This window comes from Pseudomonas sp. BCRC 81390, assembly GCF_030341915.1.
Taxonomy (GTDB): domain Bacteria; phylum Pseudomonadota; class Gammaproteobacteria; order Pseudomonadales; family Pseudomonadaceae; genus Aquipseudomonas.
This window is the reverse complement of record NZ_JATAAG010000066.1, coordinates 755,720-811,894: the sequence shown is the minus strand read 5'-3', so window position 1 is coordinate 811,894 and position 56,175 is coordinate 755,720. Positions and strand designations below refer to the sequence as shown.

The 56,175-nt window shown below is 62.9% G+C and carries 56 protein-coding genes, 1 tRNA gene and 1 pseudogene (1 of these 58 running past the window's edge); 14 read left to right on the top strand and 44 right to left on the bottom strand.

Annotated features, from left to right (window positions below; genetic code table 11):
- The 3 genes from QSV36_RS20415 to QSV36_RS20405 all read right to left on the bottom strand — a co-directional run.
- Positions 1-295, bottom strand: the 5' end (the start) of a protein-coding gene (locus QSV36_RS20415; protein WP_289133921.1) for a TonB-dependent siderophore receptor. Its footprint begins 2,135 nt before the window's first position; only the first 295 of its 2,430 coding nucleotides appear in the window; it begins with the start codon at positions 293-295; its stop codon lies off the left edge, out of view.
- A gap of 107 nt (positions 296-402) precedes the next feature.
- Positions 403-1,365, bottom strand: coding sequence for a FecR family protein (locus QSV36_RS20410; protein WP_289133920.1), 963 nt, complete (start codon positions 1,363-1,365; stop codon positions 403-405).
- Between the two features lie 20 nt (positions 1,366-1,385).
- Complete coding sequence (locus QSV36_RS20405; RefSeq protein WP_289133919.1) at positions 1,386-1,871, bottom strand: sigma-70 family RNA polymerase sigma factor; 486 nt, start codon at positions 1,869-1,871, stop codon at positions 1,386-1,388.
- A gap of 506 nt (positions 1,872-2,377) precedes the next feature.
- Between QSV36_RS20405 and QSV36_RS20400 the strand changes: the two genes are divergently transcribed.
- Positions 2,378-3,541, top strand: a complete 1,164-nt coding sequence (locus QSV36_RS20400) for a type III PLP-dependent enzyme (protein WP_225780502.1) — start codon at positions 2,378-2,380, stop codon at positions 3,539-3,541.
- 126 nt (positions 3,542-3,667) lie between these two features.
- On the opposite strand, the gene QSV36_RS20395 is transcribed toward QSV36_RS20400, so the two are convergent.
- From QSV36_RS20395 to QSV36_RS20385, 3 genes are all read right to left on the bottom strand, one after another.
- Positions 3,668-4,204, bottom strand: a complete 537-nt coding sequence (locus QSV36_RS20395) for a hypothetical protein (protein ID WP_289133918.1) — start codon at positions 4,202-4,204, stop codon at positions 3,668-3,670.
- 96 nt (positions 4,205-4,300) lie between these two features.
- Entirely contained in the window at positions 4,301-5,050 is a 750-nt protein-coding gene (locus tag QSV36_RS20390) for a tetratricopeptide repeat protein (protein WP_289133917.1), read from the bottom strand.
- Between the two features lie 3 nt (positions 5,051-5,053).
- Positions 5,054-5,734 (bottom strand): Fe2+-dependent dioxygenase, encoded by a 681-nt coding sequence (locus tag QSV36_RS20385; protein WP_289133916.1) that lies wholly within the window; start codon positions 5,732-5,734, stop codon positions 5,054-5,056.
- A 223-nt stretch (positions 5,735-5,957) separates the two neighbouring features.
- Between QSV36_RS20385 and QSV36_RS20380 the strand changes: the two genes are divergently transcribed.
- Together QSV36_RS20380 and QSV36_RS20375 are read left to right on the top strand one after the other, a co-directional pair.
- Complete coding sequence (locus QSV36_RS20380) at positions 5,958-8,261, top strand: TonB-dependent receptor (protein WP_289133915.1); 2,304 nt, start codon at positions 5,958-5,960, stop codon at positions 8,259-8,261.
- Positions 8,262-8,459: 198 nt separating this feature from the next.
- Positions 8,460-11,015, top strand: coding sequence for a PepSY domain-containing protein (locus tag QSV36_RS20375; RefSeq protein WP_289133914.1), 2,556 nt, complete (start codon positions 8,460-8,462; stop codon positions 11,013-11,015).
- A gap of 126 nt (positions 11,016-11,141) precedes the next feature.
- Here QSV36_RS20375 and QSV36_RS20370 read toward each other — a convergent pair whose 3' ends face one another.
- The 21 genes from QSV36_RS20370 to trmJ all read right to left on the bottom strand — a co-directional run bounded on the left by QSV36_RS20370 (position 11,142) and on the right by trmJ (position 29,891).
- Positions 11,142-11,933 carry an amidohydrolase gene (locus QSV36_RS20370; protein ID WP_289133913.1) on the bottom strand — a complete coding sequence of 264 codons (792 nt, stop codon included), beginning with the start codon at positions 11,931-11,933 and terminating at the stop codon, positions 11,142-11,144.
- Positions 11,921-13,069 (bottom strand): pyridoxal phosphate-dependent aminotransferase, encoded by a 1,149-nt coding sequence (locus QSV36_RS20365; protein ID WP_289133912.1) that lies wholly within the window; start codon positions 13,067-13,069, stop codon positions 11,921-11,923. Before QSV36_RS20365 ends, QSV36_RS20370 begins: the two co-directional genes overlap by 13 nt.
- A gap of 209 nt (positions 13,070-13,278) precedes the next feature.
- Positions 13,279-14,745 carry a ribosome biogenesis GTPase Der gene (der, locus tag QSV36_RS20360; protein WP_170028356.1) on the bottom strand — a complete coding sequence of 489 codons (1,467 nt, stop codon included), beginning with the start codon at positions 14,743-14,745 and terminating at the stop codon, positions 13,279-13,281.
- Between the two features lie 117 nt (positions 14,746-14,862).
- A complete protein-coding gene (bamB, locus tag QSV36_RS20355) occupies positions 14,863-16,005 on the bottom strand; it encodes an outer membrane protein assembly factor BamB (RefSeq protein WP_289133911.1) in 1,143 nt (380 codons plus the stop codon).
- Entirely contained in the window at positions 16,006-16,644 is a 639-nt protein-coding gene (locus QSV36_RS20350) for a tetratricopeptide repeat protein (RefSeq protein WP_186686258.1), read from the bottom strand.
- A 39-nt stretch (positions 16,645-16,683) separates the two neighbouring features.
- Positions 16,684-17,973 carry a histidine--tRNA ligase gene (gene hisS, locus QSV36_RS20345; RefSeq protein ID WP_289133910.1) on the bottom strand — a complete coding sequence of 430 codons (1,290 nt, stop codon included), beginning with the start codon at positions 17,971-17,973 and terminating at the stop codon, positions 16,684-16,686.
- 24 nt (positions 17,974-17,997) lie between these two features.
- A complete protein-coding gene (gene ispG / locus QSV36_RS20340) occupies positions 17,998-19,107 on the bottom strand; it encodes a flavodoxin-dependent (E)-4-hydroxy-3-methylbut-2-enyl-diphosphate synthase (RefSeq protein ID WP_038408727.1) in 1,110 nt (369 codons plus the stop codon).
- A 3-nt stretch (positions 19,108-19,110) separates the two neighbouring features.
- Positions 19,111-20,175, bottom strand: coding sequence for a RodZ domain-containing protein (locus tag QSV36_RS20335; RefSeq protein ID WP_289133909.1), 1,065 nt, complete (start codon positions 20,173-20,175; stop codon positions 19,111-19,113).
- A complete protein-coding gene (pilW, locus tag QSV36_RS20330; RefSeq protein ID WP_289133908.1) occupies positions 20,172-20,933 on the bottom strand; it encodes a type IV pilus biogenesis/stability protein PilW in 762 nt (253 codons plus the stop codon). The genes QSV36_RS20335 and pilW overlap by 4 nt, the downstream gene beginning before the upstream one ends.
- A 14-nt stretch (positions 20,934-20,947) precedes the next feature.
- A complete protein-coding gene (gene rlmN / locus QSV36_RS20325; protein WP_289133907.1) occupies positions 20,948-22,093 on the bottom strand; it encodes a dual-specificity RNA methyltransferase RlmN in 1,146 nt (381 codons plus the stop codon).
- Between the two features lie 24 nt (positions 22,094-22,117).
- The gene (gene ndk, locus QSV36_RS20320) at positions 22,118-22,549 is read right to left on the bottom strand and encodes a nucleoside-diphosphate kinase (RefSeq protein WP_023382208.1); all 432 of its coding nucleotides are present in this window, start codon (positions 22,547-22,549) and stop codon (positions 22,118-22,120) included.
- Between the two features lie 89 nt (positions 22,550-22,638).
- Positions 22,639-22,839, bottom strand: coding sequence for a Fe-S cluster assembly protein IscX (iscX, locus tag QSV36_RS20315; RefSeq protein ID WP_023382209.1), 201 nt, complete (start codon positions 22,837-22,839; stop codon positions 22,639-22,641).
- Between the two features lie 10 nt (positions 22,840-22,849).
- Positions 22,850-23,191: an ISC system 2Fe-2S type ferredoxin gene (fdx, locus tag QSV36_RS20310; RefSeq protein ID WP_025337773.1), complete on the bottom strand. Its 342-nt coding sequence runs from the start codon at positions 23,189-23,191 to the stop codon at positions 22,850-22,852.
- A gap of 3 nt (positions 23,192-23,194) precedes the next feature.
- A complete protein-coding gene (hscA, locus tag QSV36_RS20305) occupies positions 23,195-25,057 on the bottom strand; it encodes a Fe-S protein assembly chaperone HscA (RefSeq protein ID WP_289133906.1) in 1,863 nt (620 codons plus the stop codon).
- Positions 25,058-25,099: 42 nt separating this feature from the next.
- A complete protein-coding gene (hscB, locus tag QSV36_RS20300; protein ID WP_170028348.1) occupies positions 25,100-25,621 on the bottom strand; it encodes a co-chaperone HscB in 522 nt (173 codons plus the stop codon).
- Between the two features lie 8 nt (positions 25,622-25,629).
- Positions 25,630-25,953: an iron-sulfur cluster assembly protein IscA gene (gene iscA, locus QSV36_RS20295; RefSeq protein WP_170028347.1), complete on the bottom strand. Its 324-nt coding sequence runs from the start codon at positions 25,951-25,953 to the stop codon at positions 25,630-25,632.
- 28 nt (positions 25,954-25,981) lie between these two features.
- A complete protein-coding gene (iscU, locus tag QSV36_RS20290; protein ID WP_003248539.1) occupies positions 25,982-26,368 on the bottom strand; it encodes a Fe-S cluster assembly scaffold IscU in 387 nt (128 codons plus the stop codon).
- A 46-nt stretch (positions 26,369-26,414) separates the two neighbouring features.
- Positions 26,415-27,629, bottom strand: coding sequence for an IscS subfamily cysteine desulfurase (locus tag QSV36_RS20285; protein WP_289133905.1), 1,215 nt, complete (start codon positions 27,627-27,629; stop codon positions 26,415-26,417).
- A 46-nt stretch (positions 27,630-27,675) separates the two neighbouring features.
- Positions 27,676-28,167, bottom strand: coding sequence for a Fe-S cluster assembly transcriptional regulator IscR (gene iscR / locus QSV36_RS20280; RefSeq protein WP_051099959.1), 492 nt, complete (start codon positions 28,165-28,167; stop codon positions 27,676-27,678).
- Between the two features lie 179 nt (positions 28,168-28,346).
- Positions 28,347-29,132 carry a serine O-acetyltransferase gene (gene cysE, locus QSV36_RS20275; protein ID WP_225780489.1) on the bottom strand — a complete coding sequence of 262 codons (786 nt, stop codon included), beginning with the start codon at positions 29,130-29,132 and terminating at the stop codon, positions 28,347-28,349.
- Between the two features lie 3 nt (positions 29,133-29,135).
- Complete coding sequence (trmJ, locus tag QSV36_RS20270) at positions 29,136-29,891, bottom strand: tRNA (cytosine(32)/uridine(32)-2'-O)-methyltransferase TrmJ (RefSeq protein ID WP_289133904.1); 756 nt, start codon at positions 29,889-29,891, stop codon at positions 29,136-29,138.
- Between the two features lie 151 nt (positions 29,892-30,042).
- Here trmJ and suhB point away from each other — a divergent pair, with 151 nt between their 5' ends.
- The gene (suhB, locus tag QSV36_RS20265; protein WP_289133903.1) at positions 30,043-30,861 is read left to right on the top strand and encodes a type III secretion system regulator SuhB; all 819 of its coding nucleotides are present in this window, start codon (positions 30,043-30,045) and stop codon (positions 30,859-30,861) included.
- Positions 30,862-31,077: 216 nt separating this feature from the next.
- On the opposite strand, the gene QSV36_RS20260 is transcribed toward suhB, so the two are convergent.
- The 6 genes from QSV36_RS20260 to queA all read right to left on the bottom strand — a co-directional run bounded on the left by QSV36_RS20260 (position 31,078) and on the right by queA (position 37,142).
- Positions 31,078-31,620 carry a glycine zipper 2TM domain-containing protein gene (locus tag QSV36_RS20260; protein WP_289133902.1) on the bottom strand — a complete coding sequence of 181 codons (543 nt, stop codon included), beginning with the start codon at positions 31,618-31,620 and terminating at the stop codon, positions 31,078-31,080.
- Between the two features lie 118 nt (positions 31,621-31,738).
- Positions 31,739-32,647 carry a protein translocase subunit SecF gene (gene secF / locus QSV36_RS20255; protein ID WP_225780486.1) on the bottom strand — a complete coding sequence of 303 codons (909 nt, stop codon included), beginning with the start codon at positions 32,645-32,647 and terminating at the stop codon, positions 31,739-31,741.
- A gap of 10 nt (positions 32,648-32,657) precedes the next feature.
- Positions 32,658-34,520, bottom strand: a complete 1,863-nt coding sequence (gene secD, locus QSV36_RS20250) for a protein translocase subunit SecD (RefSeq protein ID WP_289133901.1) — start codon at positions 34,518-34,520, stop codon at positions 32,658-32,660.
- Between the two features lie 64 nt (positions 34,521-34,584).
- Positions 34,585-34,920, bottom strand: coding sequence for a preprotein translocase subunit YajC (gene yajC, locus QSV36_RS20245; RefSeq protein ID WP_085623861.1), 336 nt, complete (start codon positions 34,918-34,920; stop codon positions 34,585-34,587).
- A 42-nt stretch (positions 34,921-34,962) separates the two neighbouring features.
- Positions 34,963-36,078, bottom strand: coding sequence for a tRNA guanosine(34) transglycosylase Tgt (gene tgt / locus QSV36_RS20240; RefSeq protein ID WP_161959640.1), 1,116 nt, complete (start codon positions 36,076-36,078; stop codon positions 34,963-34,965).
- Between the two features lie 14 nt (positions 36,079-36,092).
- Positions 36,093-37,142: a tRNA preQ1(34) S-adenosylmethionine ribosyltransferase-isomerase QueA gene (gene queA, locus QSV36_RS20235; protein ID WP_289133900.1), complete on the bottom strand. Its 1,050-nt coding sequence runs from the start codon at positions 37,140-37,142 to the stop codon at positions 36,093-36,095.
- Between the two features lie 107 nt (positions 37,143-37,249).
- Here queA and QSV36_RS20230 point away from each other — a divergent pair.
- Positions 37,250-37,334, top strand: a tRNA-Leu gene (locus QSV36_RS20230).
- Positions 37,335-37,437: 103 nt separating this feature from the next.
- Here the strand turns inward: QSV36_RS20230 and QSV36_RS20225 are convergent.
- Positions 37,438-38,343: a LysR family transcriptional regulator gene (locus tag QSV36_RS20225; RefSeq protein WP_289133899.1), complete on the bottom strand. Its 906-nt coding sequence runs from the start codon at positions 38,341-38,343 to the stop codon at positions 37,438-37,440.
- A gap of 107 nt (positions 38,344-38,450) precedes the next feature.
- Between QSV36_RS20225 and QSV36_RS20220 the strand changes: the two genes are divergently transcribed.
- Genes QSV36_RS20220 through QSV36_RS20210 form a run of 3 tightly spaced genes read left to right on the top strand, consistent with a single transcriptional unit; the run spans position 38,451 to position 41,002 of the window.
- Positions 38,451-39,692 carry a D-amino acid dehydrogenase gene (locus QSV36_RS20220; protein WP_289133898.1) on the top strand — a complete coding sequence of 414 codons (1,242 nt, stop codon included), beginning with the start codon at positions 38,451-38,453 and terminating at the stop codon, positions 39,690-39,692.
- Positions 39,693-39,719: 27 nt separating this feature from the next.
- Positions 39,720-40,070 (top strand): RidA family protein, encoded by a 351-nt coding sequence (locus QSV36_RS20215; protein WP_170028336.1) that lies wholly within the window; start codon positions 39,720-39,722, stop codon positions 40,068-40,070.
- A gap of 29 nt (positions 40,071-40,099) precedes the next feature.
- A complete protein-coding gene (locus QSV36_RS20210) occupies positions 40,100-41,002 on the top strand; it encodes a transporter substrate-binding domain-containing protein (protein WP_289133897.1) in 903 nt (300 codons plus the stop codon).
- Positions 41,003-41,122: 120 nt separating this feature from the next.
- Here QSV36_RS20210 and alr read toward each other — a convergent pair whose 3' ends face one another.
- The 6 genes from alr to QSV36_RS20180 all read right to left on the bottom strand — a co-directional run bounded on the left by alr (position 41,123) and on the right by QSV36_RS20180 (position 47,097).
- On the bottom strand, positions 41,123-42,364 hold the full coding sequence (alr, locus tag QSV36_RS20205) for an alanine racemase (RefSeq protein WP_289134241.1): 1,242 nt from the start codon (positions 42,362-42,364) through the stop codon (positions 41,123-41,125).
- 232 nt (positions 42,365-42,596) lie between these two features.
- Positions 42,597-44,024: an amidase gene (locus QSV36_RS20200; protein ID WP_289133896.1), complete on the bottom strand. Its 1,428-nt coding sequence runs from the start codon at positions 44,022-44,024 to the stop codon at positions 42,597-42,599.
- Positions 44,025-44,028: 4 nt separating this feature from the next.
- On the bottom strand, positions 44,029-44,712 hold the full coding sequence (locus tag QSV36_RS20195; protein WP_289133895.1) for an amino acid ABC transporter permease: 684 nt from the start codon (positions 44,710-44,712) through the stop codon (positions 44,029-44,031).
- On the bottom strand, positions 44,709-45,365 hold the full coding sequence (locus QSV36_RS20190; RefSeq protein WP_289133894.1) for an amino acid ABC transporter permease: 657 nt from the start codon (positions 45,363-45,365) through the stop codon (positions 44,709-44,711). The genes QSV36_RS20195 and QSV36_RS20190 overlap by 4 nt, the downstream gene beginning before the upstream one ends.
- Entirely contained in the window at positions 45,365-46,153 is a 789-nt protein-coding gene (locus QSV36_RS20185; protein WP_170028331.1) for an amino acid ABC transporter ATP-binding protein, read from the bottom strand. Before QSV36_RS20185 ends, QSV36_RS20190 begins: the two co-directional genes overlap by 1 nt.
- A gap of 71 nt (positions 46,154-46,224) precedes the next feature.
- On the bottom strand, positions 46,225-47,097 hold the full coding sequence (locus QSV36_RS20180) for a substrate-binding periplasmic protein (RefSeq protein WP_289133893.1): 873 nt from the start codon (positions 47,095-47,097) through the stop codon (positions 46,225-46,227).
- A 98-nt stretch (positions 47,098-47,195) separates the two neighbouring features.
- Here QSV36_RS20180 and QSV36_RS20175 point away from each other — a divergent pair, with 98 nt between their 5' ends.
- From QSV36_RS20175 to QSV36_RS20165, 3 genes are all read left to right on the top strand, one after another.
- Entirely contained in the window at positions 47,196-48,299 is a 1,104-nt protein-coding gene (locus tag QSV36_RS20175) for a GlxA family transcriptional regulator (RefSeq protein ID WP_289133892.1), read from the top strand.
- 142 nt (positions 48,300-48,441) lie between these two features.
- Positions 48,442-48,930, top strand: coding sequence for a GNAT family N-acetyltransferase (locus QSV36_RS20170; RefSeq protein WP_289133891.1), 489 nt, complete (start codon positions 48,442-48,444; stop codon positions 48,928-48,930).
- A 121-nt stretch (positions 48,931-49,051) separates the two neighbouring features.
- Positions 49,052-49,945 carry a bestrophin family protein gene (locus tag QSV36_RS20165; protein ID WP_289133890.1) on the top strand — a complete coding sequence of 298 codons (894 nt, stop codon included), beginning with the start codon at positions 49,052-49,054 and terminating at the stop codon, positions 49,943-49,945.
- 232 nt (positions 49,946-50,177) lie between these two features.
- Here QSV36_RS20165 and phnE read toward each other — a convergent pair whose 3' ends face one another.
- The 4 genes from phnE to QSV36_RS20145 are packed head-to-tail and all read right to left on the bottom strand — an operon-like array spanning position 50,178 to position 53,426.
- Positions 50,178-50,945, bottom strand: coding sequence for a phosphonate ABC transporter, permease protein PhnE (phnE, locus tag QSV36_RS20160; RefSeq protein ID WP_289133889.1), 768 nt, complete (start codon positions 50,943-50,945; stop codon positions 50,178-50,180).
- The gene (locus QSV36_RS20155) at positions 50,942-51,769 is read right to left on the bottom strand and encodes a PhnE/PtxC family ABC transporter permease (protein ID WP_289133888.1); all 828 of its coding nucleotides are present in this window, start codon (positions 51,767-51,769) and stop codon (positions 50,942-50,944) included. Before QSV36_RS20155 ends, phnE begins: the two co-directional genes overlap by 4 nt.
- On the bottom strand, positions 51,763-52,575 hold the full coding sequence (locus tag QSV36_RS20150; protein WP_289133887.1) for a phosphonate ABC transporter ATP-binding protein: 813 nt from the start codon (positions 52,573-52,575) through the stop codon (positions 51,763-51,765). Before QSV36_RS20150 ends, QSV36_RS20155 begins: the two co-directional genes overlap by 7 nt.
- Positions 52,572-53,426, bottom strand: coding sequence for a putative selenate ABC transporter substrate-binding protein (locus QSV36_RS20145; protein WP_289133886.1), 855 nt, complete (start codon positions 53,424-53,426; stop codon positions 52,572-52,574). The genes QSV36_RS20150 and QSV36_RS20145 overlap by 4 nt, the downstream gene beginning before the upstream one ends.
- Before the next feature lie 127 nt (positions 53,427-53,553).
- Here QSV36_RS20145 and selD point away from each other — a divergent pair, with 127 nt between their 5' ends.
- The 3 genes and pseudogenes from selD to QSV36_RS20130 form a co-directional block, all read left to right on the top strand.
- Complete coding sequence (gene selD / locus QSV36_RS20140; RefSeq protein WP_289133885.1) at positions 53,554-54,588, top strand: selenide, water dikinase SelD; 1,035 nt, start codon at positions 53,554-53,556, stop codon at positions 54,586-54,588.
- Positions 54,588-55,700 carry a tRNA 2-selenouridine(34) synthase MnmH gene (mnmH, locus tag QSV36_RS20135; protein WP_289133884.1) on the top strand — a complete coding sequence of 371 codons (1,113 nt, stop codon included), beginning with the start codon at positions 54,588-54,590 and terminating at the stop codon, positions 55,698-55,700. Before selD ends, mnmH begins: the two co-directional genes overlap by 1 nt.
- Before the next feature lie 238 nt (positions 55,701-55,938).
- A pseudogene (locus tag QSV36_RS20130) lies at positions 55,939-56,109 on the top strand (IS110 family transposase); the annotation flags it as partial.
- Positions 56,110-56,175 lie beyond the last annotated feature (66 nt).

The following is a 56,175-nucleotide window of genomic DNA, read 5'->3' as shown; positions in this document are numbered from 1 at the left end:
TGCCCTGGGACATTTCGTAGGTGAGGCCGCTGCCCTGCAGCAACTGCTGCAGCGCCTGCTCCGGCGCCAGCTGACCGGACACCGCCGGCGCCTGCTTGCCGGCCACCAGCTCGGGGCTGAAGAACAGTTGCAGGTTGGTCTGCTGACCCAACTGGTTCAGTGCCGAAGCCAACGGTTGTGCCTGGATCTGGATGGTGCTGCCAGTTTCTGCGGCCTGGCTGCCGACGGCCATGGCAGAGACCGCCAGGGTCAGTGCCAGGGCGCGCAAGCGTGGGAAGGGCTTGTTATTGTTCACGTCGTCGAAACTTCCTGGAATACGGATAAACGCCAACCGCATGCAAATGGAAATGCTTGGCAGTTGCAGCTGGCGGGGAAGACGAACGAGCGGAAAAAAACCTGAATCTATTTCGCGATTATTTCGCTGGAGCCATCGGCATTGGCCTTGATGGCCACCGGCAGGATGCTCGGCAAGGCGCGCAGCAAGGCGTCGGTGTCGTCGGTGCGGAATGTGCTGGACAGGCGCAGTTGGGCAAGCTTGCCGGGGGCGACCCGCAGTGGCTGGCTGCGGTAGCGCGAAGCTTCCGCCACCACCTCGGCCAGGGTGGCGTTGTCGAACACCAGCTTGCCCTGGCGCCAGGCAGTCAGCGCGGCGACATTCACCGCATAGGGCGCGGCGACCTGGCCTAGTGCATCGATGTGCGAGCCCTGGCCAGCGGTAAGCTGTGCCAGCGAAGCGCCCTTGCCCTGCACGCGCACCGAACCCTGCTCCACCGCCACGCGGGTACTGCCCGCGTCCAGGCGGACGTCGAAGCGGGTACCGGTGACGGTCACGCTGCCTTGGGCAGTGTCGACCACGAACGGCCTGCCGCTGTCGTGGGCGACGCTGAACATCACCTCGCCCGCCATCAGTTGCACATGACGCTGGCCCGCACTGAATGCGACCCGCACCTGCGTGCTGCCGTTGAGCTCAAGGTGCGAACCATCCGGCAACTCGACCTGGCGACGTTCGTTGAAGGCAGTCTGCAGGTCGCCGTGGTGATTCAGCCGCTGGTACTGCCAGCCGCCCCAGCCCAGCCCCACCGCCATTGCGCCCAGCGTGGCGGCCAAAGCCACGCGCACCAGGCGCCGCCGTGGCAGCTGGGCTACCGGGGCCGGCCGGGCCAGCGCTTCCAGGCGCTGGCGGGGGATGAAATCGGCAGCCTGCCACAGCCGGGCGAGTTGCTCGTACTCTTCCCGGTGCCGCCTGTCACCCTCCAGCCATGCCTGCAACTGCGCCTGCAGCCCGGCATCCCGAGGCGCATCCTGCACGCGGGCGAACCATGCCGCCGCCTGCTCGCGGACGGTTTCGCTACCGTGCTGTTCCATCGAAAAGGTCTCCTGACTCATCATGCCGACACATCCAGGTGCTCACGCAGATGCCGGAGCGTGCGAATCATATACTTTTCGACCATGTTCTTGCTCAACCCCATGCGCTCGGCGATCTCCGCCTGGGTGCGGCCCTCCAGCTTCTGCCAGATGAACACCTGGCGGCAGTTCAGCGGTAGCTCGGCCAACGCCCGCTCGACGCTGTCGGCCAGTTCCAGGGCATGCACGTAGGCTTCGGGGTCGCCACTGCCGGCCGGGCCTTCGTCGAAGGCTTGCAGCTCCAGGGCCTGGCGCCGGTCCTCGCGCCGGAAACCATCCACGGCAATGTTGCGTGCGGTCTGGTGCAGGTAGGCGCGTGGCTGCTCGACCTGTTGGCCTGGGCTTTCCAGGACCCGGACGAAGGCATCGTGGGCGAGGTCCTCGGCTTGCTGACGACTGCGCAGCTTGCGCGTCCAGGTGCCGATCAGCTCATGGTAATGGTCGAGAAAGCCTTTGGGTCCGGACACGGTCGATGGTCATCAGGGAGGCGGACAAGGGTGCGAATAGTAATGTTTCTCATCAAAACCGGCAAATCCGTCAGTCGGTAACAAAAAATTTATCGGCTTTTTCAGGCACGTGCGTGCCAGGCATCTGTGGCCATAAATATGAACACCTGACGCCCCTGCCGGGCATGCTCGCTGCCGCAGGAATCGCGCGATGCCTGTGCCAGCGGGCATGCCCGCGCACAGGCCAACGCGGCCTATTCCACTATTTTTTACGCTTGAAACACGCTGGGGAACATCAGCCGGTCACACGAGTCGGTTATTCAAATGGCTGGTCGTCGATCCGCGTCGATCACGCCCGGATTGCCTGTTGATTCTGCATTCTTCACGCCCTAAAGTGCGCGCCGAACGTCCATGCTGGAAACGATCCATCCGGCTCAAGTACTGAGTAGGCGAACCAAAGTGGGGATACGGAGGACGTTCAGTTTGCAGCCACTTAATCTTTCAGTTTGCCCATGGAGTCCCTGAGCATGTCGATCCAGGTCGAAGACTATTTCGCGCGTGACACTTTCCAGAAAATGAAGGCGTTCGCCGACAAGCAGGAAACCCCGTTCGTACTCATCGATACCCAGATGATCAGCCAGGCCTATGACGACCTGCGCGCCGGCTTCGAGTTCGCCAAGGTGTACTACGCAGTCAAGGCCAACCCGGCCGTCGAGATCATCGACCTGCTAAAGGATAAAGGTTCGAGCTTCGACATCGCCTCGATCTACGAGCTGGACAAGGTCATGGGCCGCGGTGTCAGCGCCGACCGCATCAGCTACGGCAACACCATCAAGAAGTCCAAGGACATCCGCTACTTCTACGAGAAGGGCGTGCGTCTGTATGCCACCGACTCGGAAGCCGACCTGCGCAACATCGCCAAGGCCGCACCGGGTTCGAAAGTGTACGTGCGTATCCTGACCGAAGGTTCGACCACTGCCGACTGGCCGCTGTCGCGCAAGTTCGGCTGCCAGACCGACATGGCCATGGACCTGCTGATCCTCGCCCGCGACCTGGGCCTGGTGCCGTATGGCATTTCCTTCCACGTGGGCTCGCAGCAGCGCGACATCAGCGTGTGGGACGCCGCCATCGCCAAGGTCAAGGTGATCTTCGAGCGCCTGAAGGAAGAAGACGGCATCGAGCTGAAGCTGATCAACATGGGTGGCGGCTTCCCGGCCAACTACATCACCCGTACCAACAGCCTGGAAACCTACGCCGAAGAAATCATCCGCTTCCTCAAGGAAGACTTCGGTGACGACCTGCCGGAAATCATCCTCGAGCCGGGCCGTTCGCTGATCGCCAACGCCGGTATCCTGGTCAGCGAAGTGGTGTTGGTGGCACGCAAGTCGCGCACCGCTGTCGAGCGCTGGATCTATACCGACGTGGGCAAGTTCTCCGGCCTGATCGAAACCATGGACGAGTCCATCAAGTTCCCGATCTGGACCGAGAAGAAAGGCGAAACCGAAGAAGTGGTCATCGCCGGCCCGACTTGCGACAGCGCCGACATCATGTACGAGCACTACAAGTACGGCCTGCCGCTGAACCTGGCAATCGGTGACCGCCTGTACTGGCTGTCGACCGGCGCCTATACCACCAGCTACAGCGCAGTGGAATTCAACGGCTTCCCGCCGCTGAAGGCTTACTACCTGTAATACGCTACCAGGGACGATCTCCCTGGCCTTGAAGTGGAAAAATGCTCCGTATCGTTCGCTACGGAGCATGCTTCTCGAAGGGCATACTGCCTGGTTTCACCCCGCCTGCCCCTTCTTCCTTGTCGGTCAACGGCGACGGAACATCGCATAACGGTCGAAGCTCGGCACATTCACCTCACTGACACGCATCAGCATGATCAATTTGATCGGTGCGCCGGCGCGGACATAGCAATCCTCCCAGGATTTGCGATTACGCACGCCGATTTCTGCACTGCCCATGGCAGCAATCGTCACCCCTGAATAGTCGGCGACCTCCGGCTTGGCCAGCGCCTGGCCATTGACCCGGATGCGCCACAACAATGGGTTGGCGACTTTCGGGTAGTAGCCCACACAATATCCGCTGCCCAGATCCCAGGTATCCTTATGGGACGCCCCTGCTTCCGATTCCACGGTGACAATGCTGTAACCAGGCTGCCTGCCTTCGTAGTAGCCAAACCAGAAGCGTTGTTGCGAGCCAACTGACAATGCTGAAGATACCGTGAGCCAGTTATTACAGCGCGAAGCGGGGATAGTCCTGGACTCGACAGAGTCGAGAATGCCCTCGCAGCCAGGTGTAGTGGAAGTCAATGTGGCAATAAAAGAACGTGCTTGGATGAACGACATTGTCAGCCCCTTGGAAAATGGGCTTTCAGCATCGATGAAAAACAGGCCGAGCGTACTCTGGAACAGTTACCGCCCCCTGTCACCCGGGCAGGTGACTCAGGCACCACGCCGTTCGATTTCTTCGGCATAGCGCGCCGCAAAGGCCATCAACTCCGGCCCGGCCCCCTGCAGGGTCGCCAGCGCACTGCGCAGGAAATTCAGGTTCCCCTCGACCCGCGCCTGCTCCAGCCAATGCCCGGCTTCGGCCATCTGCCCACGCTCGGCCAGCACCAGCCCCAGGCTGAACATGCCGCGAAAATCGCCTGCTTCGGCCGAGCGCCGGTACCAGCGCACCGCCCGTACCGGCCTGGGCGCAGTGGCAATGCCCTGTTCAAGATAGCGCCCGTACAGGTTCATCGACTTGGCATGCCCAAGCTGCGCCGCCTTTTCGTAACACATCAGCGCCTGCGCCTGGTTGGCCGCTACGCCACGGCCAGTGGCCAGTAGGTTGCCCAGGTTGTAGAGCCCCCAGTCCAACCCCGCATCGGCTGCCCGGGCATAGTGGATGGCAGCCTGCGCGAGGTCTACGCTGCCGCCCCAGCCATGCTCCAGGCACCGCCCCAGCATGTTGTGCGCCATGGCGCTGCCGGCTTTGGCGGCAATACCGAACCAGCGCCGAGCCACGCCGGCATCGGCCTCGATGCCACGCCCATCGAGCAGGATCTGGCCCAACAGTAACTGGGCTTCGACCACACCCTGCCCTGCCGCGGCCAGGATCGCCTGTGCAGCCTTGCCGGGGCTTGCTTCGAGCATGGCCTGCAAGCCAGCCACATCCACCACTTCCTCACGTCGCAACGGGTAGGACACGTTTCAGACCTCCGCCCAGCGGCGCAGCAGGTTGTGGTAGGTGCCGGTCAGTTGCAGCAAAGCAGGATGGTCCGGCACGTCGGCAGTCAGTTGCCGGATGGCATTGTCCATCTCGAACAGCAAGGCGCGCTGGCTGTCCTCGCGGACCAGGCTCTGGGTCCAGAAGAACGCGGCAAAGCGCTGGCCACGGGTCACCGGGTTGACCTTGTGCAGGCTGGTGCCCGGGTACAGCACCAGGTCACCGGCGGCCAGCTTGACCTGCTGCTCGCCATAGGTGTCCTGGATCACCAGTTCACCACCGTCGTAGCTGCCCGGGTCGCTGAGGAACAGTGTCGAGGACAGGTCGGTACGCACCCGCTCCGGGCTGCCCTTGGGCTGGCGCAGGGCATTGTCGATATGGAAGCCGAAGTTGCCGCCTTCGCGGTAGCAGTTGATCAACGGCGGGAACACCTTGTGCGGCAAGGCCGCCGACATGAAACGCGGGTTTTTCCACAGGCGCTCGATCAGCGCAGTGCCGATCTCCTTGGCCAGCGGGTGGCCTTCCGGCAGTTGCAGGTTGTGCTTGGCCTTGGCCGACTGGTAGCCAGCGGTGATCTTGCCGTCAGCCCAGTCGGCCTGCTCCAGCGCCTCGCGGATACGGGCCAGTTCATCGGCATCGAACAGGCCAGGGATATGAAGCAGCATGGCGGCAGCACCGTTGGGAAAAGAACAGGCAACAATGATATTGATTCCCTTTTGCGCTTCACAAGCCCCATGCGATACCGGAGACGCTTCATCCGGATGAAACCGTAAAGGTAAATTGTAAAGTTTGTAAATTATTCGCGAATGGTAACCGCTCTCAATTGAGAGTCCAAATTGCTTACATTAAGATCCGCGGCCTTGATACCTTGGGGAAAGGTCCTAAGCAATGCGCCAGTCCGTACCATCTGCAGTCAGTTCACCACGTCTGATCGCTTCCGCCATCGGCGTTGCCCTCAGCGCCTCGACGGCCTACGCTGCCGACCCGGCCGCCAGCAACGCCATCACCCTGGACGCGACCAGCGTCAATGGCAAGGCCGAACAGGCCAGCACCGACTACAAGGTCGAGAAGGCCTCCTCGCAGAAGTACACCGCGCCGTTGGTGGACACCCCACGCTCGGTCACCGTGATCCCACAGCAAGTGATCAAGGACACCAGCGCCCTGACCCTGCAGGATGCCCTGCGCACCGTGCCGGGCATCACCTTCGGCGCCGGCGAAGGCGGCAACCCGCAAGGTGACCGCCCGTTCATCCGCGGTTTCGATGCCCAGGGCGACACCTACCTGGACGGCGTGCGCGATACCGGCGCGCAAACCCGCGAGATTTTCGCCATCGAATCGGTGGAAGTGGCCAAGGGCCCGAACTCGGCCATCGGTGGCCGCGGTGCCGCGGGTGGCACCATCAACCTGGTGAGCAAGCGCGCGCACCTGGGCAACTCGCTGGACGGCGCCTGGACCTGGGGCAGCGACCAGACCCAGCGCTACACCTTCGATGGCAATTACCAGTTCAGCGACAGCGTTGCCGGGCGCCTGAACCTGATGACCCACGAGAGCAACGTCGCTGGCCGCGACAAGGTCAACTATGACCGCTGGGGTATCGCCCCGTCGCTGGCCTTCGGCCTGGGCACGCCGACCCGCGTCAACCTCGACTATTACCACCTGGAAAGCGACGACCTGCCGGATTCGGGCATCCCCTACACCATCCCGACAGGTGGCAGCAGCGCACGCACCTCGGCGCACCCAAGCAAGCCGTATGACGGTGGCGACAGTGACAACTTCTACGGCCTGACCGGTCGCGACTTCCGCAAGAGCCGCGTGGACATCGCCACTTTCGCCATCGAGCACGACCTGAACGACACGCTGACGATCAAGAACACCCTGCGTCATGGCAACAGCATGCAGGACTACATCCTCACCCAGCCTGACGACAGCAAGGGCAACGTCAACAACGGTAGCGTCTGGCGCCGTGCCAACAGCCGTGTCGGCAACACCGCCACGACCACCAACCAGACCGACCTGTTCGGCGAGTTCTACCTGGGCGGCATGAAGAACAGCTTCTCCACCGGTATCGAGCTGAGCCGTGAGAAGAGCGATCGCTCCAGCTACAACGTGGACACCAACACCGGCCTCGGTTCGACCGGCTGCAACCCGAGCCTGATCGGCGCCAGCAGCGGCTACAACTGCACCTCGCTGGGCAACCCGAACCCGGATGACCCGTGGAACGGCAGCATCACGCGCAACTACGCCGGTACCGACACCAAGAGCAATACCCGCGCTCTCTACTTGTTCGATACCCTCGAACTGTCGCCAGCGTGGCTGCTGAACATGGGCCTGCGCTACGACCACTTCGATACCCAGTACCGCACCTACGACGCCTCTGGCGCCACCGTGGTCAACGCCAAGGGCGTTGCCTCCAAAGGCAAGGACACCAGCGAGTTCGTCACCGGCCAGCTGGGCCTGGTATGGAAGCCGGCCGACAACGGCAGCATCTACGTGTCCTACGCCACCTCCGCTACCCCACCGGGTGCGATGCTGGGCGAAGGCATGGAAGCCAACCCGCTGGGCAACACCACCGACCGTGCCGGCAACCTGTTGAGCAGCGACATGGAGCCGGAAGAAACCACCAACTACGAAATCGGCACCAAATGGGACCTGCTGGACCAGCGCCTGTCCCTGGCCGCCGCGCTGTTCCGCACCGAGAAGGAAAACGCCCGCGTGCAGGTGGACACCACTACCTACGAGAACGTCGGCGAAACCCGCGTGCAGGGCATCGAACTGTCGGCCAGCGGCAAGCTTACCGACAAGTGGCAGGTGTTCGCCGGCTACACCTACATGGAGGCCCGCCAGGTCGATGGCGGACCGATGGGCAAGGCCAACGACGGCAACCAGTTGCCAAACACGCCGAACAACAGCGCCAGCCTGTGGACCACCTACGCCATCACGCCGAAGCTGACCATCGGTGGCGGTGCCTTCTACATGGACGAGGTGTACGGCAGCGTGGCCAATACCACCATGGTCGACAGCTATGTGCGCTACGACGCCATGGCCGCCTACAAGCTGACCAGGAACGTGGACCTGCAGCTGAACGTGCAGAACCTCACCAACGAGGTGTATTACGATAAGGCCTTCTCCACCCACTTCGCCAACCAGGCGGCCGGGCGCACTGCGCTGTTGACCACCAGCTTCCACTTCTGATGTCGGGATAGGGCTGATCTGTTGAATGGGCTGCGCCTGTGTCGGCCCTTTCGCGGGTGAACCCGCGAAGAGGCCGGTACAGGCATTACAACCCGCTAAACACCACCATCCCGCCCCGTTCATTCCCGTGAGCGGGGCTTTTGCGTATCAGGGCATAATGCCCGCCGCCCAGGTTGTTGCTACATACAAGGTGATCATGTGGTGAAGAAAACGCTGTTCCAATTGCACTGGTTCTTTGGCATCACCGCTGGTCTGGTGCTGGCCTTGATGGGCATTACCGGGGCCTTGTATTCGTTTCAGGATGAACTGCTGCGCACCTTCAATGCCGATGTCCTCAAGGTAGAAGTGCGCGCCGAAGGCGTGCTGCCGCCGGCAGAGCTGGTACGGCGGGTCGAGGCCCAGCAACACGACAAGGTAGCGATGCTGTGGGTTGACGTGCGCGACGGCAATGCCGCGAGGATCTTCTTCACGCCCCCACCGGGCGAGCGCCGTGGCCAGCTGCGCTATGCCGATCCCTACACCGGCGAACTCAAGGGTGAAGCAGCCGGCCAAGGCTTCTTCAACCTCATGCTCAACCTGCACCGCTTTCTGGCCATGGGCGACACGGGCCGGCAGATTACCGGTGCCTGCACCTTGATGCTGGTGTTCTTCTGCCTGTCCGGCCTGTACCTGCGCTGGCCGCGCAAGGCGCTGAACTGGCGCGCCTGGCTGACCTTAGACTGGGCCAAGACGGGGCGCGCGTTCAACTGGGACCTGCATGCCGTGGCCGGCACCTGGTGCCTGCTGTTCTACCTGCTGTTCGCCCTGACCGGGTTGTTCTGGTCCTACGAGTGGTACCGCGAAGGCCTGAACCGGCTGCTGGCCGACGCGCCAGCCAGCGGCCAGCAGCAGAAACGTGGCGAAGGCCGTGGTCGCCACGGCCCACAGCACATCGACAAGAACGCCCCACCGCTGGTGGTCGACTATGACACGATCTGGGCCAACCTCAAGGACGCTGCCGGCCCCGGTCTGGCCATGTACAACCTGCGCCTGCCACCCGTGGGCGGCCAGCCAGCCAACCTGTTCTACCTGCTGGAAAACGCCGACCATCCGCGAGCCTTCAACACTCTGGTACTGGACCCGGCCAGCGGCCAGGTGAAATCCCACGACCGCTACACCGACAAGTCCTTCAAGGCGCAACTGCTGCAAAGCGTCTATGCATTGCATGTCGGCGAATACTTCGGCCTGCCGGGGCGCATCATCGTCACGCTCGCCAGCCTGAGTATGCCGCTGTTCTTTGTCACTGGCTGGCTGCTGTACCTCGACCGCCGCCGCAAGAAGCGCCAGGTACGCGCCGCGCGAGGCAAGGTCGCCGACAGCCACGGCAGTGGTGACAACTGGCTGATCGGTTTTGCCAGCCAGAGCGGCCTGGCCGAGCAGCTGGCCTGGCAGAGCGCCGGTCAGTTGCAGGCTGCCGGCTTGCCGGTGCAGGTACGCGCCCTGGCCGAACTGAGTGAGAGCGACCTGCGCCAGGCGCGCCGTGCGCTGTTCGTGGTCAGTACCTTCGGTGACGGCGAAGCCCCCGACAGCGCCCGTGTCTTCGAACGCAAGGTGCTCGGCCAGCCGTGGGCACTGGACAACCTCAGCTACGCGCTGCTCGCCCTCGGCGATCGTCAGTACCCACACTTCTGCGGCTTCGCCCGGCGCCTGCAGGCCTGGCTGGGTGAGCGCGGAGCCAGCAGCGCATTCAGCCCGGTGGAAGTGGACAACGCCGACCAGACCGCCCTGCTGCAGTGGCAACAGGAACTGGCGCAACTGACTGGCGCCCAGCCGCTGGCCGCCTGGCAGCCGCCGAACTTTGGCAACTGGTCACTGGTACGCCGCGAACTGCTCAACCCGGGCAGTCAGGGGCAACCGGTGTACCTGCTCGGCCTGCAGCCGCAACAGCCCGCCAGCTGGGAAGCCGGCGACCTGGTGGAAATCCTGCCGCTCAATGGCCAGCTTCGGATCGACGCCTTCCTCGCTGGCATGGCACTCGACCCCTGGGCCAAGGTGCAGGTGAACGGCCTGACTGAAACGCTCGCCCAGGCCTTGGCCGGTCGACAGTTGCCAGCGCGGCGCGAGCACCTGATCGGCTTGCAGCCGCAAGCGCTGGTCGATGCGCTGGTGCCGATCGGCAGCCGCGAGTATTCGATCGCCTCGATCGCCAGCGATGGCCTGCTGGAGTTGATCGTGCGCCAGGAGCGCCACGCCGATGGCCACTTGGGCCTGGGCTCCGGCTGGCTGACCAAGTATTTGCCGCTGAACGGCATGCTGAGCCTGCGGGTGCGGCGTAACAGCAGCTTCCACCTGCCGGAAACGGCGGCACCGCTGGTACTGATCGGTAACGGCACCGGCCTGGCCGGCCTGCGCAGCCTGATGCGCGCGCGGGTGAGTGCAGGTGAGCAACGCAATTGGCTGCTGTTTGGCGAACGCAACCGGGCGCACGACCTGTTGTGTGGCGAGGAACTGCAAGGCTGGCTGGCAAGCGGCGACCTGGCGCGCCTGGACCTGGCGTTTTCGCGGGACCAGGCCGAGAAGGTGTATGTGCAGGATGTCCTGTTGCAACAGGCCGAAGAATTCAAGCGTTGGGTGCAGGACGGAGCCTGTGTGTATGTCTGCGGCAGCCTGCAAGGGATGGCGGCAGGTGTCGACGCGGCGCTCAACGGCATCCTGGGCGAAGCAGTCGTGCAGCAGCTGATCGAGGATGGGCGGTATCGGCGGGATGTGTACTGATCGGAAACTGATGTAACCAGCACCGGCCTCTTCGCGGGTAAACCCGCTCCCACAGGGTCCTCACAGATCTTGAATACTGTGCGGTACCTGTGGGAGCGGGTTTACCCGCGAAGGGGCCGGTAACTGTCAGTGCAGCTCGAAGGTGTCAGCATCCAGGTTGGCCGGGAACTTGGCCCGGTACGTCGCCAGTTCCGCCGCGCTCAATACGGCGGTGAACACCCCGTCCGCTTCCCCGGCGCTGAGCAGGCTCTCGCCCTGGAAGTCCAGCACCTGGCTGTCGCCAGAATAGGCAAAGCCCTTGCCATCGGTGCCCACCCGATTCACTGCCGCCACGTAGCACAGATTCTCGATACCTCGAGCCGGCAGCAGGCGGTTCCAGTGCTGGCGGCGTGCAGCCGGCCAGTTGGCGGTGTACAGCAGCAGGTCAGTGTCCTGGGCATCGCGGCTCCACACCGGGAAGCGCAAGTCGTAGCAGATCAGCGGGCGAATCCGCCAGCCTTTGAGTTCGAACTGCACCTGGCGCTCGCCCGGGGTGTAGTGCTTGTGCTCACCGGCCATGCGGAACAGGTGGCGCTTGTCGTAGTGCAGGATCTCGCCATCCGGCCGTGCCCACAGCAGCCGGTTACGGTGGCTGCCGTCGGCGGCCTGGATGATCACGCTACCGGTGACAACCGCGTTGCACTTCTTCGCCTGGGCCTTCAACCATTTGTAGGTCGGGCCGTTCTCAGGCTCGCACAGGCTCTCGGACTGCATCGAGAAACCGGTGGTGAACATTTCCGGCAGAATCACCAGGTCCACCTCGCCCACCTGCGCCAGCAGCTCCTCGAAGTGCGCATGGTTGGCCTCGCGGTCGTGCCAGGCCAGGGTGGTTTGCACCAGGGCGACTTTCAGGTTGGGCAGTGTGCTCAGATCGCGCATAGTCTTTCCGCTGCCTGACGCAGCGTCTCCTCTCGTTTGGCAAAGCACAGGCGGACCAGGCGTTGCTCGGGGATGGGTTGCTGGTAGAACACCGACACCGGGATGCTCGCCACACCGTGCTCACGGGTCAGCCACAGTGCCATATCGACATCGTTCAGGTCCGGGCGGATCTGCGAATAGTCCACCAGTTGGAAATAAGTGCCCGCCGTGCGGGTGAAACGGAAGCGCGAGCCGTCCAGCAAACCGCAGAACAGGTCGCGCTTGGCCTGGTAGAAGGCCGGCAATTGATCGATATGCTCGGGGTGCTCGGCCATGAAGTCGGCCAGGGCGCACTGCAGCGGCGTCACCCCGCAGAAGTTGACGTACTGGTGCACCTTGCGCAGCTCGGCGCTCAGCGCCGGCGGGGCGATCACATAACCGGTCTTCCAGCCGGTAACGTGATAGGTCTTGCCGAACGAGCTGACCACGAAAGCGCGCGAGTACAGCTGCTGGTGGGCCAATACGCTGGCATGGCGCACACCGTCATAGACCAGGTGTTCGTACACTTCATCGCTGATCAGGTAGATATCGCGGTCGGCGATCAGCTGCGCCAGCTGGTCCAGGTCTGCGCGGCTGATCAGCGCACCGCTGGGGTTGTGCGGCGAGTTGAGGATGACCATGCGCGTGCGCGGGCTGAGCGCGTCGGCAAACTGTTGCCAGTCGATACGGAAGTCGCCATCGCTCAGGCGCACATGCACGCAACGACCACCGGCCAGTTCAACGGACGGCTCGTAGCTGTCGTAGCACGGGTCGAAGACGATCACCTCGTCGCCCGCGTGGACCAGCGCCTGGATGGCACAGAAAATCGCCTCGGTGGCACCAGGCGTGATGGTCACTTCCTGGTCGGCATCCACCTGTGCACCGTATAGCCGCGCGACTTTGGCTGCCACCTGTTGGCGCAAGGCCGGCAGACCGGTCATCGGCGAGTACTGGTTATGCCCGGCAGCCACATGCCGGCCCACTGCATCGAGCAGCGCCTGCGGGCCGTTGAAGTCGGGGAAGCCTTGCGACAGGTTGAGCGCGCCAGTCTGTGCGGCGAGCTGGGACATGCTGGTGAAGATGGTCGTGCCGACGTTCGGCAGTTTGCTGCGGATCATGAAGCCCTCTTTCCTGGGGTGTATCCGGCACGGGTTGGAGTCCGAGCATAGCGGATCGAGCGGTCAGGAAAAAGGTTGAAACGATGGGGGCATTGCGCTGGGTCAATGGGCCCTTTTGCGGATGGCCCCTGCTCCCACAGTCTTCGACAGATTCGATTACTGGCAGTAACTGTGGGAGCGGGTTTACCCGCGAAGAAGCTGACGCGGAATCAACGTTTCTTGTCGCGACGCTTCTTCTCGGCCTTCTTGTGGTGCGACATCAGGCGGCGTTTCTTGTTGACCTGACGATCGGTGAGGGTGTTCTTCTTGCCCTCGTACGGGTTCTCCCCGCCCTTGTATTCGATGCGAATCGGCGTACCGACCAGTTTCAGCACACGGCGGTAGGTATTTTCCAGGTAACGCGAGTACGACTTCGGAATCTTGTCGGTCTGGTTACCGTGGATCACGATCAGCGGCGGGTTGGCCCCCCCGAGGTGGGCATAGCGCAGCTTGATGCGGCGGCCATTGACCAGCGGCGGCTGGTGCTCGCTCACGGCATCCTCGAGGATCTGCGTCAGGCGGCTGGTCGGCCAACGGGTCACGGCCGACTTGAACGCGGCCTGTACCGACTTGTACAGGTGGCCCACGCCAGTACCGTGCAGGGCGGAGATGAAGTGAATGTCGGCGAAGTCGACGAAGAACAGCCGGCGCTCCAGCTCCGTCTTCACGTAGTCGCGTTCGCCAGGCTCCATGCCGTCCCACTTGTTCAGGGCGATGACAATGGCGCGGCCGGCTTCCAGGGCGAAGCCCAGCAGGTTCAGGTCATGGTCCACCACGCCTTCGCGGGCGTCCATGACGAAGATCACCACGTTGGCGTCCTTGATCGCCTGCAGCGTCTTCACCACCGAGAACTTCTCGACTTCCTCGTGGATCTTGCCGCGCTTGCGCACGCCGGCGGTGTCGATGAAGGTGTACTTCTCGTCATCGCGCTCGAACGGGATGTAGATACTGTCGCGGGTGGTGCCCGGCTGGTCGTACACCACCACGCGCTCTTCGCCGAGCATGCGGTTGACCAGGGTCGACTTGCCCACGTTGGGGCGGCCGATGATGGCGATCTTGATGCCGTCCTTCTCGCTCGGGCCAGGGATGCGCACCGCTTCTTCGCCTTCGGCGACTTCGGCGTCCAGCGCCTCCTCGACCTGGTCGCGCGGCAGGTGGCCGAGCACGGCCTCCATCAACGCATTGATGCCACGGCCCTGGGAGCCCGCCACTGGAATGGCATTGCCCATACCCAGCGGCGAAAACTCGGCGCGGGCGACGTCAGCGTCGATGTTGTCGATCTTGTTGGCAACCAGGATCGCTTCCTTGTTCCGCTTGCGCAGATGCTCGGCGATCATCTGGTCAGCGGCGGTCATGCCGGCGCGGGCATCGACCAGGAACAGCACATAGTCGGCTTCTTCGATGGCCATGAGCGACTGCTCGGCCATTTTTTCGTCCATGCCCACTTCGTCACCGGTAATACCACCGGTGTCGATCAGGATGAAGGAACGACCCTGCCAGCTGGCATCACCATACTGGCGGTCACGAGTCAGGCCCGACAGGTCACCGACGATGGCATCGCGGGTCTTGGTCAGGCGGTTGAACATGGTGGATTTGCCGACGTTCGGGCGGCCCACCAGGGCGATTACGGGAACCATTCGGCTCTCCACTCTTGAATTCTTGAAAATGCAAAGGCCGCTGCAAGGCAGCGGCCGGAGTTCGGGCGGCGTGTCCTACGCCGCGGCTTGAAGCCCGCCAAGGCTTCAAGCATAGCTTCAGCGGATGGTCAGTGCCTCGAGCTTGCCGCTGTTGCCAAAGACGTAGATGGTGTCGCCGACCACGAGTGGGCGGGCACGCAGGCCATCGCTGTCGATACGCTCACGGCCGACGAAGCGGCCATCGACCTGGCTCAGCAGGTGCAGGTAGCCCTCGAAGTCACCCACTGCCACGTAGCTGGAGTACACTTCCGGCGCGGTCAGCTGGCGACGTGCCATGGTGTCGTTGCTCCACAGCGCGCTGGAAGAGCGTTCATCGACGCTTTCGACAGTGCCGGAAGCTTCGCTGACGTAGACGTTGCCGAAGCCCTGGGCGACACCCACGTAGCTGGAGGCATCGCGCTGCCACAGCACGCGGCCGCTTTCCAGGTCCAGGCCCGCGACGCGGCCCTGGTAGGTGCTGACGTACAGGGTACCACCCGACAGCAGCAGGCCGCCGTCGATATCGACCACACGGTCCAGCTCGGAGCGGCCCTGCGGAATCGCCACGCGGCTTTCCCACACCGGTACACCGTTGTTGATGTCCACCGCCACCACCTTGCCAGTGGACAGGCCGGCGACGGCCAGGCGGTTGGTGACGATCGGCGCGCCGGTACCACGCAGGGTCAGCACGGCCGGGCTGTTCTCGTAGATCCAGCGGCGGTCACCGGTGGCGGCATCCAGGCCGATCAGGCGATCGTCCTGGGTCTGCACCACCACCACATCACCGTTGTTGGCAGGCGGGGCCAGCACTTCGCTGGTCACGCGGGAGCGCCAGCGCTCCTCGCCGGTGCTGGAGTCCAGGGCAATCACTTCACCCTTGAGGGTACCCAGCATGACCAGGCCATAGCCGACGCCGACAGCACCGGAAACCGGCAGCTCGAGGTCCTTCTTCCACACCACGTCGCCGGTGATGCGGTCGAGGGCGAAGACTTCGCCGTTGACGTCGGAGGCGTAGATTCGATCGTTTTCGATGGCCGGCACCAGGGTGTTGTAGGTTTCACCCTGGCCGTCACCGATCGAACGGCTCCACTGCTTCTTCAGCACCACTTCCTCGGTGAACTTGGTCAGCTCGGCCGGGGGCAGTTCCTTCTTGCTGTTGCTGCTGCAACCCGCGGCCAGAACGGCCAGGGTCAGCACTGCTGCATGTTTCCAACCGATCACTTACGCGTCCCCTTTGGCCAAGTCATCCAGCTTCAATTGCAGGCCACCGACCGCCGCCTCATCGGACAACGCAGCCTTGGCTTTCTCGTAAGCACTGTGCGCATCGTCGGCGCGACCCAGCTGCACCAGCAGGTCACCCTTCAACTCTTCACGGCTGGCCAGGAAGGCCTGGTCGGCGTCACCGTCAAGCAGCTTCAGGGCGTCCTCGGCCTTGTTCTGGGCCGCCAGCACGCGTGCCAGGCGCTGCCGCGCTATTTCGCCCAGGGTGGCATCGGCCGGCTTGTCCAGCACGCTTTTCAGCTCGGCAGCAGCGTCGTCGAGCTTGCCGCTCTCGACCGCGACCTTGGCCACGAACAGGCTGCCGTACTGGGCGTAGGCGGTACCACCGAACTCGCTCTTGAGCTTGCCGGCCAGTTCCGCGACCTTGGTCGCGTCAGGCTGGCCAGTGGGCGTCAGGCTGGTTTCCAGCAAGGCCTGGTACAGCTGCGAGGCACCTTGCGACTGATTGTTCTGGTACTTGTGCCAGGTATTCCAGCCCAACACCACCACGCCAGCCAGCAGGGCACCGGTCAGCAGCGGCTTGCCGTTGCGGTTCCACCAGTCCTTGACCCCTGCCAGTTCATCATCGGTACTCGACACCCCAATACTCCTTTTCGCCTATTCGCTTGTTGAACCGCGTTACGCCTGCGCGATCGCGGTTTCCAGGTGCTCAGCCAGAGCATCCCAGGCAATGTTCTGTTGTTCGCCCTGACCACGCAGGGGCTTGAAGCCGATCTCTTGCTTGGCCAACTCGTCATCACCGAGGATCAGCGCGAACAGCGCGCCGCTCTTGTCGGCTTTCTTGAACTGGCTCTTGAAGCTGCCACCACCGGCGTTGACGGCCAGGCGCAGACCCGGCAGGCGGTCACGCAGGCCCTCGGACAAGCGCAGGCCAGCCAGTTCGGCCTGTTCGCCGAAGGCGCAGAGGTAGACATCGATCTGTCGGCTGATGGACTCGGGCACCTTGCCCAGGGTTTCCAGCAGCAGGATCAGGCGCTCGATGCCCATGGCGAAACCGACACCCGCGGTCGGCTTGCCGCCCATCTGCTCGACCAGGCCGTCGTAGCGGCCACCGGCGCAGACCGTGCCCTGGGCGCCGAGCTTGTCGGTAACCCACTCGAACACGGTCTTGCTGTAGTAATCCAGGCCACGTACCAGCTTGGTGTTGATCACGAACGGGATACCGGCAGCATCCAGGCGGGCCTTGAGACCCTCGAAGTGCACGCGCGATTCTTCGTCCAGGTAGTCCTCCAGCTTCGGCGCACCGACCAGCACCGCCTGGGTGTTCTGGTCCTTGCTGTCGAGAATACGCAGCGGGTTGCTCTTCAGCCGGCGCTGGCTGTCTTCATCCAGCTGCTCCAGGCGTGCCGAAAGGAACTCGACCAGCGCATCGCGGTAGCGCGCACGGGCTTCGCTGGTGCCCAGGCTGTTGAGTTCCAGCTTGACCGCGTCCTGGATGCCCAGCAGGCCCCACAGGCGCCAGGTCAGCATGATCAGTTCGGCGTCGATGTCCGGGCCGTCCAGGTTGAACACTTCCACGCCAATCTGGTGGAACTGGCGGTAGCGGCCTTTCTGCGGGCGCTCGTGGCGGAACATCTGGCCGATGTACCACAGTTTCTGTACCTGGCCGTTGCCGGTGATGCCATGCTCGAGCACGGCACGCACGCAGGCGGCAGTACCTTCCGGACGCAGGGTCAGCGAGTCGCCGTTGCGGTCCTCGAAGGTGTACATCTCTTTTTCGACGATGTCGGTCACTTCACCGATGGAGCGCTTGAACAGCTCGGTGAACTCGACGATCGGCGTGCGGATCTGGCTGTACCCGTAGGTGTCCAGCAGGCCGGCCACGGTGCCTTCGAAGTAGCGCCACAGCGGCGACTGTTCCGGCAGGATGTCGTTCATGCCACGGATGGCTTGCAGCGATTTGCTCACGAAAAGTCCTTACGAATTCGGGTGTCAGCCACGGACGATCAACGCCGCGTCGGCTTCGGCCTTTTCGGCCGCTTTCTGGCGGATGAGCTTTTCCAGCTCGTCGACCAGGTTGTCGTTGGTCAGCTTCTGCGCCGGCTTGCCGTCGATGTAGACCAGGTTCGGCGTACCGCCGGTAAGCCCCACATGGGACTCCTTGGCTTCGCCCGGGCCGTTGACCACGCAACCAATCACCGCCACATCCAGCGGTACCAGCAGGTCTTCCAGGCGCCCTTCCAGCTCGTTCATGGTTTTGACCACATCGAAGTTCTGCCGCGAGCAGCTCGGGCAGGCGATGAAGTTGATGCCACGCGAGCGCAGGTGCAGCGACTTGAGAATGTCGTAGCCGACCTTCACTTCTTCGACCGGGTCGGCCGCCAGCGAGATACGGATGGTATCGCCAATGCCTTCGGCCAGCAGCATACCGAGGCCGACAGCCGATTTCACCGTCCCGGAACGCAGGCCACCGGCTTCGGTGATGCCCAGGTGCAGCGGCTGCACGATCTGCTTGGCCAGCAGACGGTAGGCTTCGACGGCCATGAACACGTCGGAGGCCTTGACGCTGACCTTGAAGTCCTGGAAGTCCAGGCGGTCAAGGTGCTCGACATGACGCAGCGCCGACTCGACCAGCGCAGCCGGGGTCGGTTCGCCATACTTCTTCTGCAGGTCCTTTTCCAGCGAGCCGGCGTTGACGCCGATACGGATCGGGATGCCACGGTCGCGGGCCGCATCGACCACCGCGCGCACGCGGTCTTCACGGCCGATGTTGCCCGGGTTGATACGCAGGCAGTCGACGCCCAGTTCGGCCACGCGCAGAGCGATCTTGTAGTCGAAGTGAATGTCGGCAACCAGCGGCACGCTGACCTGCTGCTTGATGCGGCCGAACGCCTCGGCGGCGTCCATGTCCGGCACCGAGACCCGCACGATGTCCACGCCGGCATCGACCAGGCGCTGGATCTGCGCCACGGTGGCGGCCACATCGTTGGTGTCGGTATTGGTCATGCTCTGCACCGCGATGGGCGCATCACCACCCACCGGCACATTGCCGACCCAGATTTTGCGGGATTCGCGACGTTTGATCGGAGATTCGCCGTGCATGACTTACTGTCCCAACTTCAGGCGAGCGGTTTCGCCACTGGTGAACGGGGCAACATCGACGGCCTGGCCGTTATAGCTGACCTGGGCGCCACGGGCAAAGCCCAGGCGTACCGCGAACGGCGGCTTGCCAGTCAGCTCGAGGTTGTCCCCCTTGCGCTTGATGGCGCTGAACAGCACCTTGCCATTGCCGTCGCTGACCTGGGTCCAGCAATCGGCGCTGAACTGAATGGCCACCTTGCCGCTGCCGGCCGGTATTTCGGCGGGCACGGGGGGCACGGCGGGCTCGACGGCAGCTACGGTCGCCGCAGGGGCGATCGATGCAGGGGTGATCGGAGCAGCCGCCGGGGCCGGAGCGGCCGGCGCAGGCGCCACCGCCGGTGCACTGACTGCTGGCTGCGCCGGAGCCTGCTGCGCGGGCGCCGGGGCGGGTGCTGCGGCAACGGCGCCTGCGGTGCTTGCCGGGGCCGGTTCGGTGACAGCGGCGGGCTGCCCGCTGGCGCCCTGCTCCAGCGGCAGCGGCGCGCTCTCGGGTTGCTGGCCAGCCGAAACGGCCTGGTCTTCAGGTTCATCGAGCGGGTGAATCTGGGTGGTACCGTCGGCGCTCTCGACTTCGACGTGCTCCAGGGCGATCTTGGCCAGATCCTTGCCACGCAGGCTGCCCTGGTCCTGCCACCAGACGAAGCCGCCACCGACCACGGCCACCAGCAGCAGCAGGCTGACGCCACGCAGGATATTGTGCGACAGGCGCACCGGCTCTTCGATACGGCCCAGCGAGTGCACGTCGCTGCCTTTGGCGTGGGTACCGGTGTAGCGGTCGAAGGCATCTACCAGGGCGGCCTGGTCCAGGTCCATCAGCTTGGCATAGGCGCGGATGTAGCCACGGGCAAACGTATGCCCGGGCAGCTTGTCGAAGGCACCGGTTTCCACGTGGTTCAACGAACTGACAGTGAGGTTGAGCTTGCGGGCCACCTCGGCTTGTGACCAGTCCCGGTTCTCACGGGCCTGACGCAAAAGCTCACCGGGGTTCTGGCCAGGCGCTACTGCTACTTCGGGATGCGCGGCTTTCATCGTTGCTCCGACAGGTATTGCTGATATTCCGGCGTACCGGGATAAAGTCGTTGTAATTGCTGACCCAGCTCGGCCAGTTTGCCCTGCTCGTCGAACACCCTGGCAAGGCGGCTGCCCAGCAGCAGGCTACGGGCATCGTGTTCGCTCAGTTGGCTGAAACGATCGTAGTAGTCCCGGGCCGGCACATAATGCCTGTTTTCGTAGGACAACTCAGCCATTTCCAGCAATGCTTTCGGTTGCCGCTGGTTGAGCTGCAAAGCTTTCAGCAAATAGGCATGCGCCTGGTCGCGGCGCTCGAGCTTGAGGGCAGTCAGGCCCAGGTTCGCGTAAACCCGTGAACGTTCAGGATACAGGGTATCGGCGCTGGCCAGGCGAAACATCTGCTCGGCCTCGGCAAATCGCCCCTGAGCATAAAGGAAACTGCCGTAATTGTTGCGAATTCGCGTGTCGCCAGGGCGCACCTGCAGTGCCTTGCGGAAGTGGCTTTCGGCTATTTCGGCCTCGTCTTCGGCCTGCAGCACCAGCGCCAGGGCGGCGTGCGCATCGGCGTCGTCGTTGTTCAGGGCCAAGGCCTTGCCCAGCGGGGCCTTGGCCTGCTCGGTCAAACCTTGTTGCAAATAGCCCAGGCCAAGCTGCACATAAGCCCGCCCTGCCTCTGCCCTGCCCTGGCGGCTGGCCAGGGGGTCGCCCGCGCCGCCCGACACGCAGCCGGCCAGCAGCGAAAGCGCAAGGATCGACAGCGCGGCGCGCAGGCTCATGGGCAAGGTCCCGGTCAGTGCTGCGCAGCGCTGTCTGGCAGGTCGGCGTCCGCAGAAAGCTGGCGCACAGCGATATAGCGCTCACTGCGGCGGGTGCGGTCGTTGACCTGGCCAACCAGCTGGCCGCAGGCGGCGTCGATGTCATCACCACGGGTAGTACGGGTGGTGACGTTGAAGCCACCGTGGTGCAACAGGTCCTGGAAGCGGCGAATGGCGTTGTTGCTCGGCCGCTCGTAGCCCGAATGCGGGAACGGGTTGAACGGGATCAGGTTGATCTTGCACGGCACGTCGCGCAGCAGTTCGATCATTTGCGCTGCATGCTCAGGCTGGTCGTTGACGTCCTTGAGCAGGGTGTACTCGATGGTCAGCACACGCTTGCCACCCAGGGTGGACATGTAGCCCATGCACGATTCCAGCAGCATCTTCAGCGGGTATTTCTTGTTGATCGGTACCAGCTTGTTGCGCAGTTCGTCGTTCGGCGCGTGCAGCGACAGGGCCAGCGACACGTCGATGTGCTTGGCCAGCTCGTCGATCATCGGCACCACGCCTGATGTCGAGAGGGTGACGCGACGCTTGGAAATGCCATAGCCCAGATCTTCCATCATGATCTTCATGGCGGCGATGACATTGTCGAAATTCAGCAGGGGTTCGCCCATGCCCATCATGACCACGTTGGTAATGGCGCGGTCGATCTTGGCCGGAACGGTCCCGAAGGATTTGTTGGCGAGCCACACCTGGCCGATCACTTCGGCGGCGGTGAGGTTGCTGTTGAAGCCTTGCTTGCCGGTGGAGCAGAAGCTGCAGTCCAGGGCACAGCCGGCTTGCGACGAGACACACAGGGTGCCGCGGTCGTCGGTGGGGATGTAGACGGTTTCGACGCAGCTGCCGGAAGCAACGCGCACCACCCACTTGCGGGTGCCGTCGGCGGAAATGTCTTCACTGACCACTTCCGGGCCCCGAATCTCGGCAACGGCCTCGAGCTTTTCGCGCAAGGCCTTGCCGACATTGGTCATGGCGGCGAAATCGTCGACGCCATAGTGGTGAATCCATTTCATGACCTGACCGGCACGAAAACGCTTCTCTCCGATCGACTCGAAGAATTTTTCCATTTCCTGCAGGGTCAGGCCCAACAGGTTGATCTTGCCAGTCATGTCACTCATGGAATCACCCAAGACCTGCTTCGCTTAGCGAATGCGGTCGCACAGCTCGGTAGCGGAGAAGAAGTAAGCGATTTCGCGGGCAGCCGAAGCTTCCGAGTCGGAACCGTGAACAGCGTTCTCGTCGATGGAAACGGCGAAGTCAGCACGGATGGTGCCGGCAGCAGCTTCTTTCGGGTTGGTGGCGCCCATCAGCTCGCGGTTGGCCAGAACGGCGTTTTCGCCTTCCAGAACCTGAACGATGACCGGGCCGGAAGTCATGAAGGCAACCAGGTCAGCGAAGAAGCCGCGCTCTTTGTGCTCGGCGTAGAAGCCTTCGGCTTCGGCTTTGGACAGCTGCTTCATTTTCGAAGCGACGACGCGCAGGCCGGCTTTCTCGAAACGAGTGGTGATCTCGCCGATGACGTTCTTGGCGACGGCGTCAGGCTTGATGATGGAGAAAGTACGTTGAACAGCCATGGAAAACTCCAGAAAAATGAGTGTTGCGAAAAATTAAACCCGCGAATTATACGCGGGTTCCAGGGGATTGCCTAACCTGCAGGACGCGTTCAGTCGGCTTCTTCGATCCAGGCCGCCTGGATGGCCTCGAGCACTTTCTCACCGCCGCGTGACGGATCGTCGCTGAATTCTGGCAAGGCCAGCACCCAGCGGTGCAGATCGACGAAATTCACATAACGAGGATCGACGTCCGGCTTGCTTTCTGCAAGCTGGATGGCGATCTCAAGTACATCAATCCATTTCAGGCTCATGGAACAAACCTCAGTGCGGCGCTTCGGCGGCGTGGTTGAGCGAATACTTGGGGATCTCGATGACCAGGTCCTGGTCAGCGACGACCACCTGGCAGCCGAGGCGCGATTGAGCCTCCAGGCCCCAGGCCTTGTCCAGCATGTCCTCTTCCAGCTCGTCGGCCTCTTCCAGCGAGTCGAAGCCCTTGCGCACGATGCAGTGGCAGGTGGTACAGGCCTTGACGCCGCCGCAGGCGCTTTCCATCTCGATGTGATGGTCGTGGGCCAGCTCCAGGATGTTGGTCCCGGGCTCGACTTCCACGGTCAGCCCTTCGGGGCAGAATTTCTCGTGCGGCAGGAATGTCACCAGCGGCATCGGTTACTCCTCGATCTCATTCAGGTTGCGCCCGGCCAGTGCGGCTTTGACCGTCGAATCAAGGCGACGGGCGGCAAATGCGTCGGTCACCTGCGACAGACGCTTGGTCTGTTGCTCGATGGCTGCGCCATCGGTGCCGGCCAGCAAATCACGTAGTTCTTGCATCTGGAATTCGATGGCTTCGCGCTCGTCACTGCTGAGCAGGCGTTCGCCATCGGCGTCCAGGGCGCCCTGTACCGCTTCGAGCAGGCGCTCGGCGTCCACCTGGTGCTCACGCAACTGGCGGGCCTGCTTGTCGGAACCTGCATGTTCGAAGGAGTCCTTGAGCATGCGCGCGATTTCACCGTCGGTCAGGCCGTAGGACGGCTTGACCTGGATGCTGGCTTCCACGCCCGAACCCAGCTCACGGGCAGCGACACTGAGCAGGCCGTCGGCGTCGACCTGGAAAGTGACGCGGATCTTGGCCGCACCGGCGACCATGGCCGGAATGCCGCGCAGCTCGAAGCGCGCCAGCGAGCGGCAGTCGCTGATCAGCTCGCGCTCACCCTGCAGCACGTGGATCATCATGGCCGTCTGGCCGTCCTTGTAGGTGGTGAACTCCTGGGCACGCGCCACCGGAATGGTGGTATTGCGCGGGATCACCTTTTCCATCAGCCCGCCCATGGTCTCGAGACCAAGCGACAGCGGGATGACGTCGAGCAGCAGCAGCTCGCCACCCTCGCGGCGGTTGCCGGCCAGGGTATCGGCCTGGATCGCGGCACCGATGGCCACTACCTGGTCAGGGTCGATCGAGGTCAGCGGAGTGCGCCCGAACAAGGCGCCCACCGCTTCGCGCACACGCGGCACGCGGGTCGAGCCACCGACCATGACCACGGCGCTGACTTCTTCCAGCTCGATGCCGCTGTCACGCACGGCGCGGCGGCAGGCCTTGAGGCTGCGGGCCACCAGCGGTTCGATCATGGCTTCGAAACCGGCACGGCTGAGCTCGCCCTGCCAGGCGCCATGGCTGACGCTGACCACGTCAGCGTCGGTCAGGGCTTCCTTGGCGGCACAGGCGGTTTGCAGCAGTGCGCGCTGGGTGGCTGGGTCAAGGTCCGACGACAGGCCGGCCTGCTCGATGATCCAGCCGGCAATCGCGTGGTCGAAGTCGTCACCACCCAGGGCGGTATCGCCACCGGTGGCCAGTACTTCGAACACGCCGGCGGTCAGGCGCAGGATGGAAATATCGAAGGTGCCGCCACCCAGGTCATAGATGGCCACCACACCTTCGGCGTTCTGGTCCAGGCCATAGGCCACGGCAGCTGCGGTTGGCTCGTTGAGCAGGCGCAGCACATTGAGGCCGGCCAGCCGCGCAGCGTCTTTGGTGGCTTGGCGCTGGGCGTCATCGAAATAGGCCGGCACGGTGATAACCGCGCCTACCAGTTCACCGCCCAGAGTGGCTTCGGCACGCTCGCGCAGCACCTTGAGGATGTCGGCGGACACTTCAACCGGGCTCTTCGGCCCCTGCACGGTATCGATGAACGGCATGTGCGATTCACCGCCAACGAAGCGGTAGGGCAACTGCTCGCCCAGTTGCTTGACGTCGGCCAGGCCGCGCCCCATCAGGCGCTTGACCGACAGCACGGTGTTCAACGGGTCGCTGGAGGCAGCGTCACGCGCAGCTTGCCCCACCTCGTTGCGCCCTTCGAGGTAACGCACTGCGGACGGCAGAATGACGTTACCCTGCGCGTCGGGCAGGGGCTCGCTACGGCCGCTGCGCAGTGCGGCGACCAGGGAGTTGGTGGTACCCAGGTCGATCCCCACCGCCAGGCGGCGCTGATGCGGCTGAGGGCTTTGACCGGGTTCGGCAATCTGCAGTAGGGCCATGCTTATCTGAATACCTTAGGTGCCATCACGGGCAGCACCGGGTTAGTCGTCGAGGCGCTCTTCCAGTTGGCGCACTTCTTGGGCGAGCTTGTCGAGGAATTGCATGCGGCGCATCAGGCGCTCGGCCTTGTCGCGCTCACCCGGGGCGTCCCAGCAGGCGGCGAAATCCTCATTCAGCGTGTCCTGGGCGACCTTCAGGCGCTTCTTGAACACACCGACACCGTCAAGGTCGGCTTCGTCCTGCAGTTCTTCGAGCTCCTCGCGCCACTGCATCTGCTGCAACAGGAAGTCCGGGTCGTGGACCGTGACTTCCTGGGGCACTTCGTGGCCGCTGATGGCCAGCAGGTAGCGGGCGCGACGCGGCGCACTGCGCAGGGTCTGGTAGGCGTCGTTGAGGGCTGCGGACTTTTCCAGGGCTACGCGTTGCTCACGCTCGGAGGCGTCGGCAAAGCGGTCCGGATGGACTTCGCGGGCCAGCTCGCGATAGCGAGTGGCCAGCTTGTCGAGATCAAGACGGAAGCTTGGCTGGAGGTCAAACAATGCGAAATGACAAGGAGTACCCACAGCCAGCCTCAAACGTTGAAGCTTTCGCCGCAGCCACACTCACCGCGCACGTTGGGGTTGTTGAACTTGAAGCCTTCGTTCAACCCTTCCTTGACGAAGTCCAGCTCGGTGCCGTCGAGGTAGACCAGGCTCTTGGGATCGATGATCACCTTGACGCCATGGTTCTCGAACACCTGGTCTTCCTCCGCCAGTTCGTCGACGAACTCCAGCACGTAGGCCAGGCCCGAGCAACCGGTGGTGCGCACGCCCAGGCGAATACCTTCACCCTTGCCGCGCCCTTCCAGGGAACGCCGCACGTGGTTGGCGGCGGCTTCTGTCATGCTGATAGCCATCTGGACTCCTTACCTCGCAACAGGCGACTTAGATCAAGCCTTTCTTCTGCTTGTAATCGCGTACCGCTGCCTTGATGGCATCTTCGGCGAGTACCGAGCAGTGGATCTTGACCGGCGGCAACGCCAGTTCTTCGGCCAGCTGAGTGTTCTTGATGGTTTCGGCTTCGTCCAGGGTCTTGCCCTTCATCCACTCGGTGGCGAGGGAGCTGGACGCGATGGCCGAACCGCAGCCGTAGGTCTTGAACTTGGCGTCTTCGATCACGCCCTGTTCGTTGACCTTGATCTGCAGGCGCATCACGTCACCGCAGGCCGGGGCGCCGACCATGCCGGTGCCGACGTCCGGATCCTCGGCGTTCATCTTGCCGACGTTGCGCGGGTTTTCGTAGTGGTCGATGACCTTTTCACTGTATGCCATGGTGCAATTCCTTCCTCATCAGGGAGCCGCTCTTGCCAGCGACTGCTTAGTGGGCGGCCCACTCGATCTTGGAGATGTCAACGCCGTCTTTGTACATATCCCACAGCGGCGACAGCTCACGCAGTTTGTTCACCGCCTCGCAGACTTTCTGCGCGGCGTAGTCGACTTCTTCTTCAGTGGTGAAACGGCCGAAGGAGAAGCGGATCGAGCTGTGCGCCAGCTCGTCGTTGCGGCCCAGGGCGCGCAGTACGTACGATGGCTCGAGCGACGCGGAGGTGCACGCCGAACCGGACGATACGGCGATGTCCTTCAGCGACATCAGCAGCGATTCGCCTTCGACGTAGTTGAAGCTCAGGTTCAGGTTGTGCGGCACGCGGGCGGTCTGGCTGCCGTTGACGTACAGCTCTTCAAGGTTGGAAACCTGCTTGAAGAAGCGCTCGCTCAGGGCCTTGATGCGCACGTTTTCCGCAGCCATTTCCTGCTTGGCGATGGCGAAGGCTTCGCCCATGCCGACGATCTGGTGGGTCGGCAGGGTGCCCGAACGCATGCCGCGCTCATGGCCACCGCCGTGGATGATGGCTTCCAGGCGCACACGCGGCTTGCGGCTGACATACAGCGCGCCAATGCCTTTAGGGCCGTAGACCTTGTGTGCCGAGAACGACATCAGGTCGACCTTGAGCTTCTGCAGGTCGATTTCGACCTTGCCGGCCGACTGCGCGGCATCGACGTGGAACAGCACGCCGCGCGAGCGGGTCAGTTCGCCGATGGCGGCGATGTCGTTGATCGAGCCGACTTCGTTGTTCACGTGCATCAGCGAGACCAGGATGGTGTCGTCACGCAGCGCCGCCTCGACCATGGCCGGGGTGACGATGCCGTCTTCGCCCGGCTCCAGGTAGGTGACTTCGAACCCTTCACGCTCCAGCTGGCGAGCGGTGTCCAGGACCGCCTTGTGCTCGATCTTGGAGGTGATGATGTGCTTGCCCTTGGTCTGATAGAAGTGCGCGACACCTTTCAGTGCGAGGTTGTCGGACTCGGTGGCACCGCTGGTCCAGACGATTTCGCGCGGATCGGCATTGATCAGTTCGGCCACCTGACGGCGACCGTTCTCGACCGCTTCCTCGGCCTTCCAGCCGAAGACGTGGGAGCGCGAAGCCGGGTTACCGAAGTTCCCGTCGACCAGCAGGCAGTCGGCCATCTTCTGAGCCACGCGTGGGTCGACCGGGGTGGTCGCGGAGTAATCGAGGTAGATCGGCAACTTCATTTGTCTCTCCTATCAGGCGGTGGCGTCGCTCGTCGTCCCAACGGGATCAATCGACGGCGGACGTCTCAATCTTGTCCAGCTGGGCGGCTCGGCCTGCGACACGTCGCAGGTCCTGGCGCTGGGCGACTTCCTGCACCTCACGGCGCATGACGAGGTCGGCCAGGCTGATGCCGCTGAGGAATTCATGGATCTGCTGGCTGAGGTCGCACCACAGGTGGTGGGTCAGGCAGGTATCACCGGCATGGCAGTCCCCGAGGCCCTGGCAGCGGGTGGCATCGACCGATTCGTTGACCGCATCGATGACCTGGGCCACCTGGATGGTTTCCATGCCCCGCGACAGCTGGTAGCCACCGCCTGGACCGCGCACGCTGGAAACCAGGCTGCTGCGGCGCAGCTTGGCGAACAGCTGTTCCAGATAAGAAAGGGAAATGCCCTGGCGCTCGGAAATGTCGGCCAAAGACACCGGCCCATGCTGCGCGTGCAACGCCAGGTCGAGCATGGCGGTCACGGCGTATCGGCCTTTGGTAGTCAGTCGCATGGCTATTGGGTACCACGGGAGTTTCGGGATGTGTGCGAGTATGCGATTCCCGAGCATTTAAGTCAACTATTAGACCTAGTGCTTTAGTCGGGTTTGCATCGGGGAGGCGGGCGCGAGTGTAGCAGACCAGGGGCGTGAGCACACGCCCCGTATGTCACAGCACCGCGGACACGGCGCAATCAATGCGGCTGGGTGTCGCGCTGGGCCACCTGGGCGACATCATTGAAGTCATCTTCCGGCAGGGCGGGCAGTTCCTTGGCGCAATAGTCGCTGCCCATCTTGGTCAGGGCACCGCACATCCCCTCAAGCCGCTCGTCGACCGCTTGCAGGTGATCGAGCATCTGGCCGATGGCACGGGCCACCGGATCGGGCATGTCACCGCTGACACCGTAGGCATCGAAACCGATCTTCTCGGCCATGGCCTTGCGCTTGGCCTCGACTTCAGTGTCTTCGCTCTTGACAATGATCCGCCCCGGGATCCCCACCGCCGTGGCACCCGCCGGCACCGCCTTGGTCACTACTGCATTGGAGCCGATCTTGGCCCCGGCGCCGACGGTGAACGGGCCCAGTACCTTGGCCCCCGCCCCTACCACAACGCCGTTTTCCAGGGTGGGGTGGCGCTTGCCCTTGTTCCAGCTGGTGCCGCCCAGGGTCACCCCCTGATACAAGGTGACATCATCGCCGATCTCGGCGGTTTCACCGATGACGATGCCCATGCCATGGTCAATGAAGAAGCGTCGACCGATGGTGGCGCCGGGGTGGATCTCGATGCCGGTCAGCCAGCGCCCGAAGTTCGACACCAGGCGGGCCAGCCATTTGAAATCACGCCGCCACAGGGCATGGCCCAGTCGATGCAGCCAGATGGCGTGCATGCCGGGGTAGCACGTCAGTACCTCGAAGGCGTTGCGCGCAGCCGGGTCACGGTGGAATACGCTTTGAATATCTTCACGCAGGCGTTCGAACATCTGTCAGTCCTTCCGTTTATGCGGCTCGCCCCGGACCACTTTCTGGGTCTCGGTGAGGATGCCGCGCAAAATGCTCATTTCCGAACGTTCGACCACGACCCGCCCATACAGCCGGCGCAGGCGCGGCATCAGGTGCTTGGGCTTTTCGGGGTCGAGGAAGCCGATACCGACCAGGGTCTTCTCCAGGTGGTCGTAGAACAACTCCATTTCGTCCATGGTCGCCAGCTCGCTGGCGTCAACCTTCTCGACCTTGCCCGGGGCTTCACCGGCCGCCAGCCAGGCCATGCGCACCTCGTAGGCGAGCACCTGGACAGCCGCAGCCAGGTTCAGCGAGCTGAAGTCGGGGTTGGAGGGAATGTGCACGTGGAAGTGACATCGCTGCAGTTCTTCGTTGGTCAGGCCGGCGTGCTCGCGCCCGAACACCAGGGCGATCTCCTCGCCGCCGTTGGCATGCTCCACCGCCTTGGCTCCGCATTCACGCGGACCGATCAGCGGCCAGGGAATGCTCCGCTCGCGGGCGCTGGTACCCATCACCAGGTTGCAGCCGACCAGCGCCTGCTCCAGGCTGTCGACCACCTGGGCGTTGTCCAGCACATCATCGGCCCCCGAGGCTCGGGCGCTTGCATCCACGGCGGGAAACTCTTTCGGCTGCACCAGCACCAGACGCGACAAGCCCATGTTTTTCATGGCACGCGCAGCGCCGCCGATGTTGCCGGGGTGGCTGGTATTGACCAGAACAACACGAATATTTTGCAGCAAGGTGTTGTGCTCACAGATGCAGGAATCAGGGCTTCCGATCTTACAGAACCGACAGACGTAACGCCACGAAAGCAAATGTCACACTTCTGCCTGCAAAGTTTTCTGCTAGAATGATCGGCTTTCTTCTTTAACATCTCCAGGTGACCCGCCCATGCAGCCTATGCTGAATATCGCCCTGCGCGCCGCTCGCAGCGCCAGTGAACTGATTTTCCGCTCCATCGAACGCCTGGATAGCATCAAGGTCGATGAGAAAGAGGCCAAGGACTACGTTTCCGAAGTCGATCGCGCCGCCGAGCAGAGCATCGTCAACGCCCTGCGCAAGGCCTACCCGAACCACTCCATCCAGGGCGAGGAAACCGGCCTGCACGCGGGCAGCGGCGAAGAAGGCAAGGACTACCTGTGGATCATCGACCCGCTGGACGGCACCACCAACTTCCTGCGTGGCATCCCGCACTTCGCGGTCAGCATCGCCTGCAAATACCGTGGCCGGCTTGAGCACGCCGTGGTCGTCGACCCGGTTCGCCAGGAAGAATTCACCGCCAGCCGTGGCCGTGGCGCCCAGCTCAATGGCCGCCGCCTGCGCGTCAGCTCGCGCACCAGCCTGGAAGGCGCCCTGCTGGGCACCGGTTTCCCGTTCCGTGACAGCCAGATGGCCGAGCTGGACAACTACCTGGGGATGTTCCGCGCATTGACCGGCCAGACCGCCGGCATCCGCCGCGCCGGCTCCACCAGCCTGGACCTGGCCTATGTGGCTGCCGGCCGTTTCGACGCCTTCTGGGAGTCGGGCCTGTCCGAATGGGACATGGCAGCCGGCGTACTGCTGATCCAGGAAGCGGGCGGCCTGGTCAGCGACTTCAACGGGGGCCATGACTTCCTCGAGAAAGGCCATATCGTTGCGGGCAACATCAAGTGCTTCAAGGCCGTGCTGACTGCCATCCAGCCGCACCTGCCAGAAAGCATGAAGCGCTAAGCGCGGATTGCGAGCAAAAAGAAAGCACCCCTTGGGGTGCTTTTTTTTGCCTGTCGAAGCCATGCGCAATCTGCTTCTTGTGGGAGCGGCCTTGCGCCGCGAAAGGGCTGCAAAGCAGCCCCGGCGACCTCCAATGGCTCACAGCCCCCGGGGCCGCTACGCGCCCCTTTCGCGACGCAACGCCGCTCCCACATCAAAAGCAGGCCGCATGCGCCCTTACTGCGCGGCTTCGCTGAGGATCAGCTTGCCATTCTTGTCCACCGGAATGGTCGAACCAGGTTCGTGATCCATCTTCACCTGCCCTACCTGGTCACCAATGGTGTACTTCACGTTGTAGCCCACCACCTTCTCGCTGACGTCATTGACCGTGTTGCAGCGGGTTTGCGTAGTGGTGTAGGTATCACGCTCCTGCATGCCTTCCTGCACCTTGTTACCGGCATAACCGCCACCGACCGCACCGGCCACGGTGGCAATCTTCTTGCCGGTACCACCGCCGATCTGGTTCCCCAGCAGGCCACCGGCGATGGCACCTACCACGGTACCGGCGATCTGGTGCTGGTCCTTGACCGGCGCCTGACGCGTCACGGTGACGTCCTTGCAGACCTCACGCGGGGTTTTTACCTGTTGTTTGATCGGTTGCACGTCGGTGACCTGCGCATATTCAGGCCCCTTGTTGACCAAGCTGTAGGTCGCGACAGCACCTCCGGCAGTCACACCGACAGCACCCAGTACCGCACCTACCAGCATTGATTTGTTCACATGAACCTCCTGACCATACCCGCGGGTCCGACCCGCCTTCTCCCAGCCTTGGAGTAAAAAAAAAGGCGCAAGTTCAACACTTGCGCCTTTCGGGCCGCCAGGCGGCATGCAACCTGCCTTATGGACGGTCGTCGACACCGTCGGTCTTGGCCGGCGGGATCAGGTCTTCACTGCTCAGGTTCAGCCAGATCAGCACCACGTTGGCGATGTAGATCGACGAGTAGGTACCGGCCATGACACCGATGAACAGGGCCAGCGAGAAGCCGAACAGGTTGTCGCCGCCAAAGAACAGCAATGCGGCGATGGCCAGCAAGGTCGAAACCGAGGTGGCGATGGTCCGCAGCAGGGTCTGCGTGGTGGAGACGTTGATGTTCTCGATCAGCGAGGCCTTGCGCATGACACGGAAGTTCTCGCGCACCCGGTCGAACACGACGATGGTGTCGTTCAACGAGTAACCGATGATCGCCAGCACCGCAGCCAGCACGGTCAGGTCGAAGGTGATCTGGAAGAACGACAGGATACCCAGGGTCACCACCACGTCGTGGATCAACGAGACAATCGCACCCACGGCGAACTTCCACTGGAAGCGGAAGGCCAGGTAGATAAGGATGCCGCCCAGGGCCAGGAGCATGCCCATACCACCCTGGTCGCGCAGTTCCTCACCCACTTGCGGGCCGACGAACTCGACCCGCTTGACCGTGGCAGGGTTGTCGCCGCCAGCCTTCTGCAGGGCTTCGGCCACTTTGTTGCCCAACTGTGGGTCATCGCCAGGCATGCGCACCAGCAGGTCGGTGGTGGCGCCGAAGCTCTGCACCACCGCCTCGTGGAAGCCGGAGCTGACCAGCTCGCTACGCACCGCCTGGAGGTCGGCGGGGCGTTCGTAGGTCAGCTCGATCAGCGTACCGCCGGTAAAGTCGAGGCCGAAGTTCAGGCCCTTCTGCCACCAGCTGAACAGCGCCAGCACGGTGAGGAGCACGGTGATGGCGAACGCGACATTGCGCACGCCCATGAAATTGATGGTTTTCATCGCAGCTCCCTCAAACCCACAGCTTCTTGATGTCACGCCCGCCGCAGGTCAGGTTGACCATTGCGCGGGTCACCATGACGGCGGTGAACATCGAGGTGAAAATCCCGAGGGACATGGTGACCGCAAAGCCCTTGACCGGGCCGGTACCCATGGCGAACAGGATGCCGCCGACCAGCAGGCTGGTCAGGTTGGCGTCGATGATCGCGGTGTAGGCGCGGTTGAAGCCTTCATGAATGGCGCGTTGCACCGACATGCCAGCGTTCAGCTCTTCGCGGATACGCGAGAAGATCAGCACGTTGGCGTCCACCGCCATACCCATGGTCAGCACGATACCGGCGATACCTGGCAGGGTCAGGGTGGCACCCAGCAGCGACATCAGCGCCAGCAGCAGGACCATGTTGCCCGCCAGGGCGACGGTGGCGATCACGCCGAAGCCGCGGTAGATGGCGATGATGAACAGCGAGACGAACAGCATGCCCCACAGCGACGCATCGATACCCTTGGTGATGTTGTCGGCACCCAGGCTTGGGCCGATGGTACGCTCTTCAGCGAAGTACATCGGCGCGGCCAGGCCACCGGCACGCAGCAGCAGGGCCAGCTCGGACGATTCGCCCTGGCCGTTCAGGCCGGTGATGCGGAACTGGCTGCCCAGCGGCGACTGGATGGTCGCCAGGCTGATGATCTTCTTCTCTTCCTGGAAGCTCTGTACGGCAACGTCCTTCTCGACGCCGTCGACGGTTTGCTTGACGTAGCGGGTGATCGGCTTCTGCTCGATGAAAATCACCGCCATGCTGCGGCCGACATTGCTGCGGGTAGCGCGGCTCATGAGCTCGCCACCATGGCCATCGAGGCGGATGTTCACCTGCGGGCGGCCGTGCTCGTCGAAGCTGGCCTGGGCGTCGGTCACCTGGTCACCGGTGATGATCAGGCCGCGCTCGACCGCGGCGGAGCGGCCGCCTTCACGGAACTCGAACACTTCGGTGGTGGCCTTGGATGCACCCGGCTCGGCACCGAAGCGGAACTCCAGGTTGGCGGTCTTGCCGAGGATGCGCTTGGCTTCGGCAGTGTCCTGCACGCCTGGCAGCTCGACCACGATGCGGTTGGCGCCCTGGCGCTGTACCAGCGGCTCGGCCACGCCCAGCTCGTTGACCCGGTTGCGCACGGTGGTGAGGTTCTGCTTGATCGAGTATTCGCGGATCTCGGCGACTTTCGCCTGGGTCAGCGCCAGACGCAGCACGGCGAGCTCGTTGCGCTCGGTGGTGGTCAGGTCGAAATCATTGAAATTCTTGCGAATCAGGGCACGTGCCTGCTCGCGGGTGGCATCGTCAGCGAAGCCCAGCATGATGCCGCCATCCTGCTGAGGCAGGCTGCGGTAGCGGACGCGCTCTTTGCGCAGCAAGGTCTTGACCTCGCCTTCGTAGACTTTCATACGCGCGCTCATGGCCTTGTCCATGTCCACTTCCAGCAGGAAGTGCACACCACCGGACAGGTCCAGGCCCAGCTTCATCGGGCTGGCGCCCAGGTTCCGCAGCCATTGCGGGGTGGTCTGGGCCAGGTTCAGGGCCACGACATAGTCATCGCCGAGTGCCTTGCGCACGACATCCTTGGCTGGCAGCTGGTCTTCCTGACTGGTCAGGCGGATCAGCCCGCTGCCCTTTTCACCCAGGCTCGCGCCCTTGACGGCGATCTTGGCATCGACCAGCGCCTTGCTGACGCGATCGAGGTCGGCCTGGCTCACGTGCAGCGCCGAGCTGGCACCGCTGATCTGTACCGCCGGATCATCCGGGTAGAGGTTGGGAGCGGAATAAATAAAACCGATCGCCAGTACCAGCACGATCAGTGCGTATTTCCACAGAGGGTATTTGTTCAGCATCACGCCGCCCGTTCAAGACGCGGGGCGCTTTGCGCGCCCCGACTGGAAAAATGAAACCGGTAACTCAGATAGCCTTGAGCGTACCTTTTGGCAGGGTGGCCGCAATGGCACCCTTCTGGAACTTCAGCTCGACGCTGTCGGAAACTTCCAGGACCACGAAATCATCGGAAACCTTGACGATCTTGCCGGCGATGCCGCCATTGGTGACAACTTCGTCACCCTTTTGCAAGTTGCTCAGCAGGTTCTTCTGCTCTTTGGCGCGCTTGGCCTGCGGGCGCCAGATCATCAGGTAGAAGATGACCAGGAAACCGACCAGGAAAATCCACTCGAAGCCGGTACCGGCTGGGCCGGCGGCGGGTGCTGCGGCGTCCGCGTATGCGGCGGGGATCAAGAAGCTCATTGGGCACTCCTAATGTAATTTTCTAATAATGGATGCGGACAGTCAGTCCAAGGGCGGTACCGGAAGCCCGCGCTTGGCGTAGAAGGCGTCGACAAAGGCGGCCAATTTACCCTGTTGAATAGCCTCGCGTAAACCGGCCATCAAGCGCTGGTAATGGCGCAAGTTGTGGATGGTATTCAGCATGCTGCTCAGCATTTCGCCGCACTTGTCCAGGTGATGGAGATAGGCGCGGGAGAAGTTGCTGCAGGTATAGCAATCACAGGTCGGATCCAGCGGCGAATCATCGTGGCGATGGAACGCGTTGCGGATCTTGATCACCCCGGTATCGACGAACAGATGGCCGTTGCGCGCGTTACGCGTAGGCATCACGCAGTCGAACATATCGACGCCGCGGCGCACACCCTCAACGAGATCTTCCGGTTTGCCTACCCCCATAAGGTAACGAGGTTTGTCAGCAGGCATCTGGCCCGGCAGGTAGTCCAGCACCTTGATCATTTCGTGCTTGGGTTCGCCGACCGACAGGCCGCCGATGGCCAGGCCGTCGAAACCGATGTTTTCCAGGCCTTCCAACGAGCGCATGCGCAGGTCCTGGTACATGCCGCCCTGGACGATACCGAACAGCGCCGCAGTGTTGTCGGCATGAGCGTTCTTCGAGCGCTGGGCCCAACGCAGCGACAGCTCCATGGAGGCGCGCGCCACATCATGCTCGGCCGGGTACGGGGTGCACTCGTCGAAGATCATCACCACATCCGAGCCCAGGTCGCGCTGCACCTGCATCGACTCTTCCGGGCCCATGAACACCTTGGCGCCATCAACCGGCGAGGCGAAGGTCACGCCCTCTTCCTTGATCTTGCGCATGGCGCCCAGGCTGAACACCTGGAAGCCACCGGAGTCGGTGAGGATCGGGCCTTTCCACTGCATGAAGTCGTGCAGGCCGTTGTGCTTCTTGATCACCTCGGTGCCTGGGCGCAGCCACAGGTGGAAGGTGTTGCCCAGGATCATCTCGGCGCCGATGGCCTCGATATCGCGCGGCAGCATGCCCTTGACCGTGCCATAGGTGCCGACCGGCATGAAGGCCGGGGTTTCCACGGTGCCACGTGGGAAGGTGATGCGGCCACGACGGGCCTTGCCGTCGGTGGCCAGCAGTTCGAAGGACATTCGACAGGTGCGACTCATGCTTGATCCTCGGGCCCGCGTGGCGCCGGATTGCGGGTGATGAACATGGCATCACCGTAACTGAAGAAGCGGTACCCCTGTTCCACCGCCGCGGCATAGGCGGCCATGGTCTCGGGGTAGCCGGCGAAGGCCGAGACCAGCATCAGCAGCGTGGACTCCGGCAGGTGGAAGTTGGTGACCAGGGCGTCGACCACATGGAACGGCCGGCCCGGGTAGATGAAGATGTCGGTGTCGCCGCTGAAGGCCTTGAGCACGCCGTCGCGCGCGGCGCTTTCCAGCGAACGCACGCTGGTGGTGCCAACCGCGATCACCCGGCCGCCACGGGCGCGGCAGGCGTCGATGGCATCCACCACATCCTGGCTCACTTCAAGCCACTCTTTATGCATGTGGTGGTCTTCGATCTTGTCGACCCGCACCGGCTGGAAGGTACCTGCGCCCACGTGCAGGGTGACGAAGGCGCGCTCGACGCCCTTGGCGGCGATCTTCTCCAGCAGCGCCTCGTCGAAGTGCAGGCCCGCCGTCGGCGCGGCGACCGCACCGGCGCGTTCGGCGTACACGGTCTGGTAGCGCTCGCGGTCGGCGCCCTCGTCCGGGCGGTCGATATAGGGCGGCAGCGGCATGTGGCCGACGCGGTCGAGCAGCGGCAGCACCTCTTCGCTGAAGCGCAGCTCGAACAGCGTGTCATGGCGCGCGACCATTTCCGCCTCGCCACCGCCATCAATGAGGATTACCGCGCCTTCTTTCGGCGCCTTGCTGGCACGCACATGGGCCAGCACCCGGTGGCTGTCGAGCACGCGTTCGACCAGCACTTCCAGCTTGCCGCCAGAAGCCTTCTGGCCGAACAGGCGCGCCGGGATCACCCGGGTGTTGTTGAACACCATCAGGTCGCCCGGGCGCAGGTACTCGAGCAAGTCGGGGAATTGCCGGTGCGCCAGCGCACCGGTTGGCCCATCGAGCACCAGCAGACGGCTGCCATGGCGCTCGGCCAACGGGTGGCGGGCGATCAGGGAATCAGGGAGTTCGAAGGAAAAATCGGCGACGCGCATGATGATGTTCGGTTCGGCAGGGCCGGGAAGTTTAGCCCAATGTGTGAAAATTGACCATGAAAGCCGATTGACCGACCAGCGGAGCCTCTCTATACTGCGCGCCACAAGCCCTGATGGCGGAATTGGTAGACGCGGCGGATTCAAAATCCGTTTTCGAAAGGAGTGGGAGTTCGAGTCTCCCTCGGGGCACCATCACATCGTTCCAAGCGGTCCCTAGTAGACCCGGAACAGCAGAGAAACCGGCCACTGAGCCGGTTTTTTTGTGTCTATCGGTTCTCGATCACCCGGTTTTCAATCAACGCCAACGGTCCAGCTGCCCCTGGGCACGGCTGCTGAAGATGGCCAGCAGCTCGCTCAGGGTATGCGCTGACGGCTCGGCAGCGCGGGTCACCGCATACAAGGTGATCGGCAATGCCGGGGCCAGCGGACGAATCGTGGTCGCCCCAGGCGCTGCACCAAGCGCGGTGAACGGGTCAATGACCGCCAGCCCGGCGCCGGATTCAACCATCGCCCTGGCCAGCGAATAGGTCTGCACCGCGATGCTCACCCGTGGCGGTGGCTCGACTGCCTTCAGGTAGTTGTCGAGGCGGGCCGACAGCGGGTCGGCACTGCTCAGGCCGATCAAGGGCGCATCGGCCAGGGCCGTCAATGGCAGCGGCTTGCCTTCATCCGCGGGCGGCCAATAACCTGCCGGCGCCAACGCCACCAGCACCCCGCTGGCCAGTGCTTGGGCCTTCAGCGCAGGGTGTTCGGGCTGTTGCAGGGTCAGGGCGACATCGATCTCACGCATCAGCAGGTTCTGCACCAGTTCGCGGCTGTGGGCGCTGGACAGTTCACAGGCGATGTCCGGATAACGCTGGGTCCACTCGTGAATCGCCGGCGGCACCAGCGACAGGGCCAACGCCGGGGTCGCACCGATGCGCAGGCTGTGGCCCGGCTCGCGACGCAGGCTTTGCGCCAGGCGGCGCACCCCTTGCAGGCTCTCCGTGACCTTGTCGACCTCACGCTCCAGCTCCAGCGCCTCGGGCGTCGGCTGCAGCTTGCCGCGCACTCGCAGAAACAACGGGAAGCCCAACTGCTGCTCGGCGTGTTGCAGCACCTTGGTCACGGCAGGCTGGGACACGTGCAGCAACTGCGCGGCACCGCTGACCGAGCCGGTCTGGCGGATGGCCTGGAAAATCTCGATATGGCGAAGGCGCATGGCAAGCCTATAACCTTTGTTTATGGCTCAGTGATCTTTATTCATTTTTCGCCGCCTGTCACCTGACCCTAACCTCAGGCTTGTTCCAACCACGAACAAGGACTGACATGGCAAAGCATGTATGCATCATCGGCGGTGGCGTGATTGGCCTGGCAACGGCTTACGCACTGGTGCGCGACGGCGTTGAGGTGACGCTGGTCGAGGCTCGCGATTCGCTGGGCAGTGAAACCAGCTTCGCCAACGGCGGCCAGTTGTCCTATCGCTACGTGGCGCCGCTGGCCGATGCCGGTGTGCCGTTGCAGGCCATTGGCTGGATGCTGCGCGGTGACTCACCGCTGAGATTGCGCCCACGCTTCGATCCTGCACAGTGGCGTTGGATGGCCGCGTTCCTCGCTGCTTGCCGCGCCTCGGTCAACCGCGCCAATGCAGGCCATCTGTTGCGCCTGGCGCTGTTGAGCCAGTCGACCTTGCAGGCCTGGCGTGAAGAGGATGGCCTGAGTGGTTTCAACTGGCGGCGCAACGGCAAGCTGGTCACCTTTCGCCAGGCCAGCAGCTTCGCACACGCACGCAACAACCTTGCCGCGCCTCAGCAACAACAGGTGCTGTCGCACGCCGACTGCGCCCGCCTGGACCCGGCGCTGGCGGAGGCGCCCTTTGTCGGCGCCGTCTATACACCGGATGAAGAAGTCGGTGATTGCCACGCGTTCTGCCAGCAACTGGCGGCGCGCTTGCGGGCGTCGGGACGTTGCCAGTTCCGCCTGGGCCAGGCCGTCTCCGGCATTCGCCATGCGCATGGTGCGGTAAGTGCGATCGAACTCGGTGACGATGTGCTGCCGGTGGAGCACCTGGTGGTTGCTGCCGGTCATCGCAGTGCCTTGCTGGCACTGCCGGGTGTCGACCTGCCACTGTACCCGCTCAAGGGTTACAGCCTGACCGTACCGATCGGCAGCCAGCACCGGGCGCCAGACCTGAGCATCACCGATTACGACCGCAAGATCGTCTACGCGCGGATTGGCGAGCAGTTGCGGGTGGCGGCGATGGTCGACATCGTCGGTTTCGACCCGTCGCTGGACCCCAAGCGCCTGGCCCTGCTCAAACGCCAGGCCCGCGAAACCTTCGCCAATGCCGGCGACTACGACTACGCCATCGAATGGGCCGGCATGCGTCCGGCGACCCCTAGCGGCGTACCGCTGCTGGGCGCAACGGCGTATCGCAACCTGTGGCTGAACCTTGGCCATGGTGCGCTGGGCTTCACCCTGGCCTGCGCCAGCGCACGCCTGCTCAGCGAACTGATCGGCCAGCGCCGCCCCGCCATCGACCTGCACGGTTTTACGCCCCGTGCGGCCTGAACCCCAACCCTCTGAAGGACTACCGCAATGATCATTGAGCGCATCCAGCCCAACCCACGCTTGTCCGCCGCCGTCACCTATGGCGACCTGGTGTTTCTCTCCGGCCAGGTGCCGGGTGATGCCAGCGATGCCACCGGCCAGACTGCCCAGGTACTGGAAAAAATCGACGCATTGCTGGCCGAGGCTGGCAGCGACAAAGACCATCTGCTCAGCGCGACCATCTACCTGAAGGACATCGGCAGGGATTTCGCCGCGATGAATGACGTCTGGTCCGCCTGGTTGTCGCCCGGCCAGGCGCCCAGCCGCACCACCTTGCAGGCCGAACTGGCACGCCCGCAGGTGCTGGTGGAAATATCCGTGGTCGCGGCACGCCGCTGACCACCCCTTACCCACAACGGAGAATAACAATGCAAAAAATCACGTTGATCGGCTGCACCCTTGCCCTGTTGCTCGGTGCCCAGGCCCATGCCGATGAAGCAGCGCTGGGGCCCACGTTAAGCAAGATTGCCAAAGCCAACAGCATCACCCTGGGCTATCGCGATGCTTCAGTGCCGTTCTCCTACGTGGGCGATCACTCGGGCCAACCCATGGGCTACTCGGTCGACCTGGCGAACAAGATCGTCGAGCGTGTGCGGCAGAAGCTGGCGTTGCCCGAACTCAAGGTGAAGTACAACCTGGTGACCTCGCAAAGCCGTATTCCGCTGGTGCAGAACGGTACCGTGGACCTGGAATGCGGCTCGACTGGGGTCACCGCAGAGCGGCAGAAACAGGTGGCGTTTTCCTATGGCTTCATCTACGTCAAGGGCCAGTTGCTGACGGCCAAGGACAGCGGGATCAAGAGCTTCGCCGACCTGCGCGGCAAGAATGTGGTAACCACCGCCGGTACCACCAACGAACGCTACCTGAAAAGCTATAACGTCGATCACAAGATGGACATGTTCGTGATCAGCGCCAAGGACCATGGCGAAGCCTTCCAGATGTTGCAGTCCGGTCGGGCGGCGGCGTTCTACATGGACGATGCGCTGCTCTACGGCGAACGCGCCAAGGCGCGCGACCCGCACCACTGGGTGGTGGTCGGGGAAGAACAGTCGCGGGAAATCTACAGCTGCATGGTGCGCAAGGGTGACCCGCAGTTCCTCGCCCTGGTGAACGCGTCGCTGGGCGAGCTGTACAGCTCAGGGGAAATCAACGGGATCTACCAACGCTGGTTCCAGCAGCCGATTCCGCCTAAAGGCTTGAACCTGGAATTCCCGATGACCAGCGAACTCAAGGCCATCTTCGCCAAGCCGGTGAGCGATCCGGTGCAATAGCTTCAGCCCGGCGTCCATCCTCATTGAACATCCGGGAGCGGCAGTGAACAGCGTGGGTTACTGCCAAAGGTCGCTACTACGAAGCGTCAGCACCGCAGTAGCGACTCGCTCTTTTGTGAGTTAATCAGACGTTTTATTCGTCACCAGCGTTTGCGGATTGCTGCTTCCCCACACAGTAGCAAGGTCGACCAGCAATGTTCCGCTGAGTGCTTCAATTTCACCCTGGGTGATCTCACTTTCACCCTGTTTACCGAACAGCACAACTTGATCGCCAGCCGCCACCGCCGGAATATCCGTCACGTCCACCATGACGGTATTCATGGAAACTTTCCCCACCACTGGCGCACGCTGTCCGTTTACCAGAACAACGCCTTTATTGGTAAACGCGCGACGGTAGCCGTCAGAGAAACCCACTGGAATATTCGCCAGCCGTGAATCACGACTCAGCGTCACTGTTCGGTCATACCCTACTGTATTGCCTTTCGGGTATTGATTGACAGACGCGACGTATGACTTGACTTGCATGACAGGTTTGTATTGAACATGCGACGGTTGCATCATGCCATACAAGGCACCACCAGCACGCACCATGTCCAGATGCGACTCTGGCACTTCCAACGTTGCATAGGAATTTGCTGCATGCAGGGTGATTTTATTTCTATCAATGCCGGCAGTCTTTATCAGCCAGGCCGTTTGCTCATTGAAGGCAGCGAGCCCTTGGCGAACATCCTGCTTATCCTGCACCGCGAAGTGAGTCATGATGCCGACCAGTTGCAGAGGCGCCAGACGCGTGATCGCCAAGGCTTCCTGCCGACCCTGCTCAGTGCTCATCTCAAGGCCGTTACGGCTCATGCCACCTGCGTTCAAGGCCAGGTGAACCTTGAGGCGCTTGCCGTGCTTTTCAGCAACGGCGGCCATTTTTCGAGCATAATCGAGGCCACTGACCAGCTCTTCCATGTTGTACGGCAGTGCGCCTTCCACCTCGGCCAACGTCGCTGTACGCACACGTACAAGTTCGCCCTTGAACCCGCTTTCCCGTACGATTCGGGCCTCTTCATTGCTGGCAACCCCTACGCAGGGCACCTCCATCTTGATGACCGAAGGCATCAATAAAGCAACACCGTGGCCATAGGCATCCGCCTTGAGAATGGCGCACAGTTTCGCTTTATTCGTCAGGGTGCCCTGAAGCATCCGGATATTATTTTCAAACACCACCTGGTTGACTTCAACCCAAGCGTTACTGGTTGCCACGGCTTGTTCAGATTGCGCATTATCCACAGCAAGCAACGGCGCAGCCTGAACATACCCTTGCCCTATGATCATCGCCAAGGAAAGAGCAATAACAGTCCGTGTTAAAGGCATACAATACATCTCCAGGTACACGATACAGCTGATGAGGGCGGCGAAGCTTACAGTCATGTATTGCCCTGCGCAAGCCATTAACCGAGGCAGAAAATGGCTTGGCTTGACGTGCAGCAATAAACATTACCAACAGCGACAAAAAACTAAACACCGGGTCAGAAAAGTTTGAAGCGCCCACAACTTTTAATACTGCCAGGGTGATACTCAGGGATATATCAAAGCGTCACATGGATCATGCCACCGCTTTATCTGCCAGCGCCCAACCCTCAGGCCGTAGCGTGTGCCAGTCGCTGGCCTGTTGATAGGCATGGCCGATGCGCAGAACCAGCGCTTCGGCGAAGGCCGGCCCCACGATCTGCATCGAGACAGGCATGCGCTTTTCATCGAAGCCGATGGGCAGCGCCACCGAGCACAGGTTCAACAAGTTGGCGAAGCGCCCCAGCAAGGCCAGCGGCGTGCCATATTCGTCGACCTCTTCCAACGGCACACTGCCAATAGCATTGGTCGGGAAGACGCAGGCGTCTATGTTGCTCATCGCCTCCTGCATGGCTTGCCGGGCGGCGCGGCGCTGATGCTGCAGCTGGATATAAGCCGCCGCGTCGATGGCGCGACCACTGAGTATGCGCCGTTGCACATGGGGGTCGAAACGCAGGTCGTCGCGCTCGAACAAGCGCCCGAGGTTGGCGTAACCCTCGGCGCTCATCAGCCCGCCAGCGATGCGCATGCACTGCTCCAGCGACGTGGGCAGCGGTTGCTCGATCAATTGCATGCCCAACGCGGCCAACTGCTTGAGCCCCAGGTCGTATGCCTTCAGTACCCCGGGGGCGATGTGCGCGCGTTCCGCCTCGGGCAACACCCAGATGCGCAAGCCGGCGACCGGCCGCTCGAGGCCGGCAGCGGCGCTGAACACCGGTGCGCGGGCCGAAACCGGGTCCAGCGGGTCTGGCCCCAGCAGGGCATCCAGCATCCACGCCGCATCTTCCACCGTGTGCGTGATAGGCCCTACCGAGTCCAGCGAAGGGCACAGCTCGATCAAGCCATGGCGGCTGACCAGGCCACGCGTGGTCTTCAGCCCGACCAGGCCGCACATCCCCGCCGGAATCCGCACCGAACCGCCGGTATCGGTACCCAACGCCGCGCTCGCCAGGCCGCTGGCAACGGCCACTGCCGAACCACTGCTGGAGCCACCCGGAGCGTGATGTACGTTACGGTCCCACGGGTTCCACGGCGTGCCCATCACCGCATTGGTGCCCCAGCCACCAAAAGCGAATTCGACGGTGTGGGTCTTGCCGAGAATGATCGCACCGGCCCGCTCCAGGCGTTGCACTGCAGTGGCGGTCAACGTGGAAACTCGCGGCTGCTGCGCCAATGAGCCACCGGTGATGGCCTGGCCTTGGATCTCGAACAAATCCTTGATCGCCAGCGGAATGCCATGCAGCGGCCCCAGATGAATGCCGGATGCACGCTGGCGATCTGCAGCGATGGCCGCGTTCAACGCACGCGAGGGATAGGCTTCGACATAGGCATTCAGTTGCTCGTCAAAGCGCTCGATGCGCGCCAGTTGCGCACGCACCAGCGCTTCGCTGGTCAGCGAGCCGGCCTGCAGCGCCTGCTGCAACTGGCCGATGCTGTGGAAAGTTACCTGATCCATGGTGTTCATAGGTTCAACCTCGCACGGTTTTGCGGCCGCGTGAAACGTGCTTTTCAAGCACCCGCGACAGCATTGAAAGAGGGAAGGCGATAACGAAATAGAACAGCCCCACCAGCAGGAAGACATGCATTGGCAGGAAGGTTTCCGAAGCGATGGCCCGTGCTGCCAGCATCAATTCATCGGTGGCAATCAGGGCGCACAACGAGCTGTCCTTGAGGATCGACACGTAGGCGTTGAGCAGGGGCGGCAAGATGACCCGAAACACTTGCGGCAGGATGACCGCGGTAAACGCTTTCAGCGGCGTCAGGCCGATGGCGATAGCGGCTTCGCGCTGGCCGCGATGCAGCGAATCCAGGCCGCCACGGAGGATTTCCGCAACGTACGCGGCCCCCTGCAAACCCAGGCCGATGGCCCCTGCCCAATAACCGGACAAGGTCAACCCCAGGCTGGGCAGCGCGAAATACAGGGCCAGCAGCAACGCCAGAAGCGGTACTGCCCGCATGCTCTGGATGAACAACGCTGCCAGGCGCTTGAGGATGCCGTTGCGGCTTCGTAGCGCCCAGACCAACAACGCGCCCAGGACGATCGCCAGGGCGAACCCGATCAGCGACAGTTCGGCAGTGATCCGTGCACCGAGCAACAGGCGAGCGCTCCAGTCGCTCCAGTACTCCGGGTATTGCTGGAAGAAACCGATCATCGCGCGCTCCCCAAATGACGTTCGAGGCGAATGAATCCCACACCGATCGGCAGGATCATCGCCGCGTAGATGCACATCACCGCTAGGTAGATCAGTGACGTCTGGAAGGTTGAGGTCACCAGATTGCGCGCCAGGAACATGATCTCCGGCACGGCGATGGCCGAGGCGATGGAGGTGTCCTTGATCAATTGGGTGACGTAGTTGGCGAACGCTGGCAAGGTCACGCGCAGGGCCTGGGGCAACAGAATGCACCGCAGAATCTGCATCCGGCTCAGGCCGACAGCCAACCCGGCTTCATGCTGGCCGACATGCAGCGACTGCAAGCCGCTACGGAAGATATCGGCCAACACCGCACTGCCGACCAGGCTCAGGCCAACGATGGCGGCCAGCCATGCGGGCAGGTTGATGCCAAGGTAGGAAAGACCGAAATAGATCAGGAACAGGTGCGCCAGCGCTGGCACATTGCGCATCCACTCGATGAAGCAGCCAATCACCCCATGTAGCAGCCGTGACCGACTGAACGTCAGCAACACAGCCAATACCACGCCGCCGGCGCTCGCCAGCAGCAAGGTGCATAGTGCGATTTCCAGGGCGGTGAGCGCGCCTTTCAACAACAGGGGCAACAGCCCGAGAAACACCTCGAAGTTCGCCATCAAGCGCCCTCCATGGCCATGCGCCCAAGAAAACTGCGGGTACGCTCATGACGCGGGCTGTCAATTACCTGCGCCGAAGGCCCTTGCTCGACAATGTGGCCACCGTCCATGAAGATCACCCGGTCCGCCACGTCCCGAGCAAAGCGCACTTCATGGGTCACCATGATCATGGTGCGGCCCTCTTGCGCCAGCTCACGAATCACGGCGAGTACTTCGCCCACCAGCTCGGGGTCCAGTGCCGAGGTCGGCTCGTCGAACAGGATGACTTTGGGTTGCTGGGCCAACGCGCGGGCGATAGCCACCCGCTGCTGCTGGCCGCCGGACAACTGCTCGGGATAGACCTCGGCCTTGTGCCGCAGGTGGACCTTTTCCAGCATGGCATCAGCCAGCTCGTAGGCCTGCTTGCGCGGCATGCCCTGCGCCTTGATCGGCCCCAGCGCAACGTTGTCGCGCACGGTCAAATGTGGCCAGAGGTAGAACAGCTGGAACACCATCGCGATCTCGCGACGCTGCGGGGCCATTTCCCGATCACTCATCAGGCGTATGCGCTTGCCGTCCTTGACCTGACCGATCAGCTCGTCGCCCAGCCAGATATCGCCCCGGGTGGGTTTTTCCAGGTAATTGATGCAGCGCAGGCAAGTGGACTTGCCCGACCCGCTGGGGCCGATCAACGACAGCGTTTCCCCGGCTTTCAACTCCAGGTTGATGCCCTTGAGCACCTCCAGATCACCATAACTCTTGTGCAGGTCATGCACGCGCAGCAACGCAGGTTCGGACGGGGTCGACATCTTGGTTAACCTCTTTATTGTTATAGGTGTGGCGATGAACCGGCATGTGGCCGATTCATCCGCTCAAGCGCTTACTTGCAGCCAGGCAGTTGCCAGTCCGCCGGGCGGTCGACACCCAGCCTCAGGTTGCTGCCTTGCGGCACATACCAGACATCCTGGGTCAGGCCGTAGCGGGCACCGATCTTGCGCATTTCACAGCTTTTCCAGAGGGTCTGGATCTGCTCGTTGACGGCGGCCACCAGCTGCGGGCTGGCCTCTTTGTTGAAGCCGTACACCACCTGCCCCAGGCCGGTCAGCAGGGGGAACTTCGGATCGTTGTCGGTGAATGCGTTGAAGCGCAGGTGCCATTGCGGATTGCGGAAAATGGCGTACTGCATGACTGGAGGGTCGCCAATCACTGCATCGATGCGCCCGGCGAGCAGATCACGCACCGCAGCATCGGAGGTGTCGTACAGCGCCACTTGCAACCCTTCGATCTTGCGCATCTCCGGGATGAATGAAAAACCGGTGATGGTGCCGACTTTCTTGCCCTGCAGATCCTTGAGACTGCTCCAGTTGGTCTTGTCGGTCTGGGTGATGCCGTTCTTGAAATAGTGAATCGGGTCGCTCACGGTCATGATCTTCGCGCGCTGCTCGGTCCAACCCATGGTGCCGGCCATGACATCCACGCGGTTGGCTTGTACCGAGGCAATGGTGCCGGCCCAGTCCATCAATGCAGGTTTGACCTTCAAACCCAGTTTCTCGGATATTTGTTGAAGGATTTCACCGTCGTAGCCGACCATCCGGCTGTCTTGATAACCGGTCCCTGGCATGTCACCGGTGAAGGCGATCGTCAGGCTTCCCGGCTCTACCGTTTCCAGTGCGAATGCCGGTAGCGAGGCCAGCATGGATACCAGCAAACCCGCGTAGATACCGGCCAACCGTTGAACAATGGGCTTCTGCATCACGTGCTCCTTGATTGTTTTTCTATGAACAGCATGGTGTTAGGCAGGCGCTCATCGTATGGTGATCAGCGGCATAACTGGTTGGATGGTTTGCAGGAATGATTGAACATTTGCGACATTTCGGAGATGTGCTGCCCCACGCCTCCAGCGCAAGCCTCGTGGAAGCACTTGACAAGGGCCAGGCACGGCATCCGCCAAGCCGGCGCGGCACCACCGAGTTGTCTATCGGGATCGTGTTATGGCCGCGCTTCCCCTTGCTGTCTCTCTCGGGGCTGACCGATGCGTTGCGACATGCTGCCGACACGGGTGATCAGAGCCGCCCGATACGATGCCGATGGAATGTCCTCGGTAGCCCCGGGCAAAGGGTCGTTTCCAGTTGCGGGCTGGATGTCCCCATCGACAGTGAACTCAGCGACCCTCATCAATTCGACTACATCGTGGTGATAGGTGGGTTACTGGACTACCTGGAGACAGCGCCGAAGACTTATCCGGCATTCCTGCATCAGGCGGCTGCCGCTGGCGTGCCATTGATCGGCCTATGCACGGGCAGCTTCGTGCTTGCGCGACATGGCCTGATGGAGGGGCGTACGGCTTGCGTGCATGCCTACCATTGCGACGACTGGAAACGCCTGTTCCCCCGATTGCGCTTTGTCAGCAACAGTGACTTCCTCATCGACAAGGATCGCATCACCTGCGCAGGGGGCATCTCGGTGATCGAGTTGGCCATCCATCTTATCGGGTTGCATTGCGGCCCGGATCGGGCCGGCAAGGTTGTGCACCAGATGACCGTCGCGAAGAGCAGCTCTGGCAGTTTCGTCGACCGGCGCAAGGCACTTGGTTACGCCAGCTCTTCGAACAGGCGCCTGCACGAAGCCGTGATGCTGATGGAAAAGCACATGACCGAGCCTTTGGATATCGATGCGATCGCCAACCTTGTCGGTACCAGTAAACGGCAGCTGGAGCGGTTGTTCGTTGCTGAAACCAGCAGCACTCCAGCCCAGTTCTATCGCCAGGTTCGCCTCAGGTTTGGCCGCTGGCTGCTCATCAGCTCGGATCGACATATCGGCGAAATCGCTTTTGAATGCGGTTTTGCCGATGCCCCCCACTTCATACGGCATTTTCAGAACCTGTTTGGCATGTCCCCCGGCAAATTGCGCAAAGAGCTGCTGCGAAACGCCACCCCTAGCCAAGCGGGGAAATAGTTTCACAAACAGTGAGCATTGACCCGTCGTGGGGCAGAATGTGGCGTTGCGGGCACACCTGCCCACACCGATACTGCCCCAACCCTGTGGGAGCGGGCGTGCCCGCGAAGAGGCCCGATCAGCCAGCACACAAGGACTCGCCATGCACCTGACCCACCGCCCCGTACGGCCCGACGACATCCCTGCAATTTGCAGCTTCCCGCAAAGCCCGGCCGAACTGTTCTATATGTTCCCCAAAGCCGCCTACCCCCTCACCCCCGCCCAGTTGAGCGATGCCATCGCCCAACGCAGCGGCTCCACGGTGGTGGAAGGCAACGGCACGGTGCTGGCCTTCGCCAACTTCTACAAGGCCGAACACGGCGGCGTGTGCGCCCTGGGCAACGTGGTCGTGGCCCCCGCCGCCCGCGGCCACGGCGTGGCGCGCTACCTGGTAACGGCCATGATCGAACTGGCCCGCCAACAGTTCGCAGCCAGGGAAGTGTGGGTGTCGTGCTTCAACCACAACACAGCGGGCCTGCTGCTTTATCCACAGCTTGGCTTCGTGCCGTTCGGTATCGAGGAGCGGCAGGCGTGGGAAGGTTCGCGGGTGGCGTTGGTTCAGATGAAACAGCTGTTGATTCAACCCCGCTGATCAGCGAAGCACCACATTGGCCCGGACGGGAAAATCAAAATCCCTTGCAACAATAACCCAGCGAACCTTCGCCTTACCTCGACGTCGGATCCTGCATCTGCCCATTCTCGAGGTACCCCGCGTGAAAGACATCATCGTCCGCAAGTACCGCCTGGCCGTGAAGACCATCGGTTATATCGGCTGGTCGCTGTTCTGGCTGCTGATCTGGGATGTCCTCGTCACCATCGACTTCATGCTGTTCTTCAACAGCAAATTCACCTTGCCGCTGATCCCGCTGACCTTGCTGGGTTCGGCGCTGGTGGTGCTGGTTAGTTTTCGCAACAGCAGCGCCTACAACCGCTGGTGGGAGGCACGCACCCTGTGGGGGGCGCTGGTCAATAGTTCGCGCAGCTTCGCTCGGCAGACACTGACCCTGATCGACGATCCGGATGACACGCTCAACCCAGTCAAGGCAACCCTGCTGCGCCGGCATATCGCCTATGTGAACTGCCTGGCGGCGCATTTGAAGGGCGAAAGTTGCCCGGATGAGCTGATGGCCTTCATCCCGCCCGCAGAGTTCGAACGGCGCAACCGCTCGAACAACTTCGCCAACGACATCCTCAGCGGCTCGGCGGCCCTGCTGGCGCGGGAGTACCAGGCCGGACGGCTGGACAGCATTCGCCTGGCGCGCCTGGAGTCGACACTGGTAGACCTGTCCAATGCCCAGGGCGGCATGGAGCGGATCGCCAACACCCCGCTGCCCTACCCCTATGTGTATTTCCCGCGGCTGTTCATCACCCTGTTCTGCCTGATCGTGCCGGTGGGGCTGGTGGAGTCGCTGGGTTGGTTCACGCCGCTGGCGTCGACGGTGGTGGGGTTCATGCTGCTGGCGATCGAGCGGATCGGAACAGACTTGCAGAGCCCGTTCCGCTTCAGTGAACACCAGATCCAGATGGACAGCATTTGCGAGACGATCGAGCGCAACCTGGAGTCGATGCAGCGGGAAGCGCAATGTGCCGAAGTGGTTGGTGCGTGAACGATTCCGATACCACGCAAGCATCTGCCTTGCTCGGGGTCCTGAGCCTTGCGCGACCCTTGGTAGGAGCAACTGTCTTGCTCAATTTCCAAAAGCTGGCGCGGGCCCTGTGGGAGCGGGCTTGCCCGCGAACACGGGCGAAGCCCGTGCCAGCCACCGCGTCGCCTGCTCCGCGGATAAATACGCTCCTACAGGTACGGCGCCAGCCTGGAGAGCAGCCCTCGGCTACCGATCAGGCGCGCACGTAGCGCTGGCGCAACACATCGCTCAAGCCATCCACCAGCAACACCAGCACCAGCATGCCCATGATTACCGTGCTGGCCTGGGCTTCCTGGAACAGGCTCAAGGTGGTGTACAGCATCTGCCCCAAGCCACCAGCGCCGACAAACCCCAGCACGCTGGCCATGCGGATGTTGTTCTCCCAGCGGTACAAGCTGTAGGCCAGCAACTGTGGCCACAGGTTAGGCAAGGTGCCGAAGCAGAACGCCGCCAGCTGGCTACCGCCCTGCAGGCGGATGGCCGCCGCCGGCTCCGGCGGCGCGTTCTCCAGGGCCTCGGCAAACAGCCGGCCGAGCACGCCGGCGGTGTGCAGCGCCAGGGCCAGGGTACCGGCATTAGGCCCCAGTCCGGCCGCCAGTACCGTCAGTGCAGCCCACACCAGTTCCGGAATGGCCCGCAGGGCATTGAGCAGCAACCGCGCACAGCCCTGCAGCGGCCAACCGAAGCGGCCCGCGGCCGGTAGCGCGAGCACCAGGCCCAACAACATGGCCAACAAAGTGCCCAGCCCGGACATGGCCAAGGTTTCCAACGCGCCATGCGCGACCGCGCGCAAATGCCCGGCAGACAGGTCCGGGTGCAGAAAACGCCCGGCATATTCCGCCATCTGCCCCAGCCCGCCATTGCCGAACAGCGCTTGCCAGTCCAGCTCGAGGTACGCGAACGAGGCCACCCCTGCGGTAATAATGGCCCCGAGCAGCAGCAGGTTGAGCGCCCGGTTCATGCCAGCCTCCAACGTAGCAAGCGGCTGAGCAGGTCGGCCAGCATCACCAGCACCAGGAACGTCAGCAGCATGCTCGCCACTTCCGCCCCCGCGAACATGCGCATCGACAGATCGATCTGCTGCCCTAGCCCACCGGCACCGACGAAGCCCATCACCACCGAGGCCCGTACTGCGCACTCCCAGCGATACACGGTATACGACACCACTTCCGACGCAGCGTTGGGCAGGATGCCGTAGAGGAACGCCGCCAACCTGCCACTGCCCGCTAGCAGCAGCGCATGGGCCGGGCGCTGGTCGACCGACTCGAAGATTTCGGCGTAGACCTTGCCGAGCATGCCGCTGTAGGTAATGGCGATAGCCAGCACACCGGCCGTCGGCCCCAGCCCGACAGCCCGCACGAACAGCAACGCCCAGACGATTTCCGGCACGCTGCGCAGGAATATCAGCAGCCAGCGTACCGGCAGGCGCAGCAGGCGTGACCACACCCCGGCACGACCGCCCCGGGAGGCCGCGCGCAACGACAGGGCCCGGCTGGCCAGCAACCCGGAGGGTATCGCCAGCAGCAAGGCCAACGCCATCCCGGCGGTGGCCACGGCCAGGGTCTGCAAGGTGGCTTCATACAGCAGCGCCAGGAAGTCTGCAGTGTGCGCTGGCGGCCAGAAGGCACTGGTAAAACTGGCAATCTGCTGGCGGTTCTGCGCCTGCAGCAGCACCCACGGGTTCAGTTCGCTCAACTGCACGCCCGGCCACAACACCAGCACCGCCAGCAGGGCCAGCAGCAACCTCGGCAGCAGCGCCGGGTCGCGCGCGTCAGCCTTCAGCATCGCGGAATCTGCACAGTCAGCGTCGGCCCCTGAGGCGGCGCTGGCAGCAGCTGTTCGTTGGCGTACAGCGCATCGAGCAACTGTTCGGTCACCGCTTGCGCCGGGCAGTCGAATACCACCTGCCCTTCGCGGATCCCCACCACTCGCGGAAAGTGCGCCAGCGCCAGCTCCACCGCGTGCAGGCTGGCCACCAGGGTTATGCCATTGGCCTGGGCGTGGCGGTTGAGCAAGGCCAGGCTGTGGTCAGCCAGTACCGGGTCCATGGCCGACACCGGCTCATCGGCCAACAATACCTGTGGCCGCTGGTACAGCGCCCGGGCAATGCCCACGCGCTGCAACTGGCCGCCGGACAATTGCCCGCATTGCACGAACAGTTTGTCGGCCAGCCCCAATTCGGCCAGGGCCTGGCGCGCGCCAGGCACATCGCTCGGGTACAACAGGTTGAGCAAGCCTCGCAGCACGCCCCACTGCCCCAGGCGGCCGGCCAGCACCGCCGTCACCACCCGCTGGCGTGGCGGCAACGGCGGCGCCTGATGCACCAGGCCAACCCGCGCACGCAGGCGCTGCCGTGACCTGGCGGACAACGCCCAGGGCTGCTTACCGAGCAACTCCAGGCGCCCGCTGCTGGGCTGGATTGCCGTGGCCATCAGGTGCAGCAAACTGGACTTGCCTGCCCCCGACGGCCCGATGATGGCGACGCGCTCGCCCTGGCAGATACGCAGGTTCACCGCATCAAGCGCACGCACCTGGCCATGGCGCAGGCCGGCGCCGTGCAGTTGAATAGCTACCTCGCAAGAGACTGTCACTTGAGCAAGCCAGCCTCGCGCGCAGCCTGCTCGGTGCCCACGTAGTTCTCAGGCTTGGTCTCGATGAAGCGGCTGGCGGCCTGCAGGTCGAGAATGGCCTTGTGCTCCGGGTTGGCCGGGTCGAGGTCGAGGAATGCCTTCTTGATCTTTTCCTTCAGCGCCGGGTCCATGTTGCCGCGCACGGTCCAGTTGTAGTCGAAGTAGGTCGGGGTGGTGGCGAACACCTTCACCTTGGCGGTATCGACCTTGCCGGCATCGACCAGCTTCTGCCAGACACTGGCGTTGAGCACGCCGCCATCGACCTTGCCGGCTTGCACCCAGGCCACGGTAGCATCGTGGGCGCCGGAATAGGCCACGCGGCTGAAGTAGTCTTCAGGCTTGATGTTGTCCTGCTTGAGCATGAAGTAACGCGGCATCAGGCTGCCCGAGGTGGACGAGATGGAACCGAAGGCAAACGACTTGCCCTTGAGGTCGGCCAGGCTTTTCACGTCGGGGTTGGCGGTGATGAACTTGGAGGTGAACTGGGCATCCTGCTCACGCTGTACCAGCGGCGTGGCGGTCGGGTCCTTCAGGTGTACCTGGACGAAGGTGAAACCACCCAGCCAGGCCAGGTCGAGGCGATCGGAGGCCAGCGACTCGACCACTGCCGGGTAGTCGGCAACCGGCACGAACTTCACTTCCATGCCCAGCTGCCTGGCCAGGTATTCGCCCAACGGCTTGAACTTGCGCTGCAGTTCGGTCGGCGCTTCGTCGGGAATGGCGCTGACCCGCAGGGTTTCAGCAGCCTGGACGACAACGGCACAGCAGGACAGCACGAGGCCGGCGGCGAGCGCCAGTGGGCGTTTGAGCATGGGTGTTCTCCGGTTCAATAGCGGGGAAAGGCCGGCCCTTTGCGCCGACCACGGGAATTATAAGAGGCGCGGGCGCAAAGGCCAGCTTTGCTACAATCGCGCAATAATTTGACCTGCCGAGGTACACATGAGCGAGCCGATTCGCCTGACCCAGTACAGCCATGGTGCCGGCTGTGGCTGCAAGATCTCCCCCAAGGTGCTGGATGTGATCCTCGCCGAAAGCGGCGCCCAGGCCCTGGACCCGAAGCTGTGGGTCGGCAACGCCTCGCGCGACGACGCTGCCGTGTATGCGCTGGACGACGAGCGCGGCGTGGTCTCGACCACCGACTTCTTCATGCCGATCGTCGATGACCCGTACGACTTTGGCCGCATCGCCGCCACCAACGCCATCAGCGACATCTATGCCATGGGCGGCGACCCGCTGATGGCCATCGCCATCCTCGGCTGGCCGGTCAACGTGCTGCCGCCGGAAGTGGCCCGCGAAGTGATTCGCGGTGGCCGTGCGGTGTGCGCCGAAGCCGGCATCCCGCTGGCCGGCGGCCACTCCATCGATGCCCCCGAGCCGATCTTCGGCCTTGCTGTCACCGGTGTGGTGAACAAGCGCCATCTCAAGCGCAACGATACCGCCAGCGCAGGTTGCCGCCTGTACCTGACCAAGCCGCTGGGCATCGGCATCCTCACCACCGCCGAGAAAAAGGCCAAGCTGCGCCCACAGGACCAGGGCCTGGCCCGTGACTGGATGTGCACCCTCAACACCCCCGGCAGCCGCTTCGGCAAGCTGGACGGGGTAAAGGCGATGACCGATGTCACCGGTTTTGGCCTGCTTGGCCACCTGGTCGAACTGGCCGAGGGCAGTGGCCTCACCGCGCACCTGGACTACGCCGCTGTGCCGCGGCTGCCGAGTGTCGAACATTACCTGGCCGCGGGCTGCATCCCCGGCGGTACCCTGCGCAACTTCGACAGCTACGGGCACAAGATCGGCACCCTCACTGACGACCAGAAGCACCTGCTGTGCGACCCGCAAACCAGCGGCGGCCTGCTGGTGGCGGTCGCCCCGGACGGGGAAGCCGAGTTCCTCGCCGAAGCCGCCGGGCTGGGCCTGCAATTGGCAGCGATCGGCCAGTTGGTGGAGCGACAGAGCCACGCGGTCGAGGTGATCTGATGCGCCCCGACTGCACCGACTTCCGCCAGCTGTTCCTCGATGACGTGCCGATGATGGACATGCGCGCCCCCATCGAATTTGCCAAGGGCGCCTTCCCCGGCGTCGTCAACCTGCCGCTGATGACCGATCAGGAACGGCAGAAGGTCGGCACCTGCTACAAGCAGCAGGGCCAGGCCGCGGCCATCGCCCTGGGCCACCAGTTGGTCAGTGGCGCCACAAAGCAAGCCCGCCTGGAGGCCTGGGCAGCATTTGCCCAGGCTCACCCGGAGGGTTACCTGTACTGCTTCCGTGGTGGCTTGCGCTCGCAGATCGTGCAGGGCTGGCTGCGTGATGAAGCGGGTATCCAATACCCGCGGGTCAAAGGTGGCTACAAGGCCATGCGCACCTTCCTGCTGGAAACCACTCAGCAGGCAGTGGCGCAATGCGATTTCGTACTGGTTGGCGGCCTGACCGGCACCGGCAAGACCGACGTGCTGCACCAACTGGACAACGTGCTCGACCTGGAAGGCCACGCCAACCATCGCGGCTCCAGCTTCGGCAAGCGCGCCACCGCACAGCCGGCGCAGATCGACTTCGAGAACCAGCTGGCCATCGATGTACTGAAGAAACGTGCCCGCGGCATCGAGCAGTTCGTATTGGAAGATGAAGGCCGCATTGTCGGCAGCTGCACGGTACCGCTGGAGTTATACCAGGGCATGCAGCAGTACCCACTGGTGTGGCTGGAAGACACGTTCGCCAACCGCGTGGAGCGCATCCTGCGCGATTATGTGATCAACCTGAGCGCCGAGTTTGTCAGCGTGCATGGCGAAGAAGACGGCCGCCGGTTGTTCGCCGACCGTATGCTGCAGAGCATGGCCAACATCTACAAGCGCTTGGGCGGCGAACGCTATCAGCGCCTGTCGGACATCCTCCGCCTGGCCCTCGAGGAGCAGCAGCGCAGCGGTGCGGTGGACTTGCATCGAGGCTGGATCGAAGGCTTGCTCAACGAGTACTACGACCCGATGTACGCCTACCAGCGGGCAGCCAAGGCCGAGCGTATCGAGTTTGCCGGGGATGCCGTGGAAGTGCGCGAGTACCTCAAGGCTCGGGCGCTACGCGTACCGCACAAGTAGAAGCGGGGGCTTTGCGCCCCATCGCCGGCAAACCCGCTTGTGTCTTGAGAGGGGATTGGAATCTGGGGTGGGGGCGGTTAATGGCAAGCTGAATGCTGCAGGTGCCTTGAGCACGAGTGGGAGCACAAGCTGCCATACACCGTTCCACTTTGGCGAGCGCCCAAACAGTTGGCTGAGGGGCGAATCTCGAACCACAAGCGTTGGCCAAGCCACAGCGCTCTCACAGTGTCCAACGCTCAAAGGCCGGTATGAGGTTTTGCGTGGACGAGAGAAGCTAGCCAAGGTCGCACTTGTGGCCTGCATGAGAATCTTCATCGTACGGCTCAACGCCATGCGCAGAACGGGCACGCCGTGGCGGGATGACCTGCCAAGACTCGAGGAGCCTAAGCAGATGCAGCGTTCTGCGTGATCAGTGTGGGAGTGGGTTTACCCGCGAAGCAGGCGACGCGGAGGATGGCACCGGCTGTGCCGGTGT

Excerpts from the sequence above, each read along its gene's own strand:
- QSV36_RS20335 (WP_289133909.1), bottom strand. The coding sequence starts at position 20,175 with ATGAAAGCCGCGCATCCCGAAGTAGCAGTAGCGCCTGGCCAGAACCCC.
- queA (WP_289133900.1), bottom strand. The coding sequence starts at position 37,142 with ATGCGCGTCGCCGATTTTTCCTTCGAACTCCCTGATTCCCTGATCGCC.
- QSV36_RS20190 (WP_289133894.1), bottom strand. The coding sequence starts at position 45,365 with ATGGCGAACTTCGAGGTGTTTCTCGGGCTGTTGCCCCTGTTGTTGAAA.
- phnE (WP_289133889.1), bottom strand. The coding sequence starts at position 50,945 with ATGAACCGGGCGCTCAACCTGCTGCTGCTCGGGGCCATTATTACCGCA.
- secF (WP_225780486.1), bottom strand. The coding sequence starts at position 32,647 with ATGAAAACCATCAATTTCATGGGCGTGCGCAATGTCGCGTTCGCCATC.
- QSV36_RS20380 (WP_289133915.1), top strand. The coding sequence starts at position 5,958 with ATGCGCCAGTCCGTACCATCTGCAGTCAGTTCACCACGTCTGATCGCT.
- QSV36_RS20215 (WP_170028336.1), top strand. The coding sequence starts at position 39,720 with ATGATCATTGAGCGCATCCAGCCCAACCCACGCTTGTCCGCCGCCGTC.
- cysE (WP_225780489.1), bottom strand. The coding sequence starts at position 29,132 with ATGTTCGAACGCCTGCGTGAAGATATTCAAAGCGTATTCCACCGTGAC.
- selD (WP_289133885.1), top strand. The coding sequence starts at position 53,554 with ATGAGCGAGCCGATTCGCCTGACCCAGTACAGCCATGGTGCCGGCTGT.
- QSV36_RS20195 (WP_289133895.1), bottom strand. The coding sequence starts at position 44,712 with ATGATCGGTTTCTTCCAGCAATACCCGGAGTACTGGAGCGACTGGAGC.
- iscR (WP_051099959.1), bottom strand. The coding sequence starts at position 28,167 with ATGCGACTGACTACCAAAGGCCGATACGCCGTGACCGCCATGCTCGAC.
- mnmH (WP_289133884.1), top strand. The coding sequence starts at position 54,588 with ATGCGCCCCGACTGCACCGACTTCCGCCAGCTGTTCCTCGATGACGTG.
- QSV36_RS20365 (WP_289133912.1), bottom strand. The coding sequence starts at position 13,069 with ATGATCCGCAGCAAACTGCCGAACGTCGGCACGACCATCTTCACCAGC.
- QSV36_RS20400 (WP_225780502.1), top strand. The coding sequence starts at position 2,378 with ATGTCGATCCAGGTCGAAGACTATTTCGCGCGTGACACTTTCCAGAAA.
- QSV36_RS20145 (WP_289133886.1), bottom strand. The coding sequence starts at position 53,426 with ATGCTCAAACGCCCACTGGCGCTCGCCGCCGGCCTCGTGCTGTCCTGC.
- QSV36_RS20155 (WP_289133888.1), bottom strand. The coding sequence starts at position 51,769 with ATGCTGAAGGCTGACGCGCGCGACCCGGCGCTGCTGCCGAGGTTGCTG.
- iscU (WP_003248539.1), bottom strand. The coding sequence starts at position 26,368 with ATGGCATACAGTGAAAAGGTCATCGACCACTACGAAAACCCGCGCAAC.
- alr (WP_289134241.1), bottom strand. The coding sequence starts at position 42,364 with ATGCCTTTAACACGGACTGTTATTGCTCTTTCCTTGGCGATGATCATA.
- rlmN (WP_289133907.1), bottom strand. The coding sequence starts at position 22,093 with ATGAGTGACATGACTGGCAAGATCAACCTGTTGGGCCTGACCCTGCAG.
- QSV36_RS20210 (WP_289133897.1), top strand. The coding sequence starts at position 40,100 with ATGCAAAAAATCACGTTGATCGGCTGCACCCTTGCCCTGTTGCTCGGT.
- QSV36_RS20225 (WP_289133899.1), bottom strand. The coding sequence starts at position 38,343 with ATGCGCCTTCGCCATATCGAGATTTTCCAGGCCATCCGCCAGACCGGC.
- QSV36_RS20395 (WP_289133918.1), bottom strand. The coding sequence starts at position 4,204 with ATGTCGTTCATCCAAGCACGTTCTTTTATTGCCACATTGACTTCCACT.
- iscA (WP_170028347.1), bottom strand. The coding sequence starts at position 25,953 with ATGGCTATCAGCATGACAGAAGCCGCCGCCAACCACGTGCGGCGTTCC.
- QSV36_RS20175 (WP_289133892.1), top strand. The coding sequence starts at position 47,196 with ATGATTGAACATTTGCGACATTTCGGAGATGTGCTGCCCCACGCCTCC.
- QSV36_RS20410 (WP_289133920.1), bottom strand. The coding sequence starts at position 1,365 with ATGGAACAGCACGGTAGCGAAACCGTCCGCGAGCAGGCGGCGGCATGG.
- iscX (WP_023382209.1), bottom strand. The coding sequence starts at position 22,839 with ATGAGCCTGAAATGGATTGATGTACTTGAGATCGCCATCCAGCTTGCA.
- secD (WP_289133901.1), bottom strand. The coding sequence starts at position 34,520 with ATGCTGAACAAATACCCTCTGTGGAAATACGCACTGATCGTGCTGGTA.
- QSV36_RS20180 (WP_289133893.1), bottom strand. The coding sequence starts at position 47,097 with ATGCAGAAGCCCATTGTTCAACGGTTGGCCGGTATCTACGCGGGTTTG.
- fdx (WP_025337773.1), bottom strand. The coding sequence starts at position 23,191 with ATGCCGCTGGTGACATTCCTGCCGCACGAGAAATTCTGCCCCGAAGGG.
- yajC (WP_085623861.1), bottom strand. The coding sequence starts at position 34,920 with ATGAGCTTCTTGATCCCCGCCGCATACGCGGACGCCGCAGCACCCGCC.
- QSV36_RS20370 (WP_289133913.1), bottom strand. The coding sequence starts at position 11,933 with ATGCGCGATCTGAGCACACTGCCCAACCTGAAAGTCGCCCTGGTGCAA.
- QSV36_RS20185 (WP_170028331.1), bottom strand. The coding sequence starts at position 46,153 with ATGTCGACCCCGTCCGAACCTGCGTTGCTGCGCGTGCATGACCTGCAC.
- tgt (WP_161959640.1), bottom strand. The coding sequence starts at position 36,078 with ATGTCCTTCGAACTGCTGGCCACCGACGGCAAGGCCCGTCGTGGCCGC.
- pilW (WP_289133908.1), bottom strand. The coding sequence starts at position 20,933 with ATGAGCCTGCGCGCCGCGCTGTCGATCCTTGCGCTTTCGCTGCTGGCC.
- QSV36_RS20170 (WP_289133891.1), top strand. The coding sequence starts at position 48,442 with ATGCACCTGACCCACCGCCCCGTACGGCCCGACGACATCCCTGCAATT.
- suhB (WP_289133903.1), top strand. The coding sequence starts at position 30,043 with ATGCAGCCTATGCTGAATATCGCCCTGCGCGCCGCTCGCAGCGCCAGT.
- der (WP_170028356.1), bottom strand. The coding sequence starts at position 14,745 with ATGGTTCCCGTAATCGCCCTGGTGGGCCGCCCGAACGTCGGCAAATCC.
- hscA (WP_289133906.1), bottom strand. The coding sequence starts at position 25,057 with ATGGCCCTACTGCAGATTGCCGAACCCGGTCAAAGCCCTCAGCCGCAT.
- QSV36_RS20385 (WP_289133916.1), bottom strand. The coding sequence starts at position 5,734 with ATGCTGCTTCATATCCCTGGCCTGTTCGATGCCGATGAACTGGCCCGT.
- ispG (WP_038408727.1), bottom strand. The coding sequence starts at position 19,107 with ATGCACGGCGAATCTCCGATCAAACGTCGCGAATCCCGCAAAATCTGG.
- QSV36_RS20285 (WP_289133905.1), bottom strand. The coding sequence starts at position 27,629 with ATGAAGTTGCCGATCTACCTCGATTACTCCGCGACCACCCCGGTCGAC.
- QSV36_RS20220 (WP_289133898.1), top strand. The coding sequence starts at position 38,451 with ATGGCAAAGCATGTATGCATCATCGGCGGTGGCGTGATTGGCCTGGCA.
- ndk (WP_023382208.1), bottom strand. The coding sequence starts at position 22,549 with ATGGCTGTTCAACGTACTTTCTCCATCATCAAGCCTGACGCCGTCGCC.
- QSV36_RS20200 (WP_289133896.1), bottom strand. The coding sequence starts at position 44,024 with ATGAACACCATGGATCAGGTAACTTTCCACAGCATCGGCCAGTTGCAG.